Below are 56,104 nucleotides of genomic sequence, written 5' to 3'. Positions count from 1 at the left end.
GACCGCCACCGCCGGCGCCCCCGCGGGCGCTCGGCGAGTGGCGGGCCCGGGTTTCGCCGGGTTACACTCCGCCCGGCATGGACGCGATCCGCGTCGGGGCCCTCCTCGACGACTCGAAATTCGACCTCCAGCTCACGCTGGTCGCGGGCAAGCAAGGGCTCTCGCGCCGCATCAGCTCGTCCCGCATCCAGAAGCCCGGGCTCGTGCTCGCCGGCTTCACGGAGTACCTGCACAAGGAGCGCGTGCAGGTCTTCGGCAACACGGAGATGAGCTACCTCGGGACGCTGCCGCGCGATCGCGCGGTGGCGATGCTCCGGAACTTCTTCTCCCAGGACATCGCCTGCCTCGTGGTGACGAAGGGGCTCGACGTCCCGCCGGAGATGAGCGCCGCGGCGGAGGAGGCCGGCGTGCCGCTGCTCCGCACCACCCACCTCTCCTCGAACTTCATCGAGTCCGTGCAGAACTGCCTCGAGGACGTCCTCACCGCCCAGACCTCGATGCACGGGGTGCTCCTCGACGTCTTCGGCGTCGGGATCCTGCTGCTCGGCAAGTCGGGCATCGGCAAGAGCGAGATCGCGCTCGACCTCGTCATGCGCGGCCACCGGCTGGTCGCCGACGACATCGTGGACGTGAAGCGCCGGACGCCGGACTCGGTGGTCGGGGCGGGCTCCGAGATCATCAAGCATCACATGGAGATCCGGGGGCTCGGCATCATCAACATCAAGGACCTGTTCGGCGTCGCCTCGATCCGGGACCGCAAGAAGATCGAGATCGTGCTCGAGCTGGTCGAGTGGGATCCGCACGTCGAGTACGACCGGCTCGGGGTCGAGGAGAAGAAGTTCCGGATCCTCGACGTGGAGATCCCGATGCTCATCGTCCCGGTCCGGCCGGGGCGCAACATGACCACCATCGTGGAGGTGGCCGCGCGCAACCACCTCCTGAAGCTCCAGGGCCACCACTCCGCCCGGGAGTTCCAGGAGCGGCTGAATCGCGCCATCGCCCTCGCGCCGGGGGGACGCGTCGGGGAACTGGACGTCGAATGACCGACACCGCACGCGGCGGCCCCCAGGTCGTCATCATCACCGGGGTCTCGGGCTCCGGGAAGTCCACCGCCCTCCGCGCCCTCGAGGACGCGGGCTTCTACTGCGTGGACAACCTCCCCATCGTCTTCCTCGAGAAGCTCCTCGAGCTCTCCGGGCACACCGCGGGCGAGGTCTCGCGGTTCGCCCTCGTGGTGGACGCGCGCGAGGGGCGCTTCCTCGCGGAGGCCCCCCGGGTGATCGAGGAGCTGCGGCACCAGGGGGCGGACGTCGAGGTGATCTTCCTCGACGCGTCGGACGAGACGCTCGTCCGGCGCTACTCCGAGACCCGCCGCCGGCACCCGCTCTCCGGCGAGGGCGGCACGGTGCTGGACGGCATCGCCGCCGAGCGGGAGGCGCTCGCGGAGCTCAAGTCCATCGCGGACGAGGTGGCCGACACCACCACCCTGAACGTCCACGAGCTGAAGCGGCTGGTCGGGCGGAGGTTCGTCGCCGGCGAGGGCGCGAAGCTCGGCGTGACGGTGGTGTCGTTCGGGTACCGCTTCGGCATCCCCACCCACGCCGACCTGGTGCTCGACGTGCGGTTCCTGCCGAACCCGTTCTTCGTGCCGGAGCTGAAGCCGTTCCCGGGGACCGACCCGCGCGTCGCCGGCTTCGTGCTCGGCCAGCCCGACGCCAAGGCCTTCCTCGAGCGCTTCTCGGAGCTGTGCGGGTTCCTCCTGCCCCGCTACCGCGCGGAGGGGAAGAATTACCTCACCATCGCCATCGGCTGTACGGGGGGGAAGCACCGCTCCGTGGCGATCGCCGGCGCGCTCGCGGAGCGGCTCGAGGCGGGCGGCCAGCCGGTGCGGCTCTGGCACCGCGACGTGGAGAAAGAGTAGCCGGGCGCCGAGGAGCAACCGGACCGAGAGGACGGTGGCCACCGGACCGGCCTGCGGCTATGGTACGCGCGCGCCTGCCGGCGGGGCGCGAACCAGCACGGACAGAGGGTCATGGTCGGACTCGTCGTCGCCACGCATGGAAGGCTCGGGGAGGAGCTGCTCGCCACCGCCCAGGGGATCGTCGGCCGGCTCGAGCAGTGCGAGCCGGTGTCGATCCACGCCGGCTCCTCCATGGAGGACGCCCGGGCGCGGCTCGCCGACGCGGTGAAGCGGGTGGACTCCGGCCAGGGCGTCCTCGTCCTCACCGACATGTTCGGCGGCACCCCCGCGAACCTCGCCCTCACGTTCCTCGACGACCGGCTGGAGGTGGTGACCGGGGTGAACCTCCCGATGATCCTCAAGCTCGCCACGGCCCGGGCGGAGAACGTCTCGCTGCGCGCGGCGGCGGAGCTCGTCACGGCCTACGGCCAGAAGAACATCACGCTCGCCTCGGAGCTCCTCCGCACCCGCGCCCGCAGCACCCGCTCGTAAGCGCCTGAATCCAGGGCGGAGCCCCAGCGTCCCCATCTCGTGATCTCTCTCGTTCGCGTCGACAACCGCCTCCTCCACGGGCAGATCCTCGAGACCTGGGTCCCTCGCCTCGGCATCGACCAGGTGGTCGTCGCCGACGACGACGCGGCCGACAGCGAGCTCGCCAAGGCCGCCATGACGCTCTGCGTCCCGCCCTCGCTGCCGGTCCGGATCGAGCCGATCGACCGGGTGGACTTCGGCGGGCTCGCCGCGGGGCGCGACAAGGTGCTGCTGCTCGTCCGCGACCCCGCCGGGCTCGAGCGGGCCCGCGCCGCGGGCCTGACCCCCGCGCTCGTCCGGAAGGTGAACCTCGGGAACCTCCACTTCGAGCCGGGGCGCAAGCAGGTGACGCCCTCGGTGTTCCTCTCCGCGGCGGAGCTGGACGAGCTGCGATCCCTCGCCGCGCAGGGGTTCGAGGTGGAGGCGCGCGCGATCCCGTCCGAGCCCCCCACCGGGATGGCGGACATCGAACGTCGGTACGCCGCAGGCCGTTAGGTTACACTCTCCCGGCTTGGGTTATCTCGTCCTAGGGCTCGTCGCCGGGCTCGCCGCGGTGGAACGCAAGGGGTTCCTCCAGGGGATGCTGTCGCGCCCGATCGCGCTGGCCCCGCTCGCGGGGTGGGCGCTCGGCGACGCCGCCGGCGGCCTCCTGCTCGCGCCGCCGCTCGAGCTGTTCTGGCTCGGGGCGGTGAACCTCGGCGCGGCGCTCCCGGTCCACGAGGCGCTCGGGACCGCCGCCATCACCGGCGGGGCGGTCCTGGCCGGCCGCGCGCTCGGCGTGCCGGTCTCCCCGGAGATCGCGGTCCTCGCGGTGCTCGTCGCGGCCCCGGTCGCCCTCCTGGGCCGGAAGGCGGACCGGCTCGTCGAGGGATGGAACGAGCGGATCGCCCTCCACGCCGAGGCGGCCCTCGCCGGTCACCACGTGCGGGAGGCGGTGCGCTGCAACCTGTACGGCCTGGCCGCCCCCTTCGCGATCGCGGCGGTGCTCGCGCCCCTGGCCGCGGCGGTGGCGGCCGCGGTGATCCCCCTCCTGCTCCGCGCCGCGCCCGGGGCCGCGGGCCCCCTGCGCGTCGGCTTCTTCGCCCTGGCCGGGCTCGCGTGCGCGGCCGGCGCGAAGGCGCTCCGGGCCCGCGCGGCGCCGCGGTGGTTCTTCGCGACGTTCGCGGGGTGCGCCGTGGCGCTCCTCGTCCTCGGGAGGCTCCGGTGAGCGCCCCCGCCCCGTCCGCCGCGACCGCCCCGGCGAAGGTCCCCCGTCGCAGCCTCGCCCGCGTGTTCTGGCGCAGCCTCTTCCTGCAGGCGAGCTGGAACCGCCGCGGCATGCAGAACCTCGGCTTCGCCTACGCGATCGACCCGGCGCTGCGCGCGCTCTACGCCGAGCCGGCGCGCCGCGAGGAGGCGCTCCGGCGCCACCTCGGCTTCTTCAACAGCCACCCGTACATGGCCGCCGCCATCGTGGGCGGCGCCATCCACCACGAGGAGCGGGTCGCCTCGGGCGTCGAGCCGGCGCGCGGGCCGCTCACGTACAAGCAGACGCTGCAGGGTCCCCTCGCGGCGATCGGCGACGGCTTCTTCTGGACCGCGCTCCGCCCGTTCTTCGGCGCGCTCGCCGCCCTCGGCGCGCTGCTGTTCGGCGCCGCGGCCATCGTCGTCGTGCTCGTCGCCTACAACGCGGTGCACTTCGTCTTCCGGGCCGGGCTCTTCCTCGCCGGGTATCGCCAGGGCGACCGGCTCGTCGCCACCATCGCGCGGCTCTCGCTGCCGGTCGCCGCGGACCGGCTCCGCGCGGCCGGCGCCGGGCTGTGCGGCGCGGCCGCCGCCGTCTTCCTCTTCCGCGCCGGGGCCGCCTCGGGCCCCGTCGCCGCCGCGCTCGCCGCGCTCGCCGCCGGCGCGGGCTACGTCGCGCTCGCGCGGGGCGCGCGGCTCCTCCCCACCGCGTACGTGGCCACGCTCGTGGGGGTCGGCGCGGCCTTCCTCCTCGGTCACCTCCACGGGAGCAGCTAGGGATGCCGCATGTCGAGCGCAGCTTCACGATCGTGAACCAGCTCGGGCTGCACGCCCGGGCGGCCGCACAGCTCGTGCAGACGGCCAACCGCTACCGATCGGAGATCCACGTCGAGAAGGACGGGATGCAGGTCAACGGCAAGAGCATCATGGGCGTGCTCACGCTCGCCGCCGCCAAGGGGTCGCAGATCACGGTATCCTGCGAGGGCGAGGACGCCGAGACCGCCCTGGCGGCGCTCGCGAAGGTGATCGAGGGCGGCTTCGGGGAGAAATGACCGGATCGGGGACCATCCTCGTCGGGCTCGCCGCGTCGCCCGGGATCGCCATCGGGCGCTGCTGGACGGTGGAGCGCCGGAAGGTCCGCACGCCGAAGCGGCGGATCGGGGCCGAGGAGGTCGAGGCCGAGGTCGCCCGGCTCCGGACCGCCCTCGAGGTCTCCGACCTCCAGCTCGCGGACGTCCGCGGGAAGGTCGCCGGGCCGGACGCGGTCGGCGGCGCGGAGCACACCGCCATCATCGACATGCACCGGATGATGCTGAAGGACGAGATGCTCGTCCTCGAGGCGCAGCGGCTCATCCGGGAGGAGCGGCTCAACGCGGAGTGGGCGGTGAAGCGCGCCCTCCGCAAGATCAAGGGCGCGTTCCACGAGCACGCCGACGAGTACTTCAAGGAGCGGCGGGCGGACATCGACTTCGTGGGCGAGCGGGTCATCAAGAACCTGCTCGGCCAGGCGCCGGACGTGGACGAGCAGCCGCCGGAGGGCGCGATCGTCGTCGCGCACGACCTCTCCCCGGCCGACACCGCGCTCCTGCTCCACGAGCGGAAGGTGGCGGCGTTCGTCACCGACGCCGGCGCGAAGACGTCGCACACCGCCATCGTCGCGCGGGCCCTGGAGGTGCCGGCGGTGGTCGGCACCGGCCGGGTGACCGCCTGCGCGAAGCGCGGGGACTGGATCGTCGTGGACGGCGGGCGCGGCCTCGTCGTCATCAACCCGTCGGCCTCGGAGCTCGAGGAGTACGAGGCGGCGCGGGCGCGGCGGCTCGAGGACGAGAAGCAGCTCCTCCAGACCCGCGACCTGCCGGCGCGGACGCTCGACGACGTCACGGTCCGCCTCGCCGGGAACATCGAGTTCGCCGAGGAGGTGCCGAGCCTGCTCGCCCACGGCGGCGAGGCGGTGGGGCTCTACCGCACCGAGTTCCTCTACATGGGCCGGAGCGACCTCCCCGACGAGGAGGAGCACTACCAGAACTACCGGCGGATCCTCGAGGCGCTGGGTCCCCGGCCGGTGACGATCCGCACCTTCGACCTCGGCGGCGACAAGCTCCCCGCCGGCATGCGCGTGAACGCGGACAACCCCGCGCTCGGGCTCCGCGCGATCCGCTATTGCCTGCGCCAGCCGGAGATGTTCCGGGTGCAGCTCCGCGCGCTCCTCCGCGCCTCGGTGCACGGGAACCTCAAGATCATGTTCCCGATGATCTCCGGCGTGGCGGAGCTCCGCGCGGCGCGGCGCGCGCTCGAGGAGGCGCGCGAGGAGCTCCGGCGCGAGGGCGTCCCGATGAAGGACGTGCCGGTCGGCATCATGATCGAGCTGCCCTCGGCGGCGATGATCGCGGACCGGCTCGTGCGGGAGTGCGACTTCTTCAGCATCGGGACGAACGACCTCATCCAGTACACGATCGGGATCGATCGGCAGAACAAGGACGTCGCCTACCTGTACAAGCCGCTCCACCTCGCGGTGCTGCGGATGCTCAAGATCGTGTGCGACGCGGCCCGGGCCGCGGGCGTGCCGGTCTCGATGTGCGGCGAGATGGCGGGCGAGCCGGTGAACGCGCTGGTGCTCCTCGGGCTCGGCGTGACCGAGCTCTCCATGAACGGTCCGTCGATCCCGGTGGTGAAGCGGGTCCTCCGCGCGGCGAAGGCCTCGGACGGGCGGGTGCTGCTCGAGCGGATCCTGTCGATGACGTTCGCCGACGACATCGAGCGCGAGGTCCGGGAGGAGATGACCCGGCGGTTCCCCGGGCTGCTCGAGCAGGAGGCCGCGGTCGGGGCGGTGTCCGGGTGAGCGCGGACGACCACGCGAGGGGCGGGCGGTCGAGCGGCCGGGCCGTGACCACCCCCTCCTCCGATCCGACGGATGCAGCGGCCGCGCGTCCGCGATATTGACAGCGGCGAGGACCCCCGCTTACCCTCGCCGCTCCCCCGCAGGAGACCCCGGACATGCCGATCAGCGACTACCTCTTCACCTCGGAGTCCGTCACCGAGGGCCACCCCGACAAGATGGCGGACCAGATCTCGGACGCCGTGCTCGACGCGGTCCTCCGTGAAGACACCAAGGGCCGGGTGGCCTGCGAGACGCTGCTCAAGACCGGCTACGTGATGATCGCCGGCGAGATCACGACCCAGGCGCGGATCGACTACCCGCGGCTCGCCCGCGAGGTGGTGAAGCGGATCGGCTACACGTCCGGCGAGATGGGGTTCGACGGCAACACCTGCGGCGTGCTCGTCGCGGTGGACCAGCAGTCCCCCGACATCGGGCAGGGCGTGGACACCGGCGGCGCCGGCGACCAGGGCATGATGTTCGGCTACGCGTGCGACGAGACGCCGGAGCTCATGCCGGCGCCGATCCAGTACGCGCACGCCGTGACGCGGCAGCTCGCCAAGGCGCGCCGCGCCGGGCTCGACTTCCTCCGGCCGGACGGCAAGAGCCAGGTCACCGTCGAGTACCGGGGCGGGAAGGTCGCCCGGATCGACACGGTCGTCGTCTCGACCCAGCACTCCGCCGACATCTCGAACAAGAAGCTGCACGAGGCGATCAAGGAGCAGGTGATCGCCAAGGCGCTCCCGAAGAAGCTCGTCGACAAGAAGACCCGGATCTTCATCAACCCGACCGGGCGGTTCGTGATCGGCGGCCCCATGGGCGACACCGGCGTCACCGGCCGCAAGATCATCGTGGACACCTACGGCGGCATGGGCCGCCACGGCGGCGGCGCCTTCTCCGGGAAGGACCCGTCCAAGGTCGATCGCTCCGCCGCGTACATGGGGCGCTACATCGCGAAGAACGTGGTGGCCGCCCGGCTCGCGACCCGCTGCGAGGTCCAGGTCGCCTACGCGATCGGCGTCGCCGATCCGGTCTCGGTGATGGTGGACACCTTCGGGACCGGCGCGGTGCCCGAGGAGAAGATCGCCCGCGCGATCCGCGAGGTCTTCGGGCTCCAGCCGCGGCAGATCATCGAGGGGCTCGACCTCCTCCGCCCGATCTACGAGAAGACCGCCGCGTACGGCCACTTCGGCCGCACCGAGAAGACCTTCACCTGGGAGCAGACCGACAAGAAGGAGGCCCTCGCCGAGGCGGCGGGCCTCTCGAAGGTCCGCGCCGCCGGGTAGGCGGGGTATTCGCAGGACGTTCCGCCCCGAGGGCTCGCCCGAACACGGGCGGGCCCTCGCGCTTTCCGGGGGCACCCCGTGCCCGTCACCGTCACCGGCTTCTCCGTGACCCGTGAACCGGGTCGCGTGGCCCGTGGCCCGGCTCCCGTGGTCCGAGCGCGCCGCCGGATCGCGGGCCAGGGGGGACGGGAAGCGGGATGCGTGTACGGGTTCGCGTTCGTCGCCTTCGGGCACGGGTGATGGTCCGAACCGGGGCTGCTCCCGGGTTGACGCCCGCGGCGGCGGCGCATATATCGCTCCATCCGGATGGACGAATCGATTCCCACCCCGCGCCCGGCCCGGTCGCCGGACGCCCTCCTCGGCTGGATGGGCGGGCTCGCGGACCCGACCCGGCTCCGGGTGCTCCGAACCCTCGAGCGCGGGGAGCTCTCCGTCCTCGAGCTCCGCGAGGTGCTGGCGCTCCCGCAGTCCACGGTGAGCCGACACCTCAAGCTCCTCTCCGATCAGGGCTGGCTCACCTCGCGCCGCGAGGGGACGCAGACCTTCTACGCGATCGCCGCCGCGCTCGATCCGGGCGCGCGGAAGCTCTGGCAGCTCGCCCGGGCCGAGCTCGACGGGTGGCCGGTGGCGCGCCAGGACGGCGCCCGGCTCGAGGCGGTGCGGGCGCGGCGCGACGGCGCCCAGCGGTTCTTCGCCGGCGCCGCGGGCGCCTGGGACGAGCTCCGCGCCCGCGTCTACGGCCGGGCGTTCGGGACCGAGGCGCTCCTCGCCCTCCTCCCGTCGTCGTGGACCGTCGCCGATCTCGGCTGCGGGACCGGCGCCGTCGCCGCCGAGCTCGCCCCGCGCGTCCGGCGGGTGATCGCCGTCGATCGCTCGGCCGCGATGCTCCGCGCCGCGCGCCGGCGGACCGGCGACCTCCCCAACGTGGAGCTGCACGAGGCGGATCTCGCCGCGCTCCCCCTGGACGGCGGGAGCTGCGACGCCGCCCTGATGACGCTCGTCCTCGCCTACCTCGAGGCGCCGCTGCCGGCGCTCCGCGAGGCCGCCCGGATCCTGCGCCCGCGCGGTCGGCTCGTCGTGCTCGACGCGGCCCGCCACGACGACGAGGCGCTCCGGCGGCGGATGGGCCAGGCCCGGCCCGGCTTCGAGCCGGATGCGCTCGCCGCGCTGCTGCGGGAGGCCGGGCTCGTCCACGTCAGCGCCCGAGCCCTCCCGCCCGAGCCCGGCGCGAAGGGGCCCGGGCTCGTCGCCTGTGCGGGCGAGCGCCCCGCGAGGTAGATCCCCACCCCGAAGCGTCACCCAAGGAGAGCACCGACGATGGCCGTCCCCGCCGCGAAGAAGAAGTCCGCCCCCCAGCCGCTCGAGCACCACGTGAAGGACCTCGGCCTCGCCGCGTGGGGCCGCAAGGAGATCGAGCTCGCCGAGAAGGAGATGCCCGGCCTCATGGCCGTGCGCCGCGAGTACGCGCGCCGGAGGCCGCTCGCGGGCCAGCGCATCACCGGCTCGCTGCACATGACGATCCAGACCGCGGTCCTCATCGAGACCCTCGCGGACCTCGGCGCGGACGTCCGCTGGGCGAGCTGCAACATCTTCTCCACGCAGGACCACGCCGCCGCGGCGGTGGTGGTCGGCCGCCGGGGCACCCCGGAGCGCCCGGCGGGCGTGCCGGTGTTCGCGTGGAAGGGCGAGACGCTGGAGGAGTACTGGGCCTGCACCGAGCGCGCGCTCGACTTCGGCGACGGGAAGGGTCCGACGCAGATCGTGGACGACGGCGGCGACGCCACGCTGCTCATCCACAAGGGCGTCGAGTTCGAGGAGGCCGGCAAGGTCCCGGCGCCGAAGGCGTCCGACTCCGAGGAGTACGCGGTCGTCCTGAAGCTCCTCGCGAAGGAGCGCGCCGAGCACCCGGGGCGCTGGACGAGGGTCGCGAAGGACTGCGCCGGCGTCACCGAGGAGACCACCACCGGCGTGCACCGGCTGTACGAGATGCAGCGCGCGGGCGCGCTCCTCTTCCCCGCCATCAACGTGAACGACTCCGTCACGAAGTCGAAGTTCGACAACCTCTACGGCTGCCGTCACTCGCTGGTGGACGGCCTGAACCGCGCCACCGACGTGATGCTCGCCGGGAAGCTCTGCGTCGTCTGCGGCTACGGGGACGTGGGCAAGGGCTGCGCCCAGGCGCTCCGCGGCCAGGGCGCGCGGGTGGTGGTCACCGAGATCGACCCGATCAACGCGCTCCAGGCGTCGATGGAGGGGTATCAGGTCGTCCGGCTCGAGGACGTCGTCTCGCAGGCGGACGTCTTCGTCACCGCCACCGGCAACGTGGACGTGATCACGGTGGCACACATGAAGGCGATGAAGGACTGCGCCGTCGTGGGCAACATCGGCCACTTCGACAACGAGATCGACATGGCGGGCCTGAAGAGGATCACGACCCGCGTGAACATCAAGCCGCAGTACGACGCGTTCGTCTTCGAGGATGGGCACCGGGTGCTCGTCCTCGCCGAGGGCCGCCTCCTGAACCTGGGCTGCGCGACCGGCCACCCGTCCTTCGTGATGTCGAACTCCTTCACGAACCAGACGCTGGCCCAGATCGAGCTCGCGACGAACCGGGCGAGCTACGAGAAGAAGGTCTACACGCTCCCGAAGCACCTCGACGAGAAGGTCGCGGCGCTCCACCTCGAGCAGATCGGGGCGAGGCTCACCCGGCTCACGAAGAAGCAGGCGACGTACATCGGCGTGCCGATCGACGGACCGTTCAAGTCGGATCTGTACCGGTACTAGGACGGGAGCGCCTCGGCCCGTGCCCGTCACCGTCACCGTTTCTCCGTGACCCGTGCACCGGGTCCCGTGGCCCGTGGCCCGATCCCCGTAGTTCGACGGCCGGGCGGATCACGGGCCACGGGGACGCGGGAGGCGGGAGGCGGACACGGGGACCGGTGACGGTCACGGTGACGGTCACGGGGCTTCGCCCGCACGATCCGGCCCCCGGGGCCCGAAGCCCGAGCGAGCCCCGCCGAGCGCCCGCCCGCAGATTGGCACCCGGCCCGCGAGGCGGTAGGTTCCCGGCCCGAAGATGAGCCTCCTCTCCGCCGCCGTCCTCGGCCTCGTGCAGGCCCTGACCGAGTTCCTCCCGGTCAGCTCCACCGCTCACCTCCTCGTCGCGGGCGAGCTCCTCGGCCACTCGCTCTCCGACGACAGGTTCCGGGCCTTCTCGACGATCATCCAGATGGGCACGACGCTCGCGGTGCTCGTCTACTTCCGGGCCGACCTCCACCGGCTCGGGCAGGCGGCCCTCCGCTCGCTCCGGCACCGGCGCCCGATGGAGACGGCCGAGTCGCGCCTCGCCTGGTACATCGTCGTCGGCACGATCCCGGCGGCGATCGCGGGGAAGCTGCTCGAGCGCCGGATCGAGGCGCTCGGGAACCTCGTCATCGCGGGGTCGCTCGTGGTGCTGGGGCTCGTCCTGCTCGCCGCGGAGCGGCTCGCCCGGCACGTCCGCGCCGTGGAGGACGTGACGGCGAAGGACGCGCTGCTCGTCGGCCTCGCCCAGGCCCTGGCGCTCGTGCCCGGGAGCTCCCGGTCCGGCACCACCATCACCGCGGGCATGCTCCTCGACCTGAAGCGCGAGGCGGCGGCCCGGTTCAGCTTCCTCCTCTCCGTGCCGATCACGGTCGGCGCGGGCGGCTACAAGCTCCTCGAGCTCGCGAAGGTCGGCCCGGGGCTCGAAGGCAGCTGGGGGCTCGCGACGTTGACGGGGACGGTGGTGTCCGCGGTGGCCGGCTATCTCGTCATCGACTGGCTCCTCGGCTGGCTGCGGACGCGGACGACCTACCTGTTCGTGGCCTGGCGCCTCGCCGCGGGCGTCGCCGTCGCGCTCCTCGTCTGGAACGGCGTGCTGCCCGCGAGCAGCGCGCCCCCGCCCGCCTCCGAGCGGCCCACGGCCCGAGCCTCCCTCGTGCGCCCGGCGCCGCCGGCGGCCGCCTCTCCGGGGCGATCCCGCCCCGCGGGGTGATCGCGCGGTCGCCCGGTCGGATCCCGTGAGCGCGAGCCTCGACGCCCTCGCCGCCGCCCTCACCGCGTTCGACGCCCGGGACGCGCCCGTCGAGCGCATCCCGCCCGATCGCCTCCCGGCGGGCGGCTTCTCCCGCGCGGCGGTGCTCGTCCCGCTGCACGAGCGCGACGGCGAGCTCCACGTGCTGCTCACCCGTCGGCCGACGACCATGCGGCGCCACGCCGGCCAGGTGAGCTTCCCGGGCGGTCGCGTCGAGCCCGGCGAGGAGAGCCTCGCCGCGGCCCTCCGCGAGGCGCGCGAGGAGATCGGCCTCGAGGCGTCCCGCGCGGACGTCATGGGGCGGCTCTCCGAGACCCTCGTCCTGCAGTCGGCCTTCCGCTTGACGCCCTGGGTGGCTTCCGTGCCATACCCGTACCCCTACGTGGCGGCGGCGGGCGAGGTGGAGGAGATCCTGCACGTGCCCCTCGCGGCGCTCGCCCGGCCCGACGCGCACCGGGTCGAGCCGCGCGAGGTCTACGGCATGAAGCTCGACGTGCACTTCTTCTCGGTCGGCGGGGACGTGATCTGGGGCGCGACGGGGCGCGTCCTCGCCGAGCTGCTCGCGATCTGGAGGACCCTGTGAAGATCTACCCGGTGATCATGGCCGGCGGCTCGGGGACGCGGTTCTGGCCGCTCTCCCGCAAGAGCCGCCCGAAGCAGTTCCTCGCCCTCGCCGGCGACGGACCGCTCCTCGCCTCCACCGTCGGGCGCCTCCCGCCGCTGGCGCGGCCACGGGAGACCTACGTCGTGTGCGGCCCGCAGCACGCCGCGGCGGCGCGCCGGATGCTGCCGGCGCTCCCGAAGGAGAACTTCATCGTCGAGCCGTGCGCGCGGAACACCGCGCCGTGCGTCGGGCTCGCCGCGCTCCACGTCTCGGCGAAGGACCCGAAGGGCGTCATCGCGATGCTGCCGGCCGATCACCACATCGCCCGGCCGGACGCGTTCCGCGACGCGCTCTCCGCCGCGGCCCAGCTCGCCGACGCGGGCTCCATCGCGACCATCGGCATCCACCCCTCGCGGCCGGAGACCGGCTACGGCTACCTCAAGGTCGGGCCTCGCCTCGCCGCGAAGCGGAAGGGGAAGGGCCGGTTCCAGGCGCACAAGGTGGAGCGGTTCGTCGAGAAGCCGGACGTGGTGACCGCCGCCCGCTACCTGGCCGACGGGAACTACCTCTGGAACTCGGGGATCTTCGCCTTCCGCGCCGACGTGATCCTCGACGAGATCGCCCGCGCGATGCCCGTGCTCCGCGAGCAGCTCGAGGCGATCCGCAAGACGCTCGGCACGCCTGCCTACGCGCGGACGCTGAAGCGCGTCTTCCCGGACTGCCCGTCCATCTCGATCGACTACGGCGTGATGGAGAAGAGCCACCGGATCGCGGTCGTCCCGGCGGAGTTCGGCTGGAGCGACGTGGGGAGCTTCGCCGCGCTGTCCGACGTCCGCACGGTGGACGACCTCGGCAACGTCGCCGAGGGCGACGCGCTCGTGATCGACGGCCGGAACGACGTGGTCCTCGCCACGAAGGCGCGGCCGGTGGCGGTCATCGGGCTCGACGACGTGATCGTCGTGGACTCGGGGGACGCGATCCTGGTCTGCCGGCGCGACCGCGCCCAGGACGTCCGGAAGGCCGTGGAGGAGCTGGGGCGGCGAGGGCGGGAAGAGCTGCTTTGATCGCGGCCTCCAGCGGGTCGGCACCCCCCGACGCCCGCCTGGCACACCTCTCCAGAGGTGCTATCGTCCGCCCGGCCGCCTCTCGCGGCCGGGCGGGTTTCGTTCCGGGCCTGCCCTCGCCCGCGCCCGTGACGGACATTCCCAGACGGAGACCCTCATGCCGAAGCTCTCGCCCACCATCTTCCGCGAGTACGACATCCGCGGCATCGTCGACGACGACCTGACCGAAGAGGTGGTGAGCCTGGTCGGCAAGGCGCTCGGGACGAAGATCCGCGAGAAGGGGGGCAAGCGCGCGGCCGTCGGACGGGACTGCCGCCTCTCCGGCCCGAAGTTCGGGAAGGCGATGATCGAGGCCCTCGCCTCCACGGGAGTCGACGTGGTCGATCTGGGCGTCGTCCCGACCCCGCTCACCTACTTCGCCGCCCACACGCTCGACGTGGACGGCATCTGCATGATCACGGGCTCGCACAACCCGCCCGAGTACAACGGCCTCAAGGTCGGCCTCGGCTCGGCCACCTTCCACGGGGAGGAGATCCAGGAGATCCGCCGCCTCGCGGAGTCGGGGAAGTTCGCGGCCGGGCGGGGCACCGTCACGCCGTACGACATCGTGACGCCCTACCGCGCGCACGTCCGCGAGAACCTCCGGCTGGGCGCGCGGAAGCTCAAGGTCGTGGTGGACGCCGGGAACGGCACGGGCGGCGTCGTGGCCGTGCCGCTCTTCCAGTCGCTCGGGTTCGAGGTCGTCCCCCTCTTCGTGGACATGGACGGTCGGTTCCCGAACCACCACCCGGACCCGACCGTGGAGAAGAACCTCGAGCACCTCAGGAAGAAGGTCCTCGAGGTGAAGGCGGACGTGGGGATCGCCTGGGACGGCGACGCCGACCGGGTGGGCGCCGTGGACGAGCGGGGGAACGTGCTCTGGGGCGACCAGATCATGATCCTCTTCGCCCGGGCGCTCCTCGCCGAGCAGCCGGGCGCCGCGGTCGTCGGCGAGGTGAAGTGCTCGTTCACCCTCTACGACGACATCGCGAAGCACGGCGGCCGGGGCATCATGTGGAAGGCCGGCCACAGCCTCATCAAGGCCAAGATGAAGGAGCAGAACGCGCTGCTCGCCGGCGAGATGAGCGGTCACATCTTCTTCGCCCACCGCTGGTTCGGCTTCGACGACGGCATCTACTCGTCCGCCCGGCTCCTCGAGCTGCTCACCCGGACCGACCGGCCGATGTCGTCGCTCCTCGCCGACGTGCCGCGGACGCACTCGACGCCGGAGCTGCGGGTGGAGTGCCCCGAGGACAAGAAGTTCGAGGTCGTCCGCCGCGCCCAGGAGTTCTTCAAGGCGCGGTACGAGGCGGTGACGGTGGACGGCGTCCGGGTGGTGTTCCCGGACGGGTGGGGCCTCGTTCGCGCGTCGAACACCCAGCCGCTGCTCGTCCTCCGCTTCGAGGCGAAGACGCCGGAGCGGCTCGCCGAGATCCAGGCGCTCGTCCGCGGCAAGGTGGACGAGATCCTGCGCGACGTGGGGGCCTGACGCCGTGTCCACCCTCGCCCTCGGCGTCGATCTCGGCGGGACGAACGCCCGGGCGGCGGTGATCGATCGCGACACGGGCGAGATCGTCGCGTCGCACAAGGAGCCGCTCCGCGATCGCACGCCCGAGCGCGTGGTCGAGGTGGTCCTGCACGTGCTCACCCAGGCCGCGGGCGCGGCGGAGCTCGCGCTCGGCTCCTGCGCGAGCGTCGGGGTGGGGGTGGCCGGCCAGGTGCTCGGGTCCACCGGCGTGGTCCTGAACGCGCCGAACCTCGGGTGGCGCGACGTCGCCTTCGGGCGCCTCCTCGAGGGCCGGCTCGGGGTGCCGGTCCACGTCGCGAACGACCTCGCGGTGGCGGCGTGGGGCGAGAAGCGCTTCGGCGCCGCGAAGGGGCTCGACGACGTGGTGCTCGTCTTCGTGGGCTCCGGGGTCGGCTCGGGGCTCATCCTGGGGGGGCGGCTGCACGAGGGGGCGCACGGCGTCGCGGGGGAGTTCGGGCACGTGAAGGTGCGGCCGCTCCGCGCGGAGACGAAGGTCCGTCGCTGCGGCTGCGGCCAGCTCTCCTGCCTGGAGGCGTACACCTCGGGCGTGAACGTCGCCGCGCGCGTGCGCGAGGACCTCGAGGCCGGGGCTGCGACCCTGGTCCGCGACCGCGTCGGCGGCGACCTCTCCCGGGTGAACGCCACCGCCGTGGACGACGCGTTCGCCGCCGGAGACGCCTACGCCATCGCGCTGTGGGAGGAGAACGCCGCGCTCCTCGGGACCGCGATCGCGAACCTCGTCACGATCCTGAACCCCGCCCGCGTGATCCTCGGCGGCGGCGTCCTGCTCGGGTGCCCGCACCTCGCCCGGCTGATCCAGGGGCAGTTCGACACGCACGTGCTCCGCGCGGCGGCCCGCGGGCTCACGGTCGAGCGCGCCTGGCTCGGCGACGACGCGGGCGTCATCGGCGCCGCGGTGCTGGGCTAGCCGGCGCCGGCCAGACCGGCGGGCGACGCGACCTTTCAGTGACGTTCGGTGAATACCACGCTGCGCGCCGCTCTCGCGCGGCGCGTTCCATGCGGGTGCGGCGCGTTGCGAGGGTGGATCCCGGCGTCGCGAGATTCGCGTCGCTTCCTTGACGTGCAAGATCCCGCCGCGCTAACCTCCGCTCAACATTGTCCATTCCAGCGTGTCCATCGACATCGAATGGACGTTCCGAGGAGGGAACGAGATGCCCGCCAAGAAGAAGGCCGTGAAGAAGACCGCTGCGAAGAAGCCGGCCGCGAAGAAGAAGACGGCCAAGAAGGCCAAGAAGGGCTAGCGCGTTCTTCCAGCGTGCGTAGCGCCGCGGCCGCCTCCGGGCGGCCGCTGCTTTTCGCGGGTAGATCTCCCTCCCCTTGTCCCTCACCGCTCGCGAGATCGCGCTCGTCGTCGAGGAGCTCGCGCCGCTCTGCGGGGCGCGCGTCGACCAGGTCCGCGTCCACGCGGAGCGCGCCCTCACCCTGGAGCTCTTCGGCGCGGCGGGCGAGGCGCGCCTCCTCCTCTCCGCCGAGCCGAACCTCACCCGGCTGCACGTCTCCGCGCGCCGCCCCCCCGCCCCCGAGGTCGCGTTCCAGCTCCAGGCGCTGCTCCGGAAGGAGCTCGAGGGCGCGCGGCTCGCCGGGATCGACGTCCTGCCCGGCGACCGGGTGATCGCCCTGCGGTTCGAGCGCGCCGCCGGGCCGGTGCGCCTCGTCGCCGAGCTGACCGGGCGCCACGGCAACCTCTTCCTGGTGGCGGCCGACGGGACGATCCGGGCGAGCGCCGGGCGAAACCCCTCCGAGCGCCGGCGGCTCGTCCCCGGCCAGCCCTACGTCCCGCCCGTCCTCCCGGCGGCGCCCCCGGGCGAGACGCCCTCGCGCGGCGCCACCGCGCAGGGCGAGCTGCGCTTCACCCCGGTCGCGGGGGCCGCTTTCCCGCTCTCCGCCGCGATCGACGCGGAGTACCGCGCGCGCGAGGAGGAGCGGCTCCTCGTCGAGGGGCGCCGGCGCCTCCGCGAGCCGGTTCGGGCCGCGATCGCCCGGGCGGGGCGCGCCCTCGTGAAGCTCGCCGACGAGGAGGCGCGCGTTCCGGCGGCCGAGGGCGATCGGCGCGCCGCCGATCTCCTCAAGACGAACCTCCGGCTGGTGCGGCGCGGCGCGCGCGAGGTGGAGGTCACGGAGTGGACCGAGGAGGGGCCGCGGCAGGTGAAGGTGGCGCTCGATCCGGCGCTCGCGCCGCAGGCGAACATGGAGCGCTACTACCGGCGCTACCGCCGGATCGTCGAGAGCGCCGCCCGCGTCGCCGCGCGCGCGGTCGAGGTGCGCGGGCGCGAGGCGGCCCTCCGCGCGCTCCTCGCCGCGATCGACGCGGCGGATCTCGCCGGGCTGCCGCGGCTCGAGAAGGAGGCGCGCAGGCTCGGCGCCGGGCCGCGGCGGGCGTTGGCGGCGCGGCGGCACCGCCGCAGCGAGCCGGCGCTGCCGTACCGGACGTTCCGGTCCCTCGCCGGGCTGGCGATCCTCGTGGGCAAGGGGGCCGCCGAGAACGACCAGCTCACCGTCCGCGTCGCGAAGGGGAGTGACGTGTGGCTGCACGCGCGCGGCCAGAAGGGCGCCCACGTGGTGGTCCGGGTCGAGAAGGGGAAGGCGCCCGACGGCGACACCCTGCTCGACGCGGCGCACCTCGCCGCGCACTTCTCCGACGCCCGCGGCGCGCCGCAGGTCGAGGTGGCCTACACCCGGGCCAAGTACGTGCGGAAGCCGAAGGGCGCGGCCCCCGGCGCGGTGACCTACACGCAGGAGAGGGTCCTCGCCCTTCGCGTCGAGCCGGCGCGGATCGAGCGGCTGCTCTCGGAGGAGGAGGGGGAGGGGTAGGAACGCGTCACGCGCCAGCCTCGGGGCGCGTCTCCCTTCTCCCGAACCCGCCCCGTGGTCCGTGCCCGTCACCGTCACCGGCCTCTCCGTGACCCGTGACCCGGCTCCCGTGTCCCCTGGCCCGCCTCCCCCGTGATCCGACGGTGGTTCGACGGAGCACGGGTGACGGGCGACGGTCCACGGTCCACGGGCCACGGTAAGCGGGAGGCGGGGAACGGGAAACGGTGACGGGCACGGGCACGGGCACGGTGACGGGCTGAGGCGTTTCCGTGGCCCGTGCCCGCTCCCGCGATGGGCGGCCGAGCTGCCGAGCGCAGCCTCGCCGTCGCGCACAGCGGGCCCTTGATGGGCGAGCGGCCGGTTCCGTAGGATTCCGCCCCGCTTGAGACCTCCGGAGTCGAACCGTCAGCTCACGCTCACCGTCCAGCCGCGGGAGGCGCGCGTCGCCGCCGCCCGGCGGCTCGCCGACGAGCTGTCCGCGCACCTCGCCGAGCGGGTGCGCCTCACGGTGCACGACAACCGCTCGACCATGGTCTCCTTCCGGCGCGCCCCGGGCGAGATCCACTACCGCGTCCACCACATGTTCCTCGAGGCGCCGGAGGACGTGGTGACCGCGCTCGCCGCCTTCGCCGGCTCCGGCCGGGGGGGCGCCGGCCCGCGCCGGCGGGCGGCGGGGAACCGCATCGACGCGTTCGTCCGGGAGCACCGGGAGCGGATCGCGATCCCGCAGGCCGATCGGCTCCAGCCGCGCGGCCGGGCCCACGATCTCCAGGCGATCTTCGACCGGCTCAACGCCGAGCACTTCGGCGGGGCCATCGACGCCCGGATCGGCTGGGGCGCCGTGCGCTCCGGCGACCGGCGCCGCACGGTCAAGACCGGCGTGTACGTGCAGGACGCGCGGATCATCCGGCTGCACCCGACGCTCGATCGTCCCGAGGTGCCGGAGTACTACGTCGCGATGGTGGTGTTCCACGAGATGCTCCACCAGGCCGTCCCCGCGCGCGAGGTGGACGGGCGGCGGATCGTGCACGGGGCCGACTTCCGCCGACGCGAGCAGGCGTACCCCGACTACGCCCGCGCCAAGGCCTGGGAGGAGCGGAACCTCGGCCTGCTGCTCTCGTCGCCCGATTGACGGCCACCCTCGCTCGCAGCTTCCGCGGCGCACGCTCGAGGCCTGAGGCCCTCCCGCGCGCCCCGCCCGGGAGCGGGCCGTATTCGGCCCGGCGCCGCGGTTGCGGGTGTGCCATGATCGGCGGCGCCGATGGCCCGCGTCCGGCTCGTCCCCGTCGCGCTCCTCCTCGCCCTCGGGAGCGGGTGCCTGCGGGCGCGTGGCACGCCGGAGGAGCCGGTCGTCACCGCGCTCGAGATCCGCGGCGCCCACGCGCTGAGCGCCGACGCGATCCGGGCGAAGCTCGCGACACAGCCCTCGGGCCGCTTCGCCTGGGACGAGGCGGTGCGGCTCGATCCCGACGCCCTCGCGGTGGACCGGCGCCGCGTCGTGGCCTTCTACCGCACGAGCGGCTACTACGACGCGCGGGTGAAGGACGTCCGGCTCGAGCCGGCCGGCGCCGGGCGCGCCAAGGTGATCATCGAGGTCGAGGAGGGGGCGCCGGTCCGGGTGACCGCGCTGGAGACCCTCGGCCTCGACGACGCGCCGGAGGCGAAGGCGCGCCTCGGCAGGTTGCCGCTCGGGGTGGGCGACGTCTTCACCGAGGCCGCGTACGACGCCGCGAAGGCGCGGCTCCTCGCCGTCCTGCGGAATGCCGGCTGGGCGAACGCCGAGGTGACGCAGCAAGCCGACATCGATCCCGGTCGGCACGGCGCGGAGGTGCGCTACGGCGTCAAGCCCGGCCGCCGCTTCCGCTTCGGGCCGGTCTTCGTCGCCGGGACCGCGGCGATCCCCCGCGACCGGATCCGCGACCAGGCGCTCGTCGCGGTGAAGCCGGGCGACTGGTACTCCGACGACGCGATGGCGCGGGCGCAGGCCCGCGTGTTCGACCTGGGCGTGTTCGGAGGCGTCCGCGTGTCGCGCGGGACGCCGGACCCGGTCCGCGGGATCATCCCGATCGTGATCGCGGTGCGCGAGGCGCCGTTCCGGACCATCCGCGCCGGCCCGGGCGTCGGCATCGAGGCGAACGTCCGCTGGGACGTGAACGCCATGGCGGGGTGGACGAACCGGAACTTCCTCGGCGACGTCCGCCGGCTCCAGCTCGACGCCCGCGCCGGGTATGCCTGGCTCGTCACCAGCCCGGCGAAGCAGGGCCCCATCGGCCTGGCGAGCGCGGAGTTCTCGCAGCCCGGCGCGATCGCCCGGCAGATCGACGCCTCCGCGCGCGTCGAGGTCGAGCGCGGGCTCGAGCAGGCGTACGACTTCTGGTCCGAGCGCCTCCGGCTCTCCTTCCCGCTCCGGGTGGAGCGCCGCTGGACGCTCGTGCCGTCCTACAACGTCGAGGTCTACCAGCTCTCGAACGTCGCGCAGACCTTCAACCCGTTGGCACCGGCGGAGCGGGGCCCCGAGCTGCAGAACTGCACGGGGACCATCTGCCTGCTCTCCTACCTGGAGCAGCGGGTGGGCTGGGACGGGCGGAACGACCCGGTGAACACGCGGCACGGGGTGTACGTCCTCACGGCAGTGCAGGAGGGCTTCCGGCTGGGCACCTACGGCTACCGCTACCTGCGCATCGTCCCGGAGGGGCGGGTGTTCGTGCCGCTCGGCGAGCGGTTCGTCCTCGCCGTCCGGGCGCGGGTCGGCGCCCTGGTGCCCCTCCGGCAGCAGGGCGAGCCGCCGATCATCGCGCGCTTCATGGCGGGCGGGCCGCAGTCGATGCGGGGGTACTACACGAACCGCCTCTCGCCGATGATCCTCCGGAGCGGGAGCTGGGTGCCGGTCGGCGGGAACGGCCTCGCCGACGGCTCGATCGAGCTCCGCTTCGACATCGCCGGCCCGTTCGGCGGCGCCGTGTTCGTGGACGCCGGGAACGTCTCCCGCCCGTCCGGCGTCCCGACCGCGTACCGGACCGCCCTCGACCCGACCTTGCTCCAGTGGGCGGCCGGGCTCGGCCTGCGCTACCGCACCCCCGTCGGCCCGGTGCGGCTCGACGTGGGGATGCAGATCCCGACCAACTGGTCCTCCGGCGTCGCCCTCTCGCACCGGTTCCCGACCGTGCCGAGCGTCGAGAACGCCGGGGACCCGATCACGGACGCGAGCGGCGCCGTGATCGGGACCGTGCCGTCCTTCCACCGCGAGCCGTGGCTCGCCGTCCACTTCTCGCTCGGAGAGGCGTTCTAGTGGCGCGCGTCGGAGAAGACGAGCCCGCGAAGTGCCGCGGAGCAGACGAATGGTGAATAGGCCCACCCTCTCGGCGGAGCGGCACTAGTGCGGTCCGCCCGCGTCGCGCTCCGCGCCCTCTCCGCGCTCGCCTGGACGCTCCTCGGCGTCCTCGCCCTCGCCGGCGTGGCGCTCTCCGGCGTGGTGCTCCTCGCCAGCTCCGGCCCTGGGCGCGCCCTCGTGGCGCGCACCCTCGTGCGGTACGCCGACGCGGAGGTGGCCGGCCACCTCGAGCTCGCCGGCGTGGACGTGCTCTCGAACGGCGGCATCGGCCTCCGCGGGTTCCGCGCGTACGACCCGGACGGCCGCCTCGTCCTCGACGTCGATCGGCTCGAGGTGCTCGCCGACGTGACCCGCGTCCGCAACCGGTCGATCGGCCTCACCGTCGAGCTCGACGGGCCGACCGTGCTCCTCGAGGAGGGAGAGGACGGCCAGCTCTCGCTCGCCCGCGCGTTCGCGCCAGCGCGGCGCCGACCCGAGCGGCCCCCGCGCGAGGAGGGGCCGGGGTGGACCGCGCGGATCGCACGCCTGACCGTGCGCCGCGGGGCGATCTGGTGGGTGGACCGGACCGGCGCGACGCGGCTCGAGGCGAGCGGGCTCGAGCTCGACGGCCGCGGGGTGGTGGGGCCGGATCGGACGCGGGTGGATCTGGCGCTCCGCGCGGCGGTGGCGGCGCCGGTCGCGGGCCCGCTCTCGCTCGAGGTGCGGGGCGGGAGCGACGGTCGGGCAGTGCGGGTGAACGCGCTGCGGGTGCGGCTCGGGGACACCGTGCTCGAGGGGCTCGGGCAGGGGGACCTGGCGAAGCGGACCGGGCGGGCGGCGATCACGCAGGTCGCGATCGACCGCGCCGAGGTGCGCCGCCTCGCCCCGGACGTCCCCGCCGGCGCGGATCTCGCGCTCTCCGCGTACGCGGAGTCGGACGGCCGGATCGCCACCGCGGCGGTGAGCGTGGCCCCGCGGGTGGACGGCGCCGGGCGGGCGCACGTCGCCGCCGCGGCGCGGGTGGACGGCACGCGCGCGCTCGGCCTCGACCTGGACCTGGACCGGCTCGACCCGGCGCGGCTCCACGCCGCCGCGCCGCCCGGCGAGGTGACCGCCCGCGGGCACGGGGCCGTGGCGGGCGCGTCGCTCCGCGCGCTCCGCGGCCGCGTGACGCTCGCCCTCGCGCGCTCGCGCCTGCGCCGGGGGACGCTCGGCCCGGGCGAGGTGGACGCGGCCGTGGACGGCGGGAGCTGGACCGTGCGGCGCCTGGCGCTCGCCGCGCCCGGGATCTCCCTGGACGGGAGCGGCGCCTGGCGCGCGGGCGGACCCGTCGCGGGCCAGGTCGAGGCGCGGGGGAAGGACCTCGCCGCGGCGGCGCGAAATCTGGAGCAGCTCCTCGGCGCGAAGCTCCCCGCCGTCGCCGGGACCGCCCGCGTGGACGCGCGGCTCTCGGGGACGGCCGACGCGCCCGCGCTGGACGGTACGATCACCGCCGCGGCTCTCGCCTCGGGCACGCTCGCCGTCTCCGGGGTGCGGGCGGAGGCGCACCTCGCCGGGCCGGCGCGGACGCTCGCGGGCTCGGTGGACGCGAGCGCCGACCGGGTGCGGCGCGGCGGGGACGAGCTCGCCCGCGCGCTGCTCGTCCGGGCCACGCTCGCGGGGGGCGAGGCCCACCTCGCGGCGTCGGCGTCGGTCCCGAGGCTCGGGCGCGATCCCGTGACGGTGGACGCCCGCGCCCGGCGGGTCGGGACGGAGGGCGAGGCGCTCGCCTTCGACACGCTGACCATCGGCTACCCTGGGACCCGGTACGCCCTCGCGCGGCCGGCCACCCTGTGGCTCGCGCGGGGGCCCCGGGTGGATCTCCTCGAGCTCGTCGCCGGGTCCCAGCGCATCGTCCTCGAGGGCGGGCTCGGCCCGAGGAGCGCGATCGACGCGCGCCTCCGGCTCGAGGGCGTGCGGCTCGAGGGGCTCCCCGCCGGCGTGTTGCCGGGGGGCGGCGGGATCTCCGGCGCGGTCTCGGCCGAGCTGCGCGCGAGCGGGACGACGGGCCGGCCGACGCTGGTCGGATCGCTCGCGGTGGAGAACGGGTCCTACCGGAGCCTCGCCGGCCTGCGCGTCGTCGCGGACCTGCGCTACGACGGCGCCACCCGGCGCGCCGCCGGTACGCTGGCGCTGGCGCGGGCGGCGGGCGGGGCCGCCGACGCCACCTTCGATCTCCCGCTGCCCCTCGTCGGACGGCCGGGGCAGCGGCTCGCGCTCCGGCTCCGCGGCGACGCGCTCCCGGTGGAGGAGGTGCTCCGGGTGCTCGACGTGGCGACGCCGGCGTCGGGCCTGCTCGCGCTGGACGCGCGCCTCGAGGGGCCCGCGCGCGCGCCCGTGCTCCGGGCAGAGGCGACCCTCGCCGGCGGGGCGTACGCGGACCTCTCCGCGGTGGACCTCTCCCTGACCGCCGACGGGGCCGGGGGGCGGCTCGGGCTCGCCCTGAGCGGAGCGCTCGAGGGGCGCCCCACCCTCGCGGCGAAGGCGGAGATCGCGCTCGACGTCGGCGACCTGCTCGCGCGCCCGGAGCGAGCCGCCGCGGCGCTGCGGACCGCGCCGATCGAGCTGGACGTGACGGTGAGGGAGGTGCTCCTCGGCGAGCTCGCCGGGCGGCTCGGGCTCCCCCAGCGGATCGGAGGGCGGCTCACCGGAGCGCTCCGGGCGGAGGGCACGCTGGGCGCGCTGCGGGGGGCGGCGTCGCTCGACCTCGCCGACGGGCAGTACGAGGGGTACGCGGGGATCGCGGCCCGGCTCCAGGCGACGGCCGCCGCCGACCGGGTGGCGGCGACCGCGCAGGGGGCGCTCCAGGGAGAGGAGCTCCTCCGCGCGACCGCCTCGCTCGGCGCGCCGCTGGAGCGGCTCGGGACGCGCGCCGGCCTCCGCGCCGCGCCCCTCGCGGTGGACGTGGAGATCCCCGGCGCCGTCCTCGCGCGAGCGGCCGGTCGGGACGTCCCCGTGGCGGGGACCTTGCGCGGCACGGTCAAGGCGCGGGGCACGCTGGCGGCGCCGCGGATCCAGGGCGAGCTCGCGGGCACCGGCCTCTCCTTCTCCGGGACGGCCCTCGGGGACGCCCGGGCCAGGCTCCGGGCGGACGGCGGGAAGGCGAGCGCCGAGGTGGACGTCGCCGCGGCGCAGGGGGGGACGCTGCACGCGGCGCTCGCGGTGGCGAGCGCGATCTCGCTCGAGACGTCGGGCGCGGCGCTCCGGGCCGCCCCCGCCGAGCTGTCGGTGAAGGCCGACGCGCTCCAGCTCGGCTTCCTCCCCGCCGTGGTCCCGCGCCTCGTCCGCGCCGCGAGCGGCCGGCTCGACGCCGACGTGAGGGCGCGCGGGCCGCTCGGGCGGCTCTCCCCGCGCGGCACCGCGCGGCTGCGGGACGGGCGGCTGGCGATCTCCGAGTACGGTGACTGGACCGGGATCGAGGTGGACGCCGCGATCACCGAGGACGCGGTGGAGATCCCGCAGCTCGTCGCGCACCGCGGCAAGGGGAAGCTCGAGGCGCGGGGGTCGCTCCGGGGGATGACCTCCGGGACGGGGAAGCTCGAGGGCCGGATCACCTCGAAGGATCTCGCGATCTCCCGGACCGGCATCGATCTCGCGACCCTCACCTTGAACGTCCAGGTGGGCGGGACCTGGCACCCCGGCGCGCTCGACGCGAGGCTGGACGTCGCGCGTGGAGCGCTGGTCCGCCTCCCCAAGCGGACCCCGCGGACGCTCCAGCCGCTCGAGGAGCGCCCGGACATCGTGGTCGGCCCGCGCCGGAAGGCTCCCGCCCCGGCGGCCGCCGCGGGGCCGCCGTTCGCCCTCACGCTCCGCGTCGTCGCGCCGGGGCGGCTGCAGGTGCAGGGCGACAATCCGTTCGTCCGGGTCGAGCTCAAGGCGGACGTGCGGTACGAGGTCGTTGGGAAGGAGGACTACATGTCCGGCACCATCGAGGTGGTGCGCGGGGACGTGGAGCCGATCTCCGGGCGCCGCTTCGAGATGCACCGCGGCAAGGTCACCTTCACCGGCGGCCCTCCGAAGGCGGCGCTCCTCGACGTCGAGGCGGTCTACACGAACCCCGAGGCCGTCGTGACCGTCGACGTCACCGGCTCGGTCGCCAGCCCGGAGTTCCGGCTCAGCTCGCAGCCGCCGATGGACGACGCGCAGATCGCGCTCCTCATCGCCACGGGCCGGCGCGAGCTCAAGCCGGGGACCGGCGGGGTCCAGTCGCTCGGGGGGCAGCAGGGCGGGCTGGCGACCGCCGCGGGAGGGGTCGTCGCGACGCAGCTCTTCCGCAACGTGATCCAGGACCGGCTCCCGCTCGACACGGTGGCCCTCGACGCCGCCGAGCTCCGGGCGGGCAAGTACGTCACCGACCGCGTCTACGTGGGCTACACCCACCGCTTCGACGCCCGGCCGGAGCTGGGGCAGAACCCCGACGAGGTCCGCGTCGAGTACCAGATCACCCCTCGCTGGTCCTTCGAGGTCCGGTACGGCAACGCGCAGTCCGGCGGCGGAAGCCTGATCTGGTCGAAGAATTATTGATCACGCCCCCCGGCTGGCCCGCGGGTGCCCAACCTTCCCGCAGGAGGCGCGAGATGGCGGACGGCGGCCGGCGCGGCGGGGGCGCGGGGGGCGACCTCGCGGGCGTGCTCGAGCGGAACATCGAGAACCTCCTGGCGCGCCGGCGGGAGGAGGGGCGCCGGCAGCGCCGGAGCGATCGGGTCGCGGAGGCGATCGGGCACTTCGCCGGCTCGATGACGTTCGTCTACCTGCACGTCCTGCTGTTCGGCGGGTGGGTGCTCGCCAACGTGGGGGTGCTCGCGCTGCCGCGCTTCGACCCGGACTTCGTGAAGCTCGCCACCTTCGCCTCGGTCGAGGCGATCTTCATCGCGACCTTCGTCCTGGTGATGCAGAACCGGATGGCGCGGGACGCGGACCGACGCGCCGACCTGGACCTCCAGGTGAGCCTCCTCGCCGAGCACGAGGTCACGCGGCTCATCCGGCTCGTCGCGGCCATCGCGGAGCGGATGGGGATCGAGGAGTCCCGGAGCGCCGAGGTGGCCGAGCTCGAGCGCGACGTCGATCCGGAGCGAGTGCTCGATCGGATCGAGAAGGCGGAGCAGGACGGGCCCGGGTCCCAGGCCTGAGCTGCGCCTAGGCGGCCGCCTCGCCGGGGGGCGTCCGGACGGTTCGCCACAGCTCCCGGCCGATCCACGCCGCGAGCACGAGCCAGAGGCTCGCCCGGACGATCCCGGTCGGGTGGAACACGTGATCCCGGAACCCCGGCGCCCAGCGCAGCGCACGCACCTCGAACGCCGCGTAGAAGTCCCACAGCGACATCGCGGTGAGGACGAGGAAGAGGCGCCGCGGGGCGGCGGCGAGGGCGCCGGCGAGGAAGCCGTAGAGCGCGTACTGCGGGCTCCAGACCTTGTTCGTGGCGATCCACGTCACGAGGGCGAGGGCCGCCCCGAGCCGCACCGCCCGCGCCGCGTCGCCCCCGGCGCGCGCCACCGCGAACGCGGCGACGCAGGCGAGGGCGGTCGCCGCGAGGAGCGGGCCGGCCGAGAGGGCCTCGAGGAGCGGCCCCGATCCGAGCCGGAGCGCGTCCCACAGCGAGTTCTCGGCGCCCCGGCCGGCGTTGAAGCGGAAGAACCACAGGAAGCCCTCGCGCGCGGCGAGGTAGACGGGGAGGTTCAGGGCGAGGAGCACCGCCCCGAGCGCCGCCGCGAACCGGAGCAGCGGGCCGCGGGGCCGGCGCGCCGCGAGCGCGGCGAGCGCCGGCGGCAGGAGCACGCCGGGGAAGAGCTTCGCGGAGACGCCGAGCGCGCCGAGCGCGCCGGCCGCGCCGGGCCGCGCCCGGGAGAGCGCGAGGGCCGCGAGGGCGAGGAGCGCGATGGGTAACAGGTCCCAGTTGAGCCCGGCGTACACCACCAGCGCGGGCGTGGCGCCGAGCCACTCCGGCCGCGCCCCGGGGGTGCGGGCCAGGGCGGCGAGCGCCGCCGCGAGGCAGGCGGCGAGGAACAGGTAGGTCACCGTGAAGTGCGCGAGGACGCCGCCCGGGACGAAGGACGGCAGCCACAGCGCGACGCCGAGCAGGACCGGGTACTCGATCCGGTCCTCGAGGTAGGGCACCGGGCGGCCGCCGCCGAGGTAGCGGTCGCCGTGGAGGGCGATCACGTCCGAGTAGCAGAGGTGCTGGAACGACCAGAAGCGATAGCGCGGGCCGGCGTGGGCCGCGCCCCGGGCGACGTTCAGGTACCCGAGCGCGAGCCAGAGGGCGGCGAGGGCGAAGACGAGGCGGAGCGAGCGCGCGCGGGCAGCGGTTTCCACGCCGGTCGTTTAGCACGGATGTCCGCCTGGGCGCCCGGGCGGGCGGCGAGGGGGCCGGCGGGCGGGCGAGCCGGTCCAGGACGCCGCGCCGAGATTGGGGAGAGGAGGCCGGCCATGCTCATGCTGCTCGCGACCATCCTCGCCCTCGCCTGGGTCATCGCGCTCGCGTTCAAGGTGACGGTGGGCGCGATCCACTTGCTCCTCATCGCGGCCGTCGCGCTGTACGTCATCGGGTTCTTCCGGGGGCGGCGCGGGCGCGCGACCGTTTGATGCATGAGCGACGTCGCCGCGCGAGCGGCCGGCGCGGCGCTCGGCTAACATCGGGAGCCGGTGACCCGACTCCAGCGCCTCACCGACGTCCTCGCCGAGGCGGTGTCGCGGACCGGCCCCGCGGCGCCGGCGATCCTCTTCCTCGCGAGCTTCGTCGAGTACGTCTTCCCGCCGTTCCCGGGCGACCTCGTGGTGGTGCTCGGCGCCTGGTACGCCGCCCACGGCGAGCTCTCGTGGCCCATCGCCTTCCTGTCGGTCACCGCCGGCGCGGTGGCGGGCGCGTTCGTCGATCACCAGGTCGGCGTCTCCGTCGGCCGGCGGCTCGACGCCCGCGCCGGGCGCCGCGGCGGCCTCTCGGCGGAGCGGCTCGCGCGGTTCGAGGCGAGCTATCGCCGGTGGGGGCCGGCGCTCCTCGCCGCGAACCGGTTCCTCCCCGGCGTCCGGGCGTTCGTCTTCGTCGCCGCGGGGGCGAGCGGGATCCCGCTCCGCACGGTGCTCGTGTTCGGCGCCGTGTCCGCCGCGCTCTGGAACGCGCTGCTCCTCGCCCTGGGCGGGCTCGCGGCGCGGAACGTGGACGAGCTCGTCGGGATCGTGGACCAGTACACCCGGGCGGCGACGGTCGCGCTGGTCGCGCTCGCGCTCCTCGCCGTGGTCTGGCTCGCCTGGCGCCGGCGGGCCGCGCGGGCCCGGCGCGCGCGGCCGCCCGCGGCGGTGGAGAAGCGGTGACCCCGCTCCTCGCGGTCCTGCTCCTCGGCGCGTTGCCCGCGGGGAGCGCCCGCTACCGCGTGGAGCTCGGCGGCGTCGCGGTCGGCGCCGCGGAGCTCTCCGTCCGCTGCGGCGGCGATCGCTGCGCGGCCACGTGGGCCACGGAGCTCCGGCTCCCGGAGGCGGCGGGCGGCAGGACCCGGGCGCGGCGGATCCAGGTGGAGGTCGATCGCGAGGGGCGGCTCGCCGGCGCCTCGACCGTGGAGGAGGACGGCGTCCTCCGGCCGGGGGCGACCGTGCGCGGCGCGGTGCCGGCCACGGTCGCGGAGCTGGTCCTCGCCGCGCGCGCCGGCGCCGGCGCGGCCTGCGTGGACGCCTTCGACGAGGCGAGCGGCGCCGCCGGGCGCGCCTGCGCGCGGCGCTCGGGGTCGTCGCGCGGCTGGTGCCGTCGCCGGACGGCTTCCCGGCGGAGCTGGCGATCGCCGCGCAGGGGGCGCGCTACGTGCGGGATCCGCGCGCGGCGGTGCCGGACCGGCCGCCCCCGCTCGACGTCCGGGTGGCCGGGCCCGCCGATCCCGGTGCGGCGCGGAGGTTCTGCGGGATCGCCCTCGACCCGCCGCCCCCGGCGGCGCCGCCGGGGGTCCCCGCGCCCGAGGCGCCGGGCGGGAGCTGCCGGGAGAAGGCCGCCGCCTGGGTGGTCGCCGCGGCGTCGCGCGGCCTCGAGGCGCGCACCGCGGTCGGGGTCGCGCACGACGGACGCGGGTTCGTGTGGCACGCCTGGGCCGAGGTCCGGGCCGGCGGCGCCTGGATCCCGGTCGATCCGGCGTTCGGCGAGGCGCCCGCCCACGGGCCGCGCTTCACCGTCGCGCGGTTCCGGCCCGGGGACGGTGCGGCGCGCGACGCCGCGGGGAGGCGGATCCTCGCCTGCTGGGGGCGCGCCCACGTCGAGTGACGACGAGCGGTCGTATGCGGAGGTGCGCCACCGTGGGACGCAGGGTGATCGACGATCGCCCCGCGCGAGCGCCGCAGCGGGTAGGATGGGCGCGTGGCCTGGACGAAGTCGAGGTCGAAGCCCTTCGACCGCACGGCGACGGTGATCGCGGCCGACCGCGCTCGCGCGCGCGGCCGGCGGAAGAAGGCCATCGCCCTGTACCGGGAGGTGCTCGCGGCGAAGCCGGACGACGCCACCGTGCACGGCAAGGTCGCGCCCCTCCTCGCCGCGAGCGGCGAGCGGGAGCAGGCGCTGGCGAGCTTCCGCGCCGCGGCCTCCGCGCACCTCGCCGCGGGCTTCACCGATCGCGCGCTCGCGGTCCTCGCGCAGGCCACCGAGGCGTATCCGGAGGAGGAGCCGTTCTGGGAGGACGTCGCCCGGCTCCAGGTCGCGCGCGGCCGGCGCGCCGACGCCGTGGCCGCGCTCTCCCGCGGCGGCGCGCGGCTCGTCGCGCGGAAGTCGTACGGGGCGGCCGAGCGGGTCCTCCGCCGCGCCGGCCAGCTCGAGCCCTGGCACCCGGAGACCACGTTCGCCCTGGCCCGCGCCCTCGCCGGCGGCGGGCGGCGAGCGGACGCGGTGCGCCTCCTCGACGGGCTCGCGGCGCGGAGCACGGGCCGGCCCAGGGCGGCCGCCCGGCGCCTGGCGCTGCGGCTCGCCCCGGGCGCGCGCACCCTCTGGCACTGGCTGCGCGGGTAGCCGCGTCGCGCGCGCCGGGCGGGCGCGGCGCTAGCCGCGCGTCGCGAGGAAGCGGAGGAGCGCGGTCGCCTTCGGCACGAGGGACGAGAGCTCCACCACCTCGGCGGTGGTGTGGAAGCCGCTCCCCCGCGGCCCGAGGCCGTCGATGGACGGGATCCCCGCGGCGCCGGTGGTGCAGGCGTCCGAGCCGCCGCCGGCGAGCGGCGCCTCGCCGAGCCCGAGGCCGCTCTGGCGCTGGCAGTCGCCATACGCCTTCGCGAGCGCGGAGGACTCCGGGGTGCGCTCGAGCGGCGTCCGCCAGCCGTCCCGCGCGAGGGCGATCGACGTCCCGGGCACGGCCGCCTCGGCCGCGATCGACTCGATCGCCTCGAAGAGCGCCTCGCCGTCGGCCGTCGCCTCGAAGCGAAGGTCCACCTCGCACGCCGCGCGGGCAGGCACGGTGTTCCGGGTGGTGCCGCCGGACACGAGCCCGACGCTCACGGTGACGCCGCGGGACGGATCGGTGAGGGCCTGCACCCGGTCCACGAACCGGGCGATGGACCAGATCGCGTTGCGCCCCTTGTCGGGGTCGTTGCCGGGATGCGCCGCGACGCCGGTCGCCTCCGCCCGCACCGCGCCGACGCCCCTGCGGCGCGTGATGATGAGGTCGCCCGCGCGACCCGACTCGAAGCAGAGCGCGCACGCGGCGCCGGCGGCGTGGGCGCGGATGAGCGGCTGCGACTCGGGCGAGCCCACCTCCTCGTCGGACACGAGGATCCCCCGCAGCGGGACCCGGTCGAGGAGCCCCGCGCGGCGCGCCGCGGCGAGCCCGAAGAGCAGCACCGCGATCCCGCCCTTCATGTCGAAGACGCCCGGGCCGTAGCCGCGGTCACCCTGCCGGCGGAACCCCTCGAACGTCCCCGGGGCGAACACGGTGTCGGTGTGGCCGAGGAGGAAGACCGGGGCCCCGGGGGCGCGCCCCGAGAAGAGCACGTGGGGGCCGAAGCGGTGCGAGGAGTGGAGCCTCGCCTCGAGCCCGTAGGTGCGGAGCTCGCCCGCCGCGAGGTTCGCGATGGCCTCGACCCCGGCGCGGTGCTGCGTGAAGGAGTTGTGCGCGACGAGCCGCTCGAGGAGCCCTTCCATCGCCGCGCGCTGCCCCGCCAGCCAGGCGAGCGCGTCCGCCATGCGTGACGCCATGCCGGTTCTCCGATTCACCCCACCCGCCGCTCCCGGCGAAGCGCGGTCGCTGGTCGGGCGCGGTCGCCCCGGGTATAAGGGCCCGGCATGGCGACGGGCAAGCGCTTCAGGGCCGCGGTCATCGGCGGCTCCGGCTACGGCGGGGCCGAGCTGATCCGGCGGCTGCTCGTGCACCCCGACGTGGAGCTGGTCCGGGTCGCCTCGGTGGACTTCGTGGGGGAGCCGCTCTCCGCCGCGGACCCCGCCCTCGAGCAGGTGACGGAGCTCGTGTTCGAGGGGATCGCCCCCGCCGAGGCGGCGCGCGGGGTGGACGTGGTCCTCCTCGGGCTCCCGCACGGCGTCGCCGCGCCGGCGGTGGACGCGATCGCGCGCGCGCACGGCGGCGCCGCGCCCGGCGGGATGCCACGGATCGTGGACATGAGCGGCGACTTCCGGCTGAAGGACGCCGCCGCGTACGCGCGCTGGTACCGGCGCGACCACCCCTGCCCGGAGCGGCTCGCGGACTTCGTCTACGGCCTCCCCGAGCTGGACCGCGCGGCGATCCGCGCGGCCCGGTTCGTCGCGTCGCCGGGCTGCTTCGCGACCGCGATCGAGCTCGCGCTCCTGCCGCTCGCGCGGGCGGGGCTCCTCGAGGGCGTGGTGCACGTGCAGGGCATCACGGGGTCCTCGGGCTCGGGCGCGACCCCCTCGGCGGGCACGCACCACCCCGTCCGCGCCGGGAACCTCCGCGCCTACAAGCCGCTCGAGCACCAGCACGTCCCCGAGATCACCGAGGCGCTCACCCGGGCCGGCGCCCGCGACCTCGAGCTCCGCCTCGTCCCCGTGTCGGCGCCGCTCGCCCGCGGCATCCTCGCGACCGCGTTCGTGGAGCTGCCCGAGGAGTGGACGCCCGCGCGGCTCGACGCGCTCTACCGCGAGGCGTTCGCCGGCGAGCCGTTCGTGCGGGTCCCGCGGCGGCGGCTGCCGGAGGTCGCGGCGGTGTCCGGCTCCAACTTCGCCGAGGTGGGCGTCGCCGCGGGGGAGCCGCGGGGCGGCCGCCGGACCGTGGCCCTCCTCGGCGCCCTCGACAACCTGGTGAAGGGCGGGGCGGGACAGGCGATCGAGAGCATGAACCTCATGCTCGGCCTCGACGAGCGCGCGTCGCTCGCCGATCCGGGCCCCTGGCCTCCATGACCCAGACCATCGTCCTCAAGATCGGCGGCGAGCTCGTCCACTCTCCGGAGCTGGACGTCATCGCGAAGGACCTCCGCGCCCTCGTCGACGGCTTCCACCGCGTCGCCATCGTGCACGGCGGCGGGCCGCAGGCGACCGCGCTCCAGAAGACGCTCGGCCTCGAGACGCGGATGGTCGCCGGCCGGCGCTTCACCGACGAGCGGACCCTCGAGGTCATGAAGTACGTCGTCGCGGGGCAGCTCAACGTGGATCTCTGCGGCCGGCTGCTCGCGAGCGGCGTCATGGGCGTGGGGCTGCACGGCGCGAGCGGCTGGGCGATCCAGGCGCGGCGCCGGCCGCCGCGGGTGATGCAGGGCGCCGGGCCGGAGCCGGTGGACCTCGGCCTGGTCGGCGACGTGATGGGCTTCAACCTGCCGCTCCTCGGCGACCTGTTCGAGCGGCGCTACGTCCCGGTCCTCGCCTGCCTCGGCTGCGACGAGCGCGGGCAGGCGCTCAACATCAACGGCGACACCGTGGCGAGCCAGCTCGCCGGCGCCCTCCGCGCCGACGCCCTCGTCCTCGTCACCTCGACGCCGGGCGTGCTCCGCGACGTGAAGGATCCCGCGAGCCGGATCCCGCGGATCACCCGCGCCGAGTTCGAGCGGATGGTCGCCGACGGGACGATCTCGGGCGGGATGATCCCGAAGCTCGAGGAGTCGTTCGGGGTCCTCCGGAGCGGCGCCCGCGCGGTGGTCATCATCGGCAAGCTCGCCCCCGGCGACCTCGAGCGCGCGGTGCTCGAGCCGGGCGCCGCCGGGACCGTGCTCGTCGCCGAGTGAACCGGGGGTCGCGCGGGCGGTCACCCGAGGCCGCCCGCGACGTCGCGAGCGCGCCCCAGCGTCTAGACGGCCGCGAGCGCCCGGTCGAGGTCCGCGCGCAGGTCCTCGAGATCCTCGATCCCCACCGAGAGGCGTACGAGGTTGTCGGTGATCCCGAGCGCGGCCCGCGTCTCCGGGGGGATCGACGCGTGCGTCATGATCGCCGGGTGGTCCACGAGCGACTCGACGCCGCCGAGGCTCTCGGCGAGGGTGAACAGCCGGCAGGCCTCGAGGAAGCGGCGGCACGCGGCGAGGTCGCCCCGCGGGAAGAAGGTGATCATGCCGCCGTGGCCGCGGGTCTGGCGCGCGGCGAGGGCGTGCTGCGGGTGCGACGCGAGGCCGGGGTAGAGGACCCGCTCGACCTTGGGGTGCTGCTCGAGCCAGGCGGCGAGGGCGGCGGCGTTCTGGGCGTGGCGCTCCATCCGCACGTGGAGGGTCTTGAGGCCGCGGAGGACGAGGAAGGAGTCCATGGGCGGGAGCACCGCCCCCACCGCGTTCTGGAAGAAGGCGAGCCGCTCGGCGAGGGCGGCGTCGCTCGTGACGAGCAGCCCGCAGACCACGTCGCTGTGGCCGTTCAAGTACTTCGTCCCGGAGTGCAGGACCACGTCGGCGCCCAGGGCGAGCGGGCGCTGGAAGTACGGGCTCATGAAGGTGTTGTCCACGCCCACCTTCGCCCCGCGGGCGTGGGCGAGCGCCGCCACCGCCCGGATGTCCACCACCTTCAGCATGGGGTTCGTCGGGGTCTCGATCCAGACCAGCCGCGTGGTGGGCCGGAGCGCCGCCTCCGTCTTCGCGAGGTCCGTCATGTCCACGTAGGAGAACTCGAGCCCGAGCTGCTTGAACACCTTGTCGAAGATCCGGAACGTCCCGCCGTAGAGGTCGTCCGAGCAGAGGACGTGATCGCCCGCGCGGAGCAGGTGGAGGAGCGTCGAGAGCGCGGCGCACCCGGAGGCGAAGGCGAACCCGTGGGAGCCGCCCTCGAGGGCGGCGACGCAGTCCTGGAGGGCGAAGCGGGTCGGGTTCTGCGTGCGCGAGTACTCGAACCCGCGGTGCTTGCCCGGCGACTCCTGCGCGTAGGTCGAGGTGAGGTACACCGGCGTCATCACCGCCCCGGTGGTGGGGTCGGGCTGCTGCCCGGCGTGGATGGCGAGGGTCCCGAAGCCGGCGTCGCGGATCGTGGTCATGGGAGCGGAGGAAACCACGACGGGCAGCGGGCGGGAAGCGCCGGCCCCGCGCGACGGCTCCGGGCGGGCCCGGGGGACGGCGAGCGAGGCCGCCCGCCCGGCCTTCACGCGAACGGCACGAGGTGCAGCCGCTCGCCCGACCGGACGCGCAGGACCTCGCGCGCCTCCTCGGGGATCTGCACGCCGTCGCCCTCGAGGCGGGCGGCGCAGCGCACCGCGCGGAAGCGGGTCCTCCCCTCGCCGCGGGCGATCCCGGCGAGCCACTCCTCGCCGCCGCCCTCGGGCGGCGCGCCCTCGAGGAGCCGCGCCCGCCGGTGCGCGCGCACGATCGTCACGTCCGCGAGCTTCGCCTCGTAGTGCGGGCCGCCGTCGAAGGGGTCGATCCGGTTCACGTACCGGAAGCCGATCCGCTCCAGGAGGCGCCGCACCGGTCTGGTCCGCGGCCCGACCTGGCCGAGGCGACGGCGGACCGCGGGCTGGAAGAGCGTCGCGTACACGTCCACCGGCGGGAAGAGCTGCTGGATGAACTCCTTGTTCTCCCGGCTCCGCTTGTCGGCCTCCTTGTAGTCGAGGCCGGTGAAGCGCGCGCCGAACGCCTCCCAGAACAGGCTCCGCCCGTCCGGCGTGAGCGGCGGGAGGAGCTCGGCGAGCACCGTCTCGCGGAAGCGCTCGCGGAACGCCGCCATGTAGAGGAAGCGCACGAACGCGAGCTGCTTGCCGGCCTTCTCCGCCCCGCCCCGCCGCGCGGGCTCGACCACGAGGCCGCCGATCTCGGTGGGGCCGTCGAAGTGGAAGCCGAGGGAGAGGACCTGGTGCTTGAAGTGACGGTCCAGGGTGGACGAGTAGTGCTCGCGCTCCGAGACGTCGAAGAACGTGCAGGGCGACTCGTGCGTGCCGTGCTGCGCGATGATCATCGAGGTCCCGACGATCCGGCGGGACCGCGGCTCCTCCGCCACGAACACGTAGGTGCGCTCGAGCGGGTCGCGGATCTTCCCGGCGAAGCTGCGCACCGAGCGATCGACGATCTCGACGAGCGCCCGCTCGTCGTGCGGGAGGTTCACCGTGTCGAGCACCTTCGCCAGGGCGGCGAGGCTCGCGAGATCCGACTTCTGCGCGTCGCGGAGGAGCAGCATGCGGTCTCGCGCCGCTCCGGAGTCCGGGCCCGAGGCCCTCCGGGGGAGCCGGCGTCCGGCCCGGGGGGCGGCGTCCGTTAGGTAGCACGCGCTCCGTGGGCTGTCACGGCGCGTCGTCCGGTCGAACCCCGTTGAAACCGCGCCCCGCGCGTGCCAATGAAGGGGCCGTGCGGGCGGTCGTGCAGCGCGTGTCGCGGGCGGAGGTGCGGGTCGAGGGGCGGGTCACCGGCTCGATCGGGCGCGGGCTGCTCGTGCTGCTCGGGGTGTCGCGCGCGGACGGCGAGCAGGACGCGCGCGCCCTCGCCGACAAGATCGCGGCGCTGCGGATCTTCGAGGACCCGGCCGGGAAGATGAACCTCGCGGTGGGCGAGGTCGGCGGCGGCGTGCTCGTGGTCTCGCAGTTCACGCTCCTCGGCGACGGCCGGAAGGGGAACCGCCCGAGCTTCGTCGAGGCCGCGCCGCCGGAGGCCGCCAACGCGCTCTACGAGCGCTGCTGCGCGCTCCTCCGCGAGCAGGGGCTGCCGGTCGAGACCGGGGTCTTCCGCGCGCAGATGGACGTGGAGCTCGTGAACGACGGGCCGGTGACGATCCTGCTCGACTCGAAGAAGGTCTTCTGAAGGAGCGAGGTGAACCGATGGCGGACTGCCTGTTCTGCAAGATCGTGAAGGGGGAGATCCCCGCGAAGAAGATCCACGAGGACGACGACACGGTCGCGTTCCTGGACATCAACCCCCAGGCGCCCACGCACCTGCTCGTGGTCCCCCGGCGGCACATCCCGACCCTGAACGATCTCGGCCCCGACGACGACGCGCTCGCGGGGAAGCTCCTCCGCGTCGCCGCCGCCCTCGCCAAGGAGCGCGGGCTCGCCGGGCGCGGGTGGCGGGCGGTGCTGAACACCAACGCCGACGCGGGGCAGACCGTGTTCCACATCCACGCGCACGTGCTCGGCGGCCGAAGGATGACCTGGCCGCCGGGATAGGGCGCCGGAGACGGGACGCCGTGCACGAGTCGTGAACCGTGCCCGTCACCGTCACCGGGGTCTCCGTGATCCGTGAACCGGGTCCCGTGGCCCGTGGCCCGCAGTCCCCGTGGTCCGACTCCGTCGGATCACGGGCCAGGGGACACGGGAGGCGGGAGGCGGGTACGAGGCTCGGGTGCAGGTGCGGGTGCGGTGACGGACGCGGCACGATCCGTGAACCGTGCCCGTCACCGTCACCGGCTTCTCCGTGAACCGTGATCCGTGTCCCGTGGCCCGTGGCCCGTGGCCCGATCCCCGTCGTCCGACGCCGTCGGATCACGGGCCAGGGGACACGGGAGGCGGGAGGCGGGCACGGGGAACGGTCACGGTCACGGGCACGGTGACGGGTACGGGTTCGCGTTCGCGTTCGGGGCCGGTGGAACCGGCCCCGAACGTCAGTAGCCTCCGGCTCCCATGCCTCCGCCCGCGGCGGGCGCCGGGGGCGGCGGTGCGGTGCCGCCCGCCTGGGCCAGGGCTCCCTCCCGGGCGAGGGCGTTCGCGGTCGCGGCGGCCCGGACGGCCAGCGCGACCGCGACCTTCGCCTGGTAGAGATCGCCGCGGGCGAGCGCCTCGCGGGCGGTCGCGAGGTACGCCGCGCCGGCGCCGGCCTGGGCCGCCTCCTGCTGCGCGCCGCGGCGGCCGGCCTCGGTGCGTGCCGCCTCGAGCGCGGCGGCGTTCCCGGCGAGCAGGCTGTCGACGCCGGTCGGATCTCCCGCGGCGAGCGCCTGGAGCGCGCCGCTCATCCCCTGGAGCGCACCGCCGGTCTGCTCCGCGCGCTGCCCGGGCGAGCGCGCGGCCTCCTCCGCCTCCGCGGCCCGGGCCGCCCGCTCCTGCTCGAGCTGGGCCGCGAGCGCGTCCGCGCGCTCGCGCTGGCTCGCCTGGGCCGCCTGGAGCGAGGAGACCTCGCCCTGGAGCGCGTCCACCTGCGTGCGGAGGCGATCGAGCTGCTCGGTCGCCGTGGCGCCGGCCGGGGCCTGGGCGTTCTCCGGCTGGGCCGGGCCGCCCGGCTCGGCCTGGGCGTCGGGTCGTGGCTGCTCGTCACGGCTCGCCGCGGCGCGGTCCCCGTCCGTACCCTCGGCGGCGGCAGCTTCGCGGGCGCGGCGACGGGCGGCGAGGGAGCTGGTGGTGGGCGGGGACCTGCTCGGGGTGGGGACCGCCGTCGGGGTCGAGGTCTGGGTGGGGGTCGCGGTGGGGGTTGGGGGCGCGGTCGGCGTTGGGGGCGCGGTCGGCGTTGGCGCGGCAGTCGGCGTTGGGGGCTCGGTCGGTGTTGGGGGCGCGGTCGGCGTTGGCGCGGCAGTCGGCGTTGGGGGCTCGGTCGCGGTTGGCGTCGCGACCGGAGCCGGAGACGCGGTCGGGGAGGCGGAGTCCGCGGCGTCACGGGCGGCGCGATGCTGCGGCTGGCCTGGGGATCCGGCGAGGACGAGCGCGACGACGAAGAGCACTGCGACCAGGGCGACGACGAGCGCGACCGCGTAGCGAGCCCTCATGATGGGAGGATCCGTTCGCCCCGCGCGCACGACAAGCGGGCTTCGCAGCCGCCCCGCGCTCTGGCAGGCTCCCGTGCGCCCGAACCCCCGGAGGCTCCATGATCACCGTTCGCCCGCGCCGCAGCGTCCTCTACCTCCCCGGCTCGAACCCGCGTGCCCTCGAGAAGGCGCGCACGCTCCCGGCCGATGCCCTGATCCTCGACCTCGAGGACGCGGTGGCGCCATCCGCCAAGGACGAGGCGCGCGGCCGCGTGGTCGCCGCCCTCGCGGCGGGCGGGTTCGGGCAGCGCGAGGTCGTGGTGCGGGTGAACGGCGCCACCACGCCTTGGGGCGCCGCGGATCTCGACGCGATCGCCCGGGCGGGCGCCGACGCGGTGTGCCTGCCCAAGGTCGAGCATCCGGACGACGTCCGCGCCGCCGAGCGCGCGCTCGTCGCCGCGGGCGCGCCGGAGCACCTCGCCCTCTGGTGCATGATCGAGACGCCGTGCGGCGTCCTCGGGGCGGCCGCGATCGCCGCGGCGAGCCCGCGCCTCGCGGCGCTGGTCGCCGGCACGAGCGACCTCGTGAAGGACCTCGGCGCCCGGCACACGCCCGGCCGCGCCGAGGTGCTCCCGAGCCTCGCCCTCCTCCTCCTCGCCGCCCGCGCGAACGGCCTCGCCGCCCTCGACGGCGTGCACCTGGACCTCGCCGACGAGGCCGGGCTCGAGGCGGCCTGCCGCCAGGGGCGCGATCTCGGCTTCGATGGGAAGACGGTCATCCACCCGGCCCAGCTCGGCGCCGCGAACCGCGCCTTCGCGCCGACGCCGGTCGAGGTGGAGGCCGCCCGGCGGGTGATCTCCGCGCACGCGGAGGCCGAGGCGGCGGGGAAGGGCGTCGTCGTCGTGGACGGGCGGCTCGTCGAGGCGCTCCATGTCGAGGCGGCGCGGCGGACGGTGGCGCTCGCCGAGGCGATCCGGGCCGGCGAACGTCGCTGAATGGACCGCGACCAAGTTGCATCAAGAAAAGCTTCGCTGTTGGCGAATCACGCCGGAAAACGCGCGGGTATTGATCCGCCGCGGCGTGGACGTGTACCGTGCTGGTCATGGATGAGAACAGGTCGCAACGGGGACGGTGCGCGAAGGGCTGCGGATGCGGGAGCGCGCAGGTCCGGCGGGCCCGCTGGATCATCGTCCTCCTCCTCCTCGGCCTCGCCGCCGCGGCGCCGTTCGTGGCGCGCCCCGACGACCCCGGGCGAGCGGGTTCGGCGTGGAACCTACGGTGAAGCCCACGCGGCCGGAGGCGACGACCCGGGACGCCGCGGACCCCCTCGGCGTCGCCGCGGCGCCTCCGGTCCGCGTCCGCGGGCCCGGCCGGGCGCCGTGGGATCGGCCGCCCGGCCTCCCAGGCGGAGGTCTCCGTGCCGGGCGCTTCGGAGGAGCCGGTGCGGGCCGCGCGCGGTGGACAGGGGTAGGGCCATTCCATAGACTCGGCGACTCTCATGCGCGGGCTCCGTGGGGCGACGCAGGTCGCGGCGAACACTGTCGAGGCGATCGAGGAGGCGGTGGTCGAGCTGTGCGCCGAGATCACCCGGCGGAACGAGCTCCACCCGTCCCAGATCGTCTGGGCGATCTTCACGGTGACGCACGACCTCGACGCCGACTTCCCGGCGCGCGCGGCGCGCCTCCAGGGCTGGAACGAGGTGCCGATGATCGACTCGCAGGAGATCCCCGTCCCCGGCTCCCTGCCCCGGGTGATCCGGGTGCTGCTGCACGTGGACTCGGACGGCCCGCGCAATCACGTCTACCTGCGGGGGGCCCAGGCGCTCCGGCCGGATCTCCATCGGAAGCCCTGATGCCCGCGGCGGCGGCAGGAAGAGGAGAGGATCACCCGTGAACGGCTTGGTGGAGACGGATCGCGACCGCAGGGCGCTCGCGCCCTCGGGGCGGAGGGCGTGAGCATGGGCGCGGTCCCCGCCCGGATCGGCGTCGTCGGCCTCGGGCTCGTGGGCTCGGCGCTCGCCCGGGCCGCGCGCGCGGTCCGGCCGGACGTGCAGGTCGTGGCCGTCGAGCCGCGCGCCGAGGTCCGGGCCCAGGCGCTCGCCGAAGGGGTGGTCCAGGCCGCCGCGGCCGCGCCGGACGCCGCCCTCGCCGGCGCGGACCTGGTCTTCCTGTGCACCCCGGTGGCCGTCATCGAGGCGCTGCTCGCGCCGGTGTCGGCGCTCCTCCCGGACGGCGCGGTCCTCACGGACGTGGGCGGCGCGAAGGAGCGGGTGGTCGCGCTCGCCCGGGCGCGGGTCCGCCCCGGGGTCGCGTTCGTCGGCGCGCACCCGATGTTCGGGGGGCACGGCGGCTACGCGGGCGGTGCGGCCGCCGCGGAGCGCTGGCGCGGGGGCGCGGTCGCGGTGGTCACCGACGCGCCCGGGCCGGCGGTGGACGCGGTCGCCGCCTTCCACGAGGCGCTCGGCGCCCGGATCTTCCGCTGCACCGCGGCCGAGCACGACGCCGCCGTCGCGATGGTCTCGCACCTCCCGTACCTCGTCGCCTCGGCGCTCGCCCTCGCGGCGCAGGAGGCGGGGCCCCTCGCGCGGCACCTCGCCGGCCCCGGCCTCCAGGACATGACCCGCCTCGCGCAGTTCCCGTTCGACGTGCAGGGCGAGGCCTCGCGCCGGAACGTCCACGTGCCGGAGGCGGCGCGCCGGCTCGAGGGGCACCTCGCCCGGATCCTCGCCGCCATCCAGGACTCGCCGGAGGCGGCCCGGAGCGCCCTCGAGGCCGCGCGGGCCGCCCGGGAGGAGCTGTTTTGACGACCACCTCGAAGGGCCCGCTCACCTGTCGCCGCGAGGGGCCGCTCCGCGGGACGATCGAGGTCCCGGGCGACAAGTCGGTGTCGCACCGGAGCCTCCTCTTCGGCGCCCTCGCCGAGGGCGAGACCCGCGTCCGCGGGCTCCTCGACGCAGGGGACGTGCGCTCGACCCGCGCCGCCGTCGAGGCCCTCGGCGCGACGGTGCGGACCGAGGGCGACGAGGTCGTCGTCATCGGCGCGGAGAAGCTCCGCGAGCCGGGCGACGTCATCGACTGCGGGAACTCCGGGACGAGCCTGCGCCTCCTCTGCGGGGTCCTCTCCGGCGTGCCCGGGCTCGCGGTCCTCACCGGGGACGCCTCGCTGCGCAAGCGCCCGGTCCGGCGCGTGATCGACCCCCTCCGGCGGATGGGCGCGAGCCTCCTCGCCCGCGACGGGGACCGGCTGCCCCCGGTGGTGATCCGCGGCGGCTCGCTCCGCGGCGTGCGCCACGTGCTCGAGGTGGCGAGCGCGCAAGTGAAGAGCGCGATCCTCCTCGCCGGCCTCTTCGCCGAGGGGGAGACGTCGGTGGTCGAGCCCCAGCGCTCGCGGGATCACACGGAGCGGATGCTCCAGGGGATGGGCGTCCCGGTCCGGGTGGACGGCCTCGAGGTGAAGATCTCGGCGGGGCGGCCGCGGGGGACCCGGGTGGACGTCCCCGGGGACATCTCCTCGGCGGCCTTCTTCCTCTGCGCGGCGGCGGCCCTCCCGGGCTCGCGCGTCACCGTGCGGAACCTCGGCGTGAACGAGACCCGCACCGGCGTGCTCGACGTGCTCCAGGCGGCGGGCGCGAAGGTGACCGTCGCCGGCGCGCGGGAGATCGCGGGCGAGCCGCGGGCGGACGTGACGGTGGAGGCGGCGGAGCTCCGCGGCGTGGAGATCCGCGGCGCGCTCGTCCCCCGGCTCATCGACGAGCTGCCGGTGGTGATGGTGATGGCGACCCAGGCCCAGGGGCGGACGGTGATCCGCGACGCGCGCGAGCTGCGGGTGAAGGAGTCGGACCGGCTCGCCGCGATGGGCGAGACCCTCGCCCGGGCCGGGGCGCGGATCGAGCTGCACGACGACGGCTGCACCATCGACGGCCCCACGCCGCTCCGGGGGGTCGCGGTCCAGACCCGGCTCGACCACCGGATCGCCATGTCGATGGCGATCGCGCAGCTCTTCGCGGGCGGGGAGGAGGTCGTCCTCGACGACGTGGCGTGCGTCTCGACGAGCTTCCCGTCGTTCTTCGGGCTGCTCGACGCGCTCGCGCAGGGGGCACGGCCGTGATCACCGGCGCCACCGCCGTCTACGGCGTGGTCGGCCACCCGGTGGGCCACAGCCGCTCGCCGGAGATGCAGAACGCGGCGTTCGCGGCCGCCGCGCTCGACGCGGTGTACGTCGCGCTGCCGGTCGCGCCGGGGCGGCTCGACGAGGCGCTCCGGGGCGCCCACGCCCTCGGGATCGAGGGGCTCAACGTGACGGTGCCGCACAAGCGGCGCGCCCTCGCCGCCTGCGTGGACCTCGACCCCGCCGCGGAGGCGATCGGCGCGGTCAACACGCTCCGGCGCACCGCCGGCGGCTGGGAGGGCTTCAACACCGACGCGCCCGCGTGCGAGTCGCTGCTCGCCGCGGCCGGCGTCGGCCCGGGCGCCCGGGCGCTCCTCCTCGGCGCCGGCGGCGCGGCGCGAGCGGCGTGCTTCGCGCTCCTCCGGCTCGGCGCCGACGTCCGGGTCGCGGCGCGGCGGACCGAGGCCGCGGAGGAGCTCGTGCAGCAGCTCCGCACCGCCGCCCCGGACGGCGGCCGCGCCGCGGCGGTCCCCTGGGGAGCGCTCGAGGCCGAGGCCGGGGCCGCGGACGCCGTCCTGAACGGCACCAGCGTCGGCCTCGCCGGGCACGGCGGGCGCCTCCCGGCGGTGCCCTTCCGCCCGGGCCAGGTGGCGCTCGACTTCGTCTACGGCGAGACCGACTTCGCCCGCGCCGCCGCCGCCGCCGGCGCGCGGCTGGTCACCGGCGAGCAGATCCTCGTGCGCCAGGGGGCCCTCGCCTTCACACTCTGGACCGGGCGCGCCGCCCCCGAGGCGGTCATGACCGCCGCGCTGGCCCGCCCTCACCCCACCACGGCCCGAGCCCCGGAGGACGGCTCCGGCGGGCCGCCAGGAGCCGCGACGCGATGACACTCCGCTACCTCACCGCCGGCGAGTCGCACGGCCCGGGCCTCGTCGCCATCGCCGAGGGCTTCCCCGCCGGGCTCGCCGTGGACTTCGAGGCGGTGGATCGCGATCTCCGCCGGCGCCAGAAGGGCTACGGCCGCGGCGGCCGGATGAAGATCGAGACCGACCAGGCCCAGTTCCTCGCCGGCCTGCGCGGCGGGGTGACCACCGGCGCTCCCATCGCCCTCGTCGTCTGGAACAAGGACCACGAGAGCTGGAAGGACCTCGTCTCGCCCTACGCCCGCGGCGGGAAGAAGTTCACCCAGGTCCGCCCCGGCCACGCCGACCTCGCCGGCGCCCTCAAGTACGACCTCGACGACGCGCGCGACGTCCTCGAGCGCGCGAGCGCCCGTTCCACCGCGACCATCGTCGCGCTCGGCGCGCTGGCGAAGGCGCTCCTCGGCCGGTTCGGGATCGCGGTCTCCTCGCGGGTGGTCGCGATCGGCCCGCGGGCGAAGCTCGCGGACGCGCCGCCGAGCGCGGAGCAGCGGGCCGCCATCGAGGCCTCCGACCTGCACGTGGACGACGAGGGGCTCGCGGCCGAGTGGCGGGCCCTCATCGACGCCGAGCGCGCGCGCGGCGGCTCCATCGGCGGGGCCTTCGACGTGTACGCGGAGGGGCTGCCCATCGGCCTCGGCAGCCACGTCCACCCGGACCGGCGCCTCGACGCCCGGCTCGCCGGCGCGCTCTGCGGGATCCAGGCGATCCGCGCGGTCGAGGTGGGGGACGGCACGCAGGTCGGCCGCCCCGGCTACGAGTTCCACGATCCCATCCACTACGATCCGGCCCGCGGCTTCCACCGACCCTCGAACCGCGCGGGCGGCCTCGAGGGCGGCATGAGCGACGGGATGCCGATCCGGGTCCGCGCCTACATGAAGCCCATCCCGACCATGCTCCACCCCCTCGACACGGTGGACCTCGCGACCCGCGAGGCGACCCAGGCGCGCTACGAGCGGAGCGACGTGTGCGCGGTGCCGGCCGCGGCGATCGTGGGCGAGGCGGTGGTCGCCTGGGAGGTCGCGAACGCCTTCCTCGAGAAGTTCGGCGGCGACGCCATCGCCGACGTCGAGCAGGCCGTGGAGGCGTATGCCGCTCGGATCCGCTGAGACCCTGGCCCTCGCCGGGATGATGGGCAGCGGGAAGTCCACCGTGGCCCGCGAGCTCGGCCGGCTCCTCCGGCGGCGCGTGGTCTGCCTCGACGCCGAGATCGCGGCGCGCGCGGGGAAGCCGATCCCCGCGATCTTCGCCGAGGACGGCGAGCCCGCCTTCCGCGCCCTGGAGCGGCTCGCGGTGTGCGCCATCCCCCCGGGCTCGGTCGCCGATCTCGGCGGGGGCGCGTTCTGCGATCCCGCCAGCGCCGAGCGGCTCCTCGCCGTCGGCCGGGTGGTGTTCCTCGACGTCTCCTCCGCCGAGGCGGCGCGCCGGATCGGGGCGGGCGACGGGCGGCCGCTCGCGGCGAGCTGGGAGGCGCTGCGCGCGCGCCGGCTGCCGCTCTATCGCCGCGCGCACCTCACCGTCGAGGCGCACGGCCGCTCGCCCGAGGCGCTGGCGCGCCAAATCCTGGAGGCTCTGTGATGCCGACGTCGAGCGTCCGCGCCCCGATCGTCTCCGAGCTGATCGCCGCGACGCAGGGCGAGCACGCGTACCCGGTGCGCGTCGGCGGGGCGCCGGACGACGCCCTCGCCGGCTTCGCCGGGGAGCACGACCGGGTCGCCCTCGTCTCCTGCGCGAAGGTGCTCCGCACGGCGCACGGGCGGGCGGTGAAGGCCGGGCTCGCGCGCACCGGTGCCCTCGCGGTGGTGCACGTCCTCCCGGACGGCGAGCGCGGCAAGACCCTCCGCGAGCTCGAGCGCGCCGCGACGGCGCTGCTCCGCGCCGGCCTGACCCGCCGCTCCCTGGTCGTCGGCCTCGGCGGCGGCGCCGTCACGGACGCCGCCGGCTTCCTCGCCGCGACCTACATGCGCGGCGTCCCCTGGGTGGCGGTCCCGACCACGCTCCTCGGCATGGTGGACGCGGCCATCGGCGGGAAGACCGCGGTGAACCTCCCGCTCGCGAAGAACGCCGTCGGCGCGTTCCACCCGCCGGAGGCGGTGCTCGCCGACCCGATCGCGCTCGAGACGCTGCCGGCGCGCGAGCTCGCGAGCGGCAAGGGCGAGGTGATGAAGTACGGCGCGCTCCAGCCGCCGCTCCTCGCCACCTTCGCCGAGCGATGCCGGGCGGGGATCCCCGAGCCGTCGGTGATCGCCGCCTGCGCCCGGATGAAGGTGGACGTGGTGGAGGCGGACCCGCGGGAGAAGGGGCCGCGCAAGCTCCTGAACCTCGGCCACACCTTCGGCCACGGCGTCGAGGCGGCGGGGAGGTTCTCCCGCTACACGCACGGCGAGGCGGTGGCGATCGGCCTCGCGTTCGCGTTCCGGCTCGCCCGGCGGCTCGGGCGGGTGGGCGACGGGCCGGTGTCGGCCGTGGAGGCGGCGCTCGAGGGCGCCGGCCTCCCGACCCGGGTCCCGGCCCCGATCGCCCGCGCCGCCGTGAAGCTCATGGCGTTCGACAAGAAGCGCGGCGACGCCGGGCTCCTGTGGGTGCTGCCGGTCGCCGTCGGCGAGGGCTGGACGGTGGAGTGGGACGTCGCCGCGGACGAGGCCGCGGTCGAGGCGACGGTCGCCGAGATCGCCGCGGGGCCGGCGCGCGCCGTCGTCCCCGCGACGAAGGGCGCGAGGGCCAAGAGAAAGGCGAGGCGATGATCCTCCTCCTCAACGGACCGAACCTGAACCTGCTCGGCGAGCGCGAGCCGGACATCTACGGCCGCACCACCCTCGCCGAGATCGAGAAGATGGTCGTGGACGCCTGCGCCGGCTGGACCGTGCAGGTGAAGGCGTTCCAGTCGAACCACGAGGGGAAGCTCATCGACTTCCTCCACGAGCACCGCAAGGCGGCGAAGGGGATCATCCTGAACCCCGGCGCGCTCACGCACACGAGCTACGCGCTGCACGACGCCCTGAAGGCCGTGCCCGCGCCCGCCATCGAGGTGCACCTCTCGAACATCCACGCGCGCGAGGGCTTCCGGCACACGAGCGTCACGGCGCCGGCCTGCCGCGGCGTCATCGCCGGGCTCGGGTACCGCGGGTACATCCTCGCCGCCGAGTGGCTCTGCGCCGAGAGCGGCGCCCTCCCGCGGGATCCCACGAGGCGGAAGGGACAGTGAGCGTGAGGCTCAGGCTTCAGGCCGGCGACCCGTGCCCGTACCCGTACCCGTGACCGATCCCCCGTGCCCGCCTCCCGCCTCCCGCCTCCCGTGGTCCCCTGGCCCGTGATCCGACGGCGTCGGACCACGGGCATCGGGACCACGGGCCACGGGATCGGGACGGGTCACGGAGAAGCCGGTGACGGTGACGGGCACGGTCCACGGGCGCGTGCCGGCGCCGGTTCGCCTCACGCCTGAGACCTGACGCCCGAAATGCCCCGCGTCGCGGTCCTCATGCCGGTCCGGAACGCCGCCGCCACCGTGCGGGCGGCGGCGGTGTCGATCCTGCGCCAGACGGAGCGGGACCTCGCCCTCGTCTGCGTGGACGACGGCTCGACCGATCGATCCGCGGAGGTGCTCGACGGCCTCGCCGCGCGCGACGCCCGGGTGCGGGTCCTGCGCGGCCCCGGGGAGGGGATCGCGCCGGCGCTGAACCGCGGCCTCGCCGCCTGCGACGCCGAGGTGATCGCGCGGATGGACGCCGACGACGTGGCCCACCCGCGCCGCCTCGCCGAGACGCTCGCCGCGCTCGCCGCCGATCCGGGGCTCGTCGCGGTGGGCGGGAGGGTCCGGCTGTTCCCCCGCCGCGTGGTCCGGGCCGGCATGCGCCGCTACGCGGCGTGGCTGAACGGGCTCGTCACGCCGGAGCTCTGCGCCCGCGATCTCCTGGTCGAGGCTCCGCTCGTCCACCCCGCGAGCGCGATCCGGCACGCGCCCCTGGCCCGGGCGGGCGGCTGGCGCGACGGCCTCTTCCCCGAGGACTACGACCTCTGGCTGCGGTTGGTCGCCGCGGGCGGGAGGCTCACCAACGTCCCGGCGCGCGTCCTCGACTGGCGCGAGTCGGCCGGGCGCGCGACCCGGACCGACCCGCGCTACGCCCTCGCGCGGCACGTGGCGCTGAAGTGCGCGCACCTCGCGGCGCACGTGCTCCCCGGGGTGCGGGAGGTGGCGCTGTGGGGCGCCGGCGTGACCGGGAAGGCGTTCTCGGACGCGCTGCGGGCGCACGGGATCGCCACCGCTTGCTTCGTCGAGGTGGATCGCGCGAAGATCGGGCGCACCATCCGGAGCGCCCGGGTCGTCTCGCACGAGGACGTGGCGCGGCTCCGCGGGCTCCCGCTGCTCGTCGCGGTGGGGGCGCCTGGCGCGCGCGACCTCATCCGGGGCGCGCTCGCCAGGGCCGGGTTCGAGGAGCTCCGAGACTTCCACTGCGTGGCGTGACCACTGCGGGTGTCGCGCGAACCGGGCGCTACGCACGGCGCGCAGCGGCGTGATACGCATGGTCGTCCGCCTCTGCGCGGGGGGAAAGCTTGAACGAGACGCACCATGGACGCGGCCGCGTCTGACGACGTCGGCGCGCGCGTCGAGGACCTGGAGGCCCGGCTCCGGGCGCTCGAGGACGAGAACGCCCGCCTCGCCGAGGCGCAGACGGACGCCGTCCTCCTCGGCGTCCTCGCCGACCACGTGTGGGCCCAGGGCGAGCCCGCGGCGATCCTGGCGGCCGGCCTCCAGCGCATGAGCGTCCTCAAGGACGTGCCGCTCTGCATGGCCTGCGTCCGCGAGGGCGGGCGGCTCGCGGCGCGCGCGGTGCACCTCGCGTCCGGCGAGGCGCCGCCGGCCGCGGTGGTCTTCACGCCGCCCGCCGAGGTGCTCGCGGCGCTCGAGGGGGGCGCGGTGCCGCTGTCGGGCGCCGAGGCGTGCGCCGCCGCCGGGCTCGGCGCGGGGTCGCTGCCCGGCGGGATCGTGCCGCGCGCCGCGCTCCTCCTGCCCTTCACCGATCGTGCGCTCGGGACGGGCGCGTTCGTCCTCGTGGACGATCGCTCGGAGGCGCGCCTCGTCGAGGCCGGACCGGTGCTCGAGCGCGCCGCGGAGGCCGTCCTCGGCCGGCTCCGGGAGGTGGCGCTGCTCGAGGAGATCCGCGGGCTGCGCGCCGCGCTCGACGCGCAGGCGGCGGCGCGGGCGGAGCCGGAGCGGCGGCCGACCGCGCCGGCGCACCCGGACGCCGTCGAGCGGCTCGCCGGCGGCGTCGCCCACGACCTCAACAACCTCCTCACCACCATCCTCGGGACCTCCGAGGCGCTGCTCGCCGACCTCCGCCCGGACGACCCGGCCCGGGACGACGTCGTCGCGGTGCGGGAGGCAGGGCGCCGCGCCGCGGCGCTCACGCGGCAGCTCCTCGCCTTCAGCCGCCGGCAGCGGCTCGAGCTCGGCCCGGTGCAGCTCGAGGACCTCGTCCGCGCCTTCGCGTCCGGGCTGCCGCGGCTCGTCGGGGACCGGATCGCGGTGCGGATCGACGTCGCCGCGCCGCTCCCCCCCGTGCTCGCGGACCGGCAGCAGCTCGAGCAGATCCTGGCGAACCTCGCCCTGAACGCGCGCGACGCGATGCCGGAGGGCGGGATCCTGGAGCTCGCCCTCGCGCCGACCCGGACCGGCGACGTCGCCGCGCCGCGTCCGGGCGGCTGGGTCCGGCTGGACGTCTCGGACACCGGGGAGGGCCTGGAGCCCGAGGCGGTCGCGCGGGTGTTCGAGCCGTTCTCCTCGGCGAGGCCCGGCGGGCGCAGCTTCGGCCTCGGGCTCGCGACGGTCCACGGGATCGTCGTCCAGCACGGCGGGGCGATCACGGTCCGGAGCGCGCCCGGGCAGGGCACGACGTTCTCGATCCTGCTCCCCGCCGCGGATCCCGGCGCGCGGCGCGCGCCGCCGGCGGCGGAGCGCGCGGGCCCGGGACGCGGCGAGACCGTGCTCGTGGTGGACGACGAGCCGCTCGTCCGCCGCGCCATCGGCCGGACGCTGCACGCGCGCGGCTACGCCGTGGTCGAGGCGGGATCGGCCGAGGAGGCGCTCGCCCTGGTCGCCGCCCGACCGCGCATCGATCTCCTCCTCACGGACGTGATGATGCCGGGGATGCGCGGCCCGGAGCTGGTGCGCGCGTTCCGGGAACGCTGCCCGGGACGGCCCGCCCTCCTCATGTCGGGCTACCCCGGCGCGGCGCGGGACGGCGTGCCGGACGACGGCTGCCTGGAGAAGCCGGTCCCGTCGGAGGCGCTGGCGCAGGCGATCCGCGCGGCGCTGGACGGCGCGCGCGGGCGCTGATCGTGTCGGCGGGGACGTCCGGGGTTTGCGCGGGCGCCGGCCCCGGCGCTACGTTCGACGCCGCCGTGCCGGACTCCCCACGAGAGCCGGGCGCTCCGCCCGCCCTCCCGCTCGCCGCCCCGCCGTCGGGCGCGTTCGACCTGGCCACGTTCCGCCGCGAGCTCGCCTCGCGGACGGCGTCGGCGGTCCAGGCGCTCCGGGCCCGGATCGGCTCCGAGGCCCTCTACGCCTTCGCGCTCTTCCTCGACGCCGAGGCGGCGTTCACCACGGTGTCCGCCTCGGCGAACACCGAGGAGGCGCTCGCCCGGCGCGCCGCGGCGCGGGCGGAGGCGGATCCGCGCTACCGCGGCGAGGCCGGGCGCCGGCTCCTCCGCTGGTCCACGCCGGACTGGGGCTACCACGACTTCTCGCCCGAGGTCCGCGCCCTCTCGCTGCCCCCGGTGCTCGAGTGGCGCCCCGGCGCCGACGTCGCGCTCTACGCCGCCCTCGTCGGGGCGCTCAAGGTGATCGACCGCGCCGGCCTGTTCGGGCGCGGCGCGGAGCGGGCCTTCCTCACCGTGAACGTGCTCTGCCCGTCGCCCTCGCCGGCGTTCTTCCTCAAGGGGCTGAAGCTCCTGAACCCCCGCCCCACGGTGGAGCGCCACCTGCGCGAGACGGCGATGGCGCCCTTCGTGCGCTGCGTGAACCGGGCGCCGCGCCGGGAGCGGATGCGGATCTGGCTGGCGCTCTACGAGGACCTGTACATGGAGTGGCGCACGCCCATCGCGGAGGAGGCGCGGGCGCGCGGGATGAGCCCGTGGGACGTGGAGGCGGAGCTCGCGCGCTTCGGCGCGAAGGCGGTCCCCGCCCTGGTGGACCTCCTCGCGCACTACGGGTTCGCGTCGCCGTTCGACCACAACCGCGGCCTCGAGACCCGCGAGGTCTGGCTGGCCGGGAGCGCGCTCTTCCTGCTGCGCCGGATCGGCGGCGTGCACGAGCGCGAGATCGCCCGCCTCCAGAAGCTCGTCGGCGAGTTCGTGGAGCGGGATCGCCGGCTCAAGATCGCGCCGACGCTCGCCGAGAACACCGCCCGCGTGCTGTGGCAGCTCCGGCCGCGGCGGTTCCCGGAGCCGCAGATGGACCCGCAGACCTACAAGCTCCTCAACCCCGAGCCGTTCCTCCCGCGCGCGGGGAGGTAGACCTCACCGCTGGTGCGCCCCCGCGGGCGCCGCGGCCGGGGCGGGCCTGCCGGCGGGCGCGGCCGGCCCCGCCGGCTTCGCGGCGGGCTTGCGCACGGCGAGGAGCAGGTTCGACTCGGCGGGCTCCTTGCGGTAGCCGATCTTGAACGGGAGCGGCCGGGCGGGGCCGGCCTCGAAGAGCTTCACGAGCCCCGGCTGCCAGGCCTTCGCGAAGGGCGGCTTGGGGCGCAGGTAGTTGCCGAACGCGGTGAGGTCCCAGCTCGCCTTCTCCTTCTCGAAGGCGAGGAACGGCAGGCCGGAGTCGTCCTGGAGGACCGCGAGGCTCTGCTCCATGACGAGGGCGCGCGGCTTCGAGAAGTGGTTGTCGTGCAGGATGAACGAGGCGGCCTTTAGGAAGGCGTTCGCCTTGCCGAACCCGCGGGCGAAGGCGAGGAAGCCGGGGCTCCGCGCGAGCGCGGAGTCCTTGAGGTCCACCTGCACGTAGGTGAGCTCCTGCGGCGCGCGCCCCTCCCGCTGGAAGCGGACGCGGACGCCGCGCGTCCCGTCGCCCCAGCGCTCCCCGTCCGGCTTCACCTTCGCGGCGCCGGCGCCGTCGATCTCGATCCGCTCGGCGCCGAGGATCCGCCCGCCCGAGCGCGCGATGAAGAGGTACAGGATCGGCTGCACCCCGTCGATCGCGTCGTGGCGGAGGTCGTGCCCCATCTCGTCGGTCCGGAAGAAGTTGGCCGGGACGACCGAGCGGAGCGCCCCGGCGAGCCCGGCGAGGGCGCGATCGAGGGCCTTCGGGTCGAGCGACTCGGGCGGCGGGACCTGCCCGACGGGCTCGAGGCCGGCGAGGAGGTACGCGGGGGCGTCCGGGAAGAGGCAGAGCGGCGTCACCGCGTCCGGGCCGCCGAAGAGGTACAGGAGCTTCGCCCCGGGCTGGATCCGCGGCGCGAGCTCCGCCTTCGACCACGCGCTCATCGTGCCGAGCCGCGCCGCGAGCGTCGCCCAGGCGTCGTCCATCGTCTTCTGGTGGGCCTTCCAGGCGGGCGACGCCTCGAGCTTCGCGAGGGGCGATCCGGCCGCGACGGGGAGGCCGGCGAGGAAGCGCGCCTGCTCGTCGGGCGCCGAGGCAGCGCGAGCGGCCGGGGCGGCGAGGGCCGCGGCCACGGCGGCGGCGGCGAGGAGGGGGGAGGCGATGAGGCGCATCGAGAGTCGATCTCCTGCGCGCCCGGGTGGGGGAGGCGCGCTCGCGGCGCACACGATACCGGCAACCTCCGCCGGCGCCAAACGCGCCGGGGTCGTCGGGGCGTCACCGACGTGCGGCGGCGACCGCGTACCCGTCCACGGCGGCGCCGATCCGGGCGATCGCCGCGGAGACGCACAGCTTCTCGGCGTCGCACGGGTGGAGCGGCGCCGCGGCGCTCTCCGGGTCGAGGTAGCGGCTCCCCGCCGTCGCGAGGAGGACGATCACGTAGCGTCGAAAGGGCCGGCCGGGCAGGCTCTCCACGAGCCCGGCGTCCGCCGCGAAGTTCCAGGTGCGCCCGGTCTTGTGGAGGAAGCGGACCTCCGCGGCGGCCTCGCAGGGGCGGACGTCCCGCCCGTAGGCGAGGTCTCCGACCGTCTCCCGGCCGGTGACGGGATCCACGAACCGCCGCGGGATCACGGCGGGGATCCCGTCCGGCCGGGCGCCGCAGACGCTGCCCGACGAGAGCACGTCGTGCATCCCCTGGTCCGCGAGCAGGGCGAGGAGCCGCGCCCGGGCCGGCTCCGGCAGCACCGCCCGCGTCACCGGACGTCCGTCCGGCGCGCGCCAGAGGACGCCGGGGCCGCCCGCCACCAGCCAGAGGAGCCGCGCCGCGTCCATCGCGGTCACGTTCACCTCGCCGGGGGCCCAGCGGCCGCCGTCCTCCGGGCTCGTCCCCTCGACGCGGAGCGTCCCCAGGCCGAGGGCGGCGAGGTCGGCGTTCATCCGATCCACCTCGCCCCGGGCGTGCAGGTGCCGCAGGATCGCGCGGGTCGCCCGGTTGTCCGAGCGCGTGATCATCGCCTCGAGCCAGGCGTCCAGCGGTCGGAGCTCCGCGTCGGGGCCGGGGCCGTCGGCGACGGGGAGCCCGAGGGAGAGCGCGCCCTCCGCGGCCCGCCGGACCACGTGGAACGCGACGAGGAGCTTGAAGACGGAGGCCGGGTAGGGGGCCATGAAGTCGCGCGCGGCGCGAGCGGGGGGACCCGGCACGGGATCCCTCCGGCGTGGTGGCGCCACGTCGTCGCCGTCCTGGAACGGCGGCGCGGCCGCGCCGGCCTCGCGCCGGTCCTGCGCCCAACGCCGGAAGCGCACGCCGCGGACGGCGAGGTCCCGTCCGAGCGGCACGATCCGGCCGTCCGGCTGGTCCGGCGCGAGCTGCACGTCGGCCGCCTCGATCGCGCGGCCCGCGGCGTCGAGCCGGATCACCGCGACGTCGAGGTGCGGCGCCGCCGCGATCGGCGGCAGCGGCCGCGGACAGCCGGGCCCGGTCGGGCAGCCGCCCTCGGCCGGCCCGGCGTCGACGAGGGCGTCGAGCCCCGCGCTCCGGACCGCCGCGAGGAGCGCGTGGGCGAGGTCCGGCGGCGCCGCGGGCCGGGCGGGGCGGGCCTGCGAGCCGGCGAGGGCGAGCGCGAGGACGAGGGCGGCGGGCATGGCGGCGCGAGGCGGCTCCGCCGGAGGAGAGCACGGCGGGGCGGGGCTGTCACCCCGCCGCGGTCATCCCTGCGCGGGAGGCGGCACGAGCGCCGCCACGGCCGCGCGGAAGTCGTCGGGCGGCGGCGCCTCGAAGACCAGCGCCGCGCCCGTGACGGGGTGCGCGAGCTCGAGCCGCGCCGCGTGGAGCATCACGCGCGGGATCGCCACCTCCCCGACGCGCCGCGGGCCGCCGTAGCGGGGGTCGCCGAGGAGCGGCGCGCCGAGGGCCGCGAGGTGCACCCGGATCTGGTGGGTGCGGCCGGTCTCGGGCCGCGCCTCGACGAGCGCGGCGAGCGGCGAGGCGCGGAGCGTGCGGTAGCGGGTGGCGGCGGCGTCGCCGGCGGGATCGACGCGCCGGAGCCCCGGGCGCGACGGGTCCTTCCCCAGCGGGCGATCGATCCGGCCCTCGGCAGGCGCCGGCGGCCGGGCGGCGAGCGCGAGGTAGGTCTTGTGCGGTGCCCCGGTGCGGAACGCCTCGGCGAGGGCGGCCGCGGCCCGCTTCGAGCGCGCGAGGACGGTCACGCCGGACGTCTCCCGATCGAGACGGTGGACGATCGTGACCGGCGCCCCGAGGAGGGCGCCGACCAGCTCGGGGAGGGTGCCGCGATCGGTGGTGAGGGTGGGCTGGGCGGGGACGCCGGACGGCTTGTCCACCGCGACGAGGTCGGCGTCCGCGTACAGGAGCCGGCTCCGCTCCAGGGGGCGGGGAGGGGCGGCGCCCCGGCCGCCCTCCTCGAGGTTCACGGTCACCTTCTGGCCGGGGTGGAGGGTCCGCCCGGCGACCTTGCAGCGCCGGCCGTCGAGGAACACGCCGCCGGCGTCGAGGGTGCGGCGCGCGAGGCCGCGGGTGATCGCCCCCCGGGCGGCGACGAACCGGTCGAGCCGCTCGCCCTGATCGGCCGGGGTGACGACGAGTTCCAGGCGGCGCACGCGACGCTACGCGGCGGACTTGTTCGCGGGGCAGCTCGCGCAGGCGGCCGGCTTCTGCTCCGCCTTCTTCTCCGGCGCCTTGTCGTGGTGCGTGATCGCGGCGGCGCTCTTGCCGCCGTAGTCGGTGATGTAGAACCCGGAGCCCTTGAACGCGAAGGAGCTGGCGCTCATGAGCTTCTTGACCTTCGAGCCGCAGACGTCATGGACCTCGAGCGGCGGGGCCGACATCTTCTGCAGGACGTCGAACTTCCCGCACTTGGGACACTCGTACTCGTAGATGGGCATTGCAGCGAATCTCCGTCGGTCCGAAACGTAAAAGCGTCGGACGCGCTGTCAAGCGGCCGCCGGCCCGGGGCGCAGGCACGCTGCGGGGCGGGGCCCGTCGGCGTGCTAAGTACCTGGGCGCCGGACGGTTCCCGGGCGAGGCCGGGCGGGAGGTCTTTTCTATCATGGACGCGGTCGAGATCGAACTGCTCGCGGGCGAGGTGGACGCGCTCGCCCTCTCGCTCGAGGCCGAGCGGGCCCGCCACGTCGGGGGGCTCGAGCCGGAGCCGGCGCTCGCTCGCCTGTTCGCGGCGAGGCCGCGCGCGGCGCACCGTGACACCGTGGCCGCGCTCCGGGGGGCGGGACGGGAGGACCTCGCCCGCCGGGTCGCGGCGCTGCGCGCCGAGCGCGCCCAGGCCGAGGTCGAGGAGGCGTGGCGCGCGGCGGAGTCGGTCGCCGCCGGGATCGGGCCGGACGGGCGCGCGCCGCTCGCCTCCCTGGAGCTCGCGATCCTGCGCGAGCCCGACCGGACGCGCCGGCTGGCGTTCGCGGCCGCCGCGGAGGAGGCGCTCGGCCCGGCGGCGAGCCTGCGGGAGCGGGCCGCCGAGGAGCGGGCCCGCGCCGGCGCGGAGGTGGGGCTCGTCCCCGACTGGCGGATCGTGGTGGAGGGCGACGCCGTCCTCTCGGCGTCCGACGACGCCTACCGCGACGTCCTCGCCTACCGCGCGCGGCACGAGCTCGCGCTCGCGCCCGCGCCGCAGGGCGACCTCGCGCGCGCGGACCTCCTCCGCCTGGCGCGCCTCCCGCGCTGGGACGGGATCTTCCGGCCGGGCATGCTCGCCGTCGCGCTGAAGCTCACGCTCGAGCCGCTCGGCCTCGAGCTCGGCAAGGTCCGCGTGGACGACGCCGAGCGGCCCGCGAAGTGGCCGGGGGTCCACGTCGAAGGGGCGCGGATCGTGTACCGGCCGCGGGGCGGCGCGGGGGACTGGCAGGACGTCTTCCTCGCGGTGGGGCGCGCCCTGGCGGCCGCCGCGGCGCCGCCGCACCGGCGCGACGCGGCGCTCGGCGTCGCCCTCGGCGCGCTCCTCGAGGGGCTCCTCCTCGAGCCGCGCTGGCTCGCCGAGCGCGCCGACGTGGACCGGCGCCACGCGCCCGACGTGATCCGGGATCTCGCGCTCCGCCGGCTGGTGGCCCTCCGCGCCGACGCCGCCGCGCTCCGCGTCGCGACGGAGGTGACCCGCGGCCTCTCGGGCGCGGCCTGGCGCGACGGCTACGGCGAGGCGCTCACCGCGGCGACGGGCGCCCGTTGGGAGCGCGCCCGCGCGGCGCGCGACGCCGACGCG

Annotated in this window: 52 protein-coding genes; 43 read left to right on the top strand and 9 right to left on the bottom strand. The window is 75.7% G+C overall.

Annotated elements, in window-relative coordinates; genetic code table 11:
• The first annotated feature begins 77 nt into the window (after positions 1–77).
• The 21 genes from hprK (at position 78) to MNZ27_RS11035 (ending at position 26,475) form a co-directional block, all read left to right on the top strand.
• Positions 78–1,043, top strand: coding sequence for an HPr(Ser) kinase/phosphatase (gene hprK / locus MNZ27_RS11135; RefSeq protein WP_242394121.1), 966 nt, complete (start codon positions 78–80; stop codon positions 1,041–1,043).
• On the top strand, positions 1,040–1,921 hold the full coding sequence (rapZ, locus tag MNZ27_RS11130) for an RNase adapter RapZ (protein ID WP_242394120.1): 882 nt from the start codon (positions 1,040–1,042) through the stop codon (positions 1,919–1,921). Before hprK ends, rapZ begins: the two co-directional genes overlap by 4 nt.
• 111 nt (positions 1,922–2,032) lie before the next feature.
• Positions 2,033–2,452, top strand: a complete 420-nt coding sequence (locus tag MNZ27_RS11125) for a PTS sugar transporter subunit IIA (RefSeq protein WP_242394119.1) — start codon at positions 2,033–2,035, stop codon at positions 2,450–2,452.
• Between the two features lie 39 nt (positions 2,453–2,491).
• The gene (locus MNZ27_RS11120) at positions 2,492–2,986 is read left to right on the top strand and encodes a PTS sugar transporter subunit IIB (protein ID WP_242394118.1); all 495 of its coding nucleotides are present in this window, start codon (positions 2,492–2,494) and stop codon (positions 2,984–2,986) included.
• Between the two features lie 16 nt (positions 2,987–3,002).
• Entirely contained in the window at positions 3,003–3,698 is a 696-nt protein-coding gene (locus MNZ27_RS11115; RefSeq protein ID WP_242394117.1) for a PTS sugar transporter subunit IIC, read from the top strand.
• Positions 3,695–4,492: a PTS system mannose/fructose/sorbose family transporter subunit IID gene (locus MNZ27_RS11110; RefSeq protein ID WP_242394116.1), complete on the top strand. Its 798-nt coding sequence runs from the start codon at positions 3,695–3,697 to the stop codon at positions 4,490–4,492. Before MNZ27_RS11115 ends, MNZ27_RS11110 begins: the two co-directional genes overlap by 4 nt.
• Positions 4,493–4,494: 2 nt before the next feature.
• A complete protein-coding gene (locus tag MNZ27_RS11105) occupies positions 4,495–4,767 on the top strand; it encodes an HPr family phosphocarrier protein (protein ID WP_242394115.1) in 273 nt (90 codons plus the stop codon).
• Positions 4,764–6,554: a phosphoenolpyruvate--protein phosphotransferase gene (ptsP, locus tag MNZ27_RS11100; protein ID WP_242394114.1), complete on the top strand. Its 1,791-nt coding sequence runs from the start codon at positions 4,764–4,766 to the stop codon at positions 6,552–6,554. Before MNZ27_RS11105 ends, ptsP begins: the two co-directional genes overlap by 4 nt.
• A 155-nt stretch (positions 6,555–6,709) precedes the next feature.
• Positions 6,710–7,876 (top strand): methionine adenosyltransferase, encoded by a 1,167-nt coding sequence (gene metK / locus MNZ27_RS11095; RefSeq protein WP_242394113.1) that lies wholly within the window; start codon positions 6,710–6,712, stop codon positions 7,874–7,876.
• Between the two features lie 306 nt (positions 7,877–8,182).
• Positions 8,183–9,154, top strand: coding sequence for an ArsR/SmtB family transcription factor (locus tag MNZ27_RS11090; protein ID WP_242394112.1), 972 nt, complete (start codon positions 8,183–8,185; stop codon positions 9,152–9,154).
• A gap of 39 nt (positions 9,155–9,193) precedes the next feature.
• Positions 9,194–10,660 carry an adenosylhomocysteinase gene (gene ahcY / locus MNZ27_RS11085; RefSeq protein WP_242394111.1) on the top strand — a complete coding sequence of 489 codons (1,467 nt, stop codon included), beginning with the start codon at positions 9,194–9,196 and terminating at the stop codon, positions 10,658–10,660.
• A gap of 292 nt (positions 10,661–10,952) precedes the next feature.
• A complete protein-coding gene (gene uppP, locus MNZ27_RS11080; protein WP_242394110.1) occupies positions 10,953–11,891 on the top strand; it encodes an undecaprenyl-diphosphatase UppP in 939 nt (312 codons plus the stop codon).
• Between the two features lie 25 nt (positions 11,892–11,916).
• Entirely contained in the window at positions 11,917–12,513 is a 597-nt protein-coding gene (locus MNZ27_RS11075) for an NUDIX hydrolase (RefSeq protein WP_242394109.1), read from the top strand.
• Positions 12,510–13,598 (top strand): mannose-1-phosphate guanylyltransferase, encoded by a 1,089-nt coding sequence (locus tag MNZ27_RS11070; protein ID WP_242394108.1) that lies wholly within the window; start codon positions 12,510–12,512, stop codon positions 13,596–13,598. The genes MNZ27_RS11075 and MNZ27_RS11070 overlap by 4 nt, the downstream gene beginning before the upstream one ends.
• A 157-nt stretch (positions 13,599–13,755) precedes the next feature.
• Positions 13,756–15,126 carry a phosphomannomutase/phosphoglucomutase gene (locus tag MNZ27_RS11065; protein WP_242394107.1) on the top strand — a complete coding sequence of 457 codons (1,371 nt, stop codon included), beginning with the start codon at positions 13,756–13,758 and terminating at the stop codon, positions 15,124–15,126.
• Between the two features lie 4 nt (positions 15,127–15,130).
• Positions 15,131–16,093 (top strand): ROK family protein, encoded by a 963-nt coding sequence (locus tag MNZ27_RS11060; RefSeq protein WP_242394106.1) that lies wholly within the window; start codon positions 15,131–15,133, stop codon positions 16,091–16,093.
• Positions 16,094–16,503: 410 nt separating this feature from the next.
• Entirely contained in the window at positions 16,504–17,997 is a 1,494-nt protein-coding gene (locus MNZ27_RS11055; protein ID WP_242394105.1) for an NFACT RNA binding domain-containing protein, read from the top strand.
• A gap of 382 nt (positions 17,998–18,379) precedes the next feature.
• Complete coding sequence (locus MNZ27_RS11050; protein ID WP_242394104.1) at positions 18,380–19,129, top strand: hypothetical protein; 750 nt, start codon at positions 18,380–18,382, stop codon at positions 19,127–19,129.
• A gap of 129 nt (positions 19,130–19,258) precedes the next feature.
• The gene (locus tag MNZ27_RS11045; protein WP_242394103.1) at positions 19,259–21,286 is read left to right on the top strand and encodes an autotransporter assembly complex protein TamA; all 2,028 of its coding nucleotides are present in this window, start codon (positions 19,259–19,261) and stop codon (positions 21,284–21,286) included.
• An 87-nt stretch (positions 21,287–21,373) separates the two neighbouring features.
• The gene (locus MNZ27_RS24015) at positions 21,374–25,870 is read left to right on the top strand and encodes a translocation/assembly module TamB domain-containing protein (protein WP_242394102.1); all 4,497 of its coding nucleotides are present in this window, start codon (positions 21,374–21,376) and stop codon (positions 25,868–25,870) included.
• 53 nt (positions 25,871–25,923) lie between these two features.
• Positions 25,924–26,475, top strand: a complete 552-nt coding sequence (locus MNZ27_RS11035) for a DUF1003 domain-containing protein (protein ID WP_242394101.1) — start codon at positions 25,924–25,926, stop codon at positions 26,473–26,475.
• Between the two features lie 7 nt (positions 26,476–26,482).
• Here MNZ27_RS11035 and MNZ27_RS11030 read toward each other — a convergent pair whose 3' ends face one another.
• The gene (locus MNZ27_RS11030; protein WP_242394100.1) at positions 26,483–27,658 is read right to left on the bottom strand and encodes a hypothetical protein; all 1,176 of its coding nucleotides are present in this window, start codon (positions 27,656–27,658) and stop codon (positions 26,483–26,485) included.
• Between the two features lie 114 nt (positions 27,659–27,772).
• On the opposite strand from MNZ27_RS11030, the gene MNZ27_RS11025 reads away from it, so the two are divergent.
• The 4 genes from MNZ27_RS11025 (at position 27,773) to MNZ27_RS11010 (ending at position 30,320) form a co-directional block, all read left to right on the top strand.
• On the top strand, positions 27,773–27,928 hold the full coding sequence (locus MNZ27_RS11025; protein WP_242394099.1) for a DUF5670 family protein: 156 nt from the start codon (positions 27,773–27,775) through the stop codon (positions 27,926–27,928).
• A 60-nt stretch (positions 27,929–27,988) separates the two neighbouring features.
• Complete coding sequence (locus MNZ27_RS11020) at positions 27,989–28,654, top strand: DedA family protein (protein WP_242394098.1); 666 nt, start codon at positions 27,989–27,991, stop codon at positions 28,652–28,654.
• A gap of 421 nt (positions 28,655–29,075) precedes the next feature.
• Positions 29,076–29,585 (top strand): transglutaminase domain-containing protein, encoded by a 510-nt coding sequence (locus MNZ27_RS11015; protein ID WP_242394097.1) that lies wholly within the window; start codon positions 29,076–29,078, stop codon positions 29,583–29,585.
• A 93-nt stretch (positions 29,586–29,678) separates the two neighbouring features.
• Positions 29,679–30,320 (top strand): tetratricopeptide repeat protein, encoded by a 642-nt coding sequence (locus MNZ27_RS11010; RefSeq protein WP_242394096.1) that lies wholly within the window; start codon positions 29,679–29,681, stop codon positions 30,318–30,320.
• Positions 30,321–30,350: 30 nt separating this feature from the next.
• Here the strand turns inward: MNZ27_RS11010 and MNZ27_RS11005 are convergent, their stop codons facing one another.
• On the bottom strand, positions 30,351–31,496 hold the full coding sequence (locus MNZ27_RS11005) for a M20/M25/M40 family metallo-hydrolase (RefSeq protein ID WP_242394095.1): 1,146 nt from the start codon (positions 31,494–31,496) through the stop codon (positions 30,351–30,353).
• Positions 31,497–31,583: 87 nt separating this feature from the next.
• Here MNZ27_RS11005 and argC point away from each other — a divergent pair, with 87 nt between their 5' ends.
• Positions 31,584–32,669 carry an N-acetyl-gamma-glutamyl-phosphate reductase gene (gene argC / locus MNZ27_RS11000; protein ID WP_242394094.1) on the top strand — a complete coding sequence of 362 codons (1,086 nt, stop codon included), beginning with the start codon at positions 31,584–31,586 and terminating at the stop codon, positions 32,667–32,669.
• Entirely contained in the window at positions 32,666–33,487 is an 822-nt protein-coding gene (gene argB, locus MNZ27_RS10995) for an acetylglutamate kinase (protein WP_242394093.1), read from the top strand. The genes argC and argB overlap by 4 nt, the downstream gene beginning before the upstream one ends.
• Positions 33,488–33,549: 62 nt before the next feature.
• On the opposite strand, the gene MNZ27_RS10990 is transcribed toward argB, so the two are convergent.
• Both MNZ27_RS10990 and MNZ27_RS10985 read right to left on the bottom strand, forming a co-directional pair.
• On the bottom strand, positions 33,550–34,710 hold the full coding sequence (locus tag MNZ27_RS10990) for a cystathionine gamma-synthase (RefSeq protein WP_242394092.1): 1,161 nt from the start codon (positions 34,708–34,710) through the stop codon (positions 33,550–33,552).
• 104 nt (positions 34,711–34,814) lie between these two features.
• Positions 34,815–35,843, bottom strand: coding sequence for an arginine N-succinyltransferase (locus MNZ27_RS10985; protein WP_242394091.1), 1,029 nt, complete (start codon positions 35,841–35,843; stop codon positions 34,815–34,817).
• Between the two features lie 167 nt (positions 35,844–36,010).
• On the opposite strand from MNZ27_RS10985, the gene dtd reads away from it, so the two are divergent.
• Positions 36,011–36,460: a D-aminoacyl-tRNA deacylase gene (dtd, locus tag MNZ27_RS10980; RefSeq protein WP_242394090.1), complete on the top strand. Its 450-nt coding sequence runs from the start codon at positions 36,011–36,013 to the stop codon at positions 36,458–36,460.
• Positions 36,461–36,477: 17 nt separating this feature from the next.
• Entirely contained in the window at positions 36,478–36,822 is a 345-nt protein-coding gene (locus tag MNZ27_RS10975) for a histidine triad nucleotide-binding protein (RefSeq protein ID WP_242394089.1), read from the top strand.
• A 434-nt stretch (positions 36,823–37,256) separates the two neighbouring features.
• Here MNZ27_RS10975 and MNZ27_RS10970 read toward each other — a convergent pair whose 3' ends face one another.
• A complete protein-coding gene (locus tag MNZ27_RS10970) occupies positions 37,257–38,348 on the bottom strand; it encodes a helicase SNF2 (protein WP_242394088.1) in 1,092 nt (363 codons plus the stop codon).
• Positions 38,349–38,446: 98 nt separating this feature from the next.
• Here MNZ27_RS10970 and MNZ27_RS10965 point away from each other — a divergent pair, with 98 nt between their 5' ends.
• The 13 genes from MNZ27_RS10965 to MNZ27_RS10905 all read left to right on the top strand — a co-directional run bounded on the left by MNZ27_RS10965 (position 38,447) and on the right by MNZ27_RS10905 (position 50,866).
• On the top strand, positions 38,447–39,322 hold the full coding sequence (locus MNZ27_RS10965) for an HpcH/HpaI aldolase/citrate lyase family protein (RefSeq protein WP_242394087.1): 876 nt from the start codon (positions 38,447–38,449) through the stop codon (positions 39,320–39,322).
• A gap of 107 nt (positions 39,323–39,429) precedes the next feature.
• Positions 39,430–39,609 carry a hypothetical protein gene (locus MNZ27_RS10960; protein WP_242394086.1) on the top strand — a complete coding sequence of 60 codons (180 nt, stop codon included), beginning with the start codon at positions 39,430–39,432 and terminating at the stop codon, positions 39,607–39,609.
• Positions 39,610–39,825: 216 nt separating this feature from the next.
• Entirely contained in the window at positions 39,826–40,179 is a 354-nt protein-coding gene (gene aroH, locus MNZ27_RS10955; protein WP_242394085.1) for a chorismate mutase, read from the top strand.
• 105 nt (positions 40,180–40,284) lie between these two features.
• Positions 40,285–41,130: a prephenate dehydrogenase gene (locus MNZ27_RS10950; RefSeq protein ID WP_242394084.1), complete on the top strand. Its 846-nt coding sequence runs from the start codon at positions 40,285–40,287 to the stop codon at positions 41,128–41,130.
• The gene (aroA, locus tag MNZ27_RS10945; protein ID WP_242394083.1) at positions 41,127–42,434 is read left to right on the top strand and encodes a 3-phosphoshikimate 1-carboxyvinyltransferase; all 1,308 of its coding nucleotides are present in this window, start codon (positions 41,127–41,129) and stop codon (positions 42,432–42,434) included. Before MNZ27_RS10950 ends, aroA begins: the two co-directional genes overlap by 4 nt.
• Positions 42,431–43,321, top strand: coding sequence for a shikimate dehydrogenase family protein (locus tag MNZ27_RS10940; protein ID WP_242394082.1), 891 nt, complete (start codon positions 42,431–42,433; stop codon positions 43,319–43,321). The genes aroA and MNZ27_RS10940 overlap by 4 nt, the downstream gene beginning before the upstream one ends.
• Positions 43,318–44,463, top strand: a complete 1,146-nt coding sequence (gene aroC / locus MNZ27_RS10935) for a chorismate synthase (RefSeq protein ID WP_242394081.1) — start codon at positions 43,318–43,320, stop codon at positions 44,461–44,463. Before MNZ27_RS10940 ends, aroC begins: the two co-directional genes overlap by 4 nt.
• Positions 44,444–44,932, top strand: coding sequence for a shikimate kinase (locus tag MNZ27_RS10930; protein ID WP_242394080.1), 489 nt, complete (start codon positions 44,444–44,446; stop codon positions 44,930–44,932). Before aroC ends, MNZ27_RS10930 begins: the two co-directional genes overlap by 20 nt.
• Positions 44,932–46,098, top strand: coding sequence for a 3-dehydroquinate synthase (locus MNZ27_RS10925; protein ID WP_242394079.1), 1,167 nt, complete (start codon positions 44,932–44,934; stop codon positions 46,096–46,098). The genes MNZ27_RS10930 and MNZ27_RS10925 overlap by 1 nt, the downstream gene beginning before the upstream one ends.
• The gene (gene aroQ, locus MNZ27_RS10920) at positions 46,095–46,559 is read left to right on the top strand and encodes a type II 3-dehydroquinate dehydratase (RefSeq protein ID WP_242394078.1); all 465 of its coding nucleotides are present in this window, start codon (positions 46,095–46,097) and stop codon (positions 46,557–46,559) included. The genes MNZ27_RS10925 and aroQ overlap by 4 nt, the downstream gene beginning before the upstream one ends.
• 252 nt (positions 46,560–46,811) lie before the next feature.
• Positions 46,812–47,816, top strand: a complete 1,005-nt coding sequence (locus tag MNZ27_RS10915; RefSeq protein WP_242394077.1) for a glycosyltransferase family 2 protein — start codon at positions 46,812–46,814, stop codon at positions 47,814–47,816.
• Between the two features lie 105 nt (positions 47,817–47,921).
• The gene (locus tag MNZ27_RS10910) at positions 47,922–49,688 is read left to right on the top strand and encodes an ATP-binding protein (protein ID WP_242394076.1); all 1,767 of its coding nucleotides are present in this window, start codon (positions 47,922–47,924) and stop codon (positions 49,686–49,688) included.
• A gap of 65 nt (positions 49,689–49,753) precedes the next feature.
• Complete coding sequence (locus MNZ27_RS10905; protein ID WP_242394075.1) at positions 49,754–50,866, top strand: DUF4303 domain-containing protein; 1,113 nt, start codon at positions 49,754–49,756, stop codon at positions 50,864–50,866.
• A 3-nt stretch (positions 50,867–50,869) separates the two neighbouring features.
• On the opposite strand, the gene MNZ27_RS10900 is transcribed toward MNZ27_RS10905, so the two are convergent.
• The 4 genes from MNZ27_RS10900 to MNZ27_RS10885 form a co-directional block, all read right to left on the bottom strand.
• Positions 50,870–52,057 carry a hypothetical protein gene (locus MNZ27_RS10900; protein ID WP_242394074.1) on the bottom strand — a complete coding sequence of 396 codons (1,188 nt, stop codon included), beginning with the start codon at positions 52,055–52,057 and terminating at the stop codon, positions 50,870–50,872.
• Positions 52,058–52,160: 103 nt separating this feature from the next.
• Positions 52,161–53,525 carry a serine hydrolase gene (locus MNZ27_RS10895; RefSeq protein WP_242394073.1) on the bottom strand — a complete coding sequence of 455 codons (1,365 nt, stop codon included), beginning with the start codon at positions 53,523–53,525 and terminating at the stop codon, positions 52,161–52,163.
• 63 nt (positions 53,526–53,588) lie between these two features.
• Positions 53,589–54,497: an RluA family pseudouridine synthase gene (locus MNZ27_RS10890; RefSeq protein WP_242394072.1), complete on the bottom strand. Its 909-nt coding sequence runs from the start codon at positions 54,495–54,497 to the stop codon at positions 53,589–53,591.
• A 6-nt stretch (positions 54,498–54,503) separates the two neighbouring features.
• Entirely contained in the window at positions 54,504–54,782 is a 279-nt protein-coding gene (locus MNZ27_RS10885) for an FmdB family zinc ribbon protein (protein ID WP_242394071.1), read from the bottom strand.
• Between the two features lie 164 nt (positions 54,783–54,946).
• Between MNZ27_RS10885 and MNZ27_RS10880 the strand changes: the two genes are divergently transcribed.
• Positions 54,947–56,104 (top strand): hypothetical protein (locus MNZ27_RS10880; RefSeq protein WP_242394070.1); only part of this gene is annotated, 1,158 nt, incomplete at its 3' end.

It is taken from the genome of Anaeromyxobacter oryzisoli, assembly GCF_022690765.1.
Taxonomy (GTDB): domain Bacteria; phylum Myxococcota; class Myxococcia; order Myxococcales; family Anaeromyxobacteraceae; genus Anaeromyxobacter; species Anaeromyxobacter oryzisoli.
This window is presented reverse-complemented; position numbering and strand designations above follow the sequence as displayed.

What these genes read in the sequence shown, in the direction of transcription:
- MNZ27_RS11025 (WP_242394099.1), top strand. Translation starts at nt 27,773, where the DNA reads ATGCTCATGCTGCTCGCGACCATCCTCGCCCTCGCCTGGGTCATCGCG.
- MNZ27_RS11045 (WP_242394103.1), top strand. Translation starts at nt 19,259, where the DNA reads ATGGCCCGCGTCCGGCTCGTCCCCGTCGCGCTCCTCCTCGCCCTCGGG.
- MNZ27_RS10960 (WP_242394086.1), top strand. Translation starts at nt 39,430, where the DNA reads ATGGATGAGAACAGGTCGCAACGGGGACGGTGCGCGAAGGGCTGCGGA.
- MNZ27_RS10990 (WP_242394092.1), bottom strand. Translation starts at nt 34,710, where the DNA reads ATGACCACGATCCGCGACGCCGGCTTCGGGACCCTCGCCATCCACGCC.
- MNZ27_RS10975 (WP_242394089.1), top strand. Translation starts at nt 36,478, where the DNA reads ATGGCGGACTGCCTGTTCTGCAAGATCGTGAAGGGGGAGATCCCCGCG.
- ahcY (WP_242394111.1), top strand. Translation starts at nt 9,194, where the DNA reads ATGGCCGTCCCCGCCGCGAAGAAGAAGTCCGCCCCCCAGCCGCTCGAG.
- argC (WP_242394094.1), top strand. Translation starts at nt 31,584, where the DNA reads ATGGCGACGGGCAAGCGCTTCAGGGCCGCGGTCATCGGCGGCTCCGGC.
- MNZ27_RS11105 (WP_242394115.1), top strand. Translation starts at nt 4,495, where the DNA reads ATGCCGCATGTCGAGCGCAGCTTCACGATCGTGAACCAGCTCGGGCTG.
- MNZ27_RS10885 (WP_242394071.1), bottom strand. Translation starts at nt 54,782, where the DNA reads ATGCCCATCTACGAGTACGAGTGTCCCAAGTGCGGGAAGTTCGACGTC.
- uppP (WP_242394110.1), top strand. Translation starts at nt 10,953, where the DNA reads ATGAGCCTCCTCTCCGCCGCCGTCCTCGGCCTCGTGCAGGCCCTGACC.
- metK (WP_242394113.1), top strand. Translation starts at nt 6,710, where the DNA reads ATGCCGATCAGCGACTACCTCTTCACCTCGGAGTCCGTCACCGAGGGC.
- MNZ27_RS10930 (WP_242394080.1), top strand. Translation starts at nt 44,444, where the DNA reads ATGCCGCTCGGATCCGCTGAGACCCTGGCCCTCGCCGGGATGATGGGC.
- MNZ27_RS10985 (WP_242394091.1), bottom strand. Translation starts at nt 35,843, where the DNA reads ATGCTGCTCCTCCGCGACGCGCAGAAGTCGGATCTCGCGAGCCTCGCC.
- MNZ27_RS10900 (WP_242394074.1), bottom strand. Translation starts at nt 52,057, where the DNA reads ATGCGCCTCATCGCCTCCCCCCTCCTCGCCGCCGCCGCCGTGGCCGCG.
- ptsP (WP_242394114.1), top strand. Translation starts at nt 4,764, where the DNA reads ATGACCGGATCGGGGACCATCCTCGTCGGGCTCGCCGCGTCGCCCGGG.
- MNZ27_RS10965 (WP_242394087.1), top strand. Translation starts at nt 38,447, where the DNA reads ATGATCACCGTTCGCCCGCGCCGCAGCGTCCTCTACCTCCCCGGCTCG.
- MNZ27_RS10970 (WP_242394088.1), bottom strand. Translation starts at nt 38,348, where the DNA reads ATGAGGGCTCGCTACGCGGTCGCGCTCGTCGTCGCCCTGGTCGCAGTG.
- MNZ27_RS11065 (WP_242394107.1), top strand. Translation starts at nt 13,756, where the DNA reads ATGCCGAAGCTCTCGCCCACCATCTTCCGCGAGTACGACATCCGCGGC.
- MNZ27_RS11035 (WP_242394101.1), top strand. Translation starts at nt 25,924, where the DNA reads ATGGCGGACGGCGGCCGGCGCGGCGGGGGCGCGGGGGGCGACCTCGCG.
- MNZ27_RS10895 (WP_242394073.1), bottom strand. Translation starts at nt 53,525, where the DNA reads ATGCCCGCCGCCCTCGTCCTCGCGCTCGCCCTCGCCGGCTCGCAGGCC.
- MNZ27_RS10910 (WP_242394076.1), top strand. Translation starts at nt 47,922, where the DNA reads ATGGACGCGGCCGCGTCTGACGACGTCGGCGCGCGCGTCGAGGACCTG.
- aroC (WP_242394081.1), top strand. Translation starts at nt 43,318, where the DNA reads ATGACACTCCGCTACCTCACCGCCGGCGAGTCGCACGGCCCGGGCCTC.
- MNZ27_RS11125 (WP_242394119.1), top strand. Translation starts at nt 2,033, where the DNA reads ATGGTCGGACTCGTCGTCGCCACGCATGGAAGGCTCGGGGAGGAGCTG.
- MNZ27_RS10925 (WP_242394079.1), top strand. Translation starts at nt 44,932, where the DNA reads ATGCCGACGTCGAGCGTCCGCGCCCCGATCGTCTCCGAGCTGATCGCC.
- argB (WP_242394093.1), top strand. Translation starts at nt 32,666, where the DNA reads ATGACCCAGACCATCGTCCTCAAGATCGGCGGCGAGCTCGTCCACTCT.
- MNZ27_RS11090 (WP_242394112.1), top strand. Translation starts at nt 8,183, where the DNA reads ATGGACGAATCGATTCCCACCCCGCGCCCGGCCCGGTCGCCGGACGCC.
- aroH (WP_242394085.1), top strand. Translation starts at nt 39,826, where the DNA reads ATGCGCGGGCTCCGTGGGGCGACGCAGGTCGCGGCGAACACTGTCGAG.
- aroQ (WP_242394078.1), top strand. Translation starts at nt 46,095, where the DNA reads ATGATCCTCCTCCTCAACGGACCGAACCTGAACCTGCTCGGCGAGCGC.
- MNZ27_RS10915 (WP_242394077.1), top strand. Translation starts at nt 46,812, where the DNA reads ATGCCCCGCGTCGCGGTCCTCATGCCGGTCCGGAACGCCGCCGCCACC.
- hprK (WP_242394121.1), top strand. Translation starts at nt 78, where the DNA reads ATGGACGCGATCCGCGTCGGGGCCCTCCTCGACGACTCGAAATTCGAC.
- MNZ27_RS11005 (WP_242394095.1), bottom strand. Translation starts at nt 31,496, where the DNA reads ATGGCGTCACGCATGGCGGACGCGCTCGCCTGGCTGGCGGGGCAGCGC.
- MNZ27_RS10950 (WP_242394084.1), top strand. Translation starts at nt 40,285, where the DNA reads ATGGGCGCGGTCCCCGCCCGGATCGGCGTCGTCGGCCTCGGGCTCGTG.
- rapZ (WP_242394120.1), top strand. Translation starts at nt 1,040, where the DNA reads ATGACCGACACCGCACGCGGCGGCCCCCAGGTCGTCATCATCACCGGG.